Annotated in this window: 33 protein-coding genes (1 of these 33 running past the window's edge); 8 read left to right on the top strand and 25 right to left on the bottom strand. The window is 35.1% G+C overall.

Annotated elements, in window-relative coordinates:
• The 5 genes from BUC29_RS20720 to BUC29_RS20700 all read left to right on the top strand — a co-directional run.
• A protein-coding gene (locus BUC29_RS20720; protein WP_073418436.1) for an RHS repeat domain-containing protein crosses the window boundary here: on the top strand, positions 1-365 show its 3' portion. Its footprint begins 259 nt before the window's first position; 365 of the gene's 624 nt are visible here — the last part of the coding sequence; the start codon falls outside the window, past its left edge; it ends in the stop codon at positions 363-365.
• Positions 366-372: 7 nt separating this feature from the next.
• The gene (locus BUC29_RS21750; RefSeq protein WP_073418434.1) at positions 373-3,879 is read left to right on the top strand and encodes a DUF6443 domain-containing protein; all 3,507 of its coding nucleotides are present in this window, start codon (positions 373-375) and stop codon (positions 3,877-3,879) included.
• The gene (locus tag BUC29_RS20710) at positions 3,851-4,249 is read left to right on the top strand and encodes a YbbC/YhhH family protein (protein WP_084538697.1); all 399 of its coding nucleotides are present in this window, start codon (positions 3,851-3,853) and stop codon (positions 4,247-4,249) included. The genes BUC29_RS21750 and BUC29_RS20710 overlap by 29 nt, the downstream gene beginning before the upstream one ends.
• A gap of 555 nt (positions 4,250-4,804) precedes the next feature.
• Positions 4,805-4,984, top strand: a complete 180-nt coding sequence (locus BUC29_RS20705) for a hypothetical protein (protein ID WP_073418431.1) — start codon at positions 4,805-4,807, stop codon at positions 4,982-4,984.
• Positions 4,985-4,988: 4 nt separating this feature from the next.
• Positions 4,989-5,384 (top strand): hypothetical protein, encoded by a 396-nt coding sequence (locus BUC29_RS20700; RefSeq protein ID WP_073418429.1) that lies wholly within the window; start codon positions 4,989-4,991, stop codon positions 5,382-5,384.
• Positions 5,385-5,557: 173 nt separating this feature from the next.
• Here BUC29_RS20700 and BUC29_RS20695 read toward each other — a convergent pair whose 3' ends face one another.
• The 15 genes from BUC29_RS20695 to BUC29_RS20625 form a co-directional block, all read right to left on the bottom strand.
• The gene (locus BUC29_RS20695) at positions 5,558-6,451 is read right to left on the bottom strand and encodes a M20/M25/M40 family metallo-hydrolase (RefSeq protein WP_244160859.1); all 894 of its coding nucleotides are present in this window, start codon (positions 6,449-6,451) and stop codon (positions 5,558-5,560) included.
• 279 nt (positions 6,452-6,730) lie between these two features.
• Positions 6,731-7,780: a sialidase family protein gene (locus BUC29_RS20690; RefSeq protein ID WP_073418425.1), complete on the bottom strand. Its 1,050-nt coding sequence runs from the start codon at positions 7,778-7,780 to the stop codon at positions 6,731-6,733.
• Positions 7,781-7,869: 89 nt separating this feature from the next.
• Positions 7,870-9,468 (bottom strand): SusD/RagB family nutrient-binding outer membrane lipoprotein, encoded by a 1,599-nt coding sequence (locus BUC29_RS20685; protein WP_073418423.1) that lies wholly within the window; start codon positions 9,466-9,468, stop codon positions 7,870-7,872.
• Positions 9,469-9,485: 17 nt separating this feature from the next.
• On the bottom strand, positions 9,486-12,572 hold the full coding sequence (locus tag BUC29_RS20680; protein ID WP_073418421.1) for a SusC/RagA family TonB-linked outer membrane protein: 3,087 nt from the start codon (positions 12,570-12,572) through the stop codon (positions 9,486-9,488).
• A 262-nt stretch (positions 12,573-12,834) separates the two neighbouring features.
• Positions 12,835-15,495: a glycoside hydrolase family 3 protein gene (locus BUC29_RS20675; protein ID WP_073418419.1), complete on the bottom strand. Its 2,661-nt coding sequence runs from the start codon at positions 15,493-15,495 to the stop codon at positions 12,835-12,837.
• A gap of 12 nt (positions 15,496-15,507) precedes the next feature.
• Positions 15,508-17,751, bottom strand: a complete 2,244-nt coding sequence (locus BUC29_RS20670; protein WP_073418417.1) for a GH92 family glycosyl hydrolase — start codon at positions 17,749-17,751, stop codon at positions 15,508-15,510.
• 4 nt (positions 17,752-17,755) lie between these two features.
• Positions 17,756-19,240 carry an alpha-L-fucosidase gene (locus BUC29_RS20665; protein ID WP_073418415.1) on the bottom strand — a complete coding sequence of 495 codons (1,485 nt, stop codon included), beginning with the start codon at positions 19,238-19,240 and terminating at the stop codon, positions 17,756-17,758.
• A 124-nt stretch (positions 19,241-19,364) separates the two neighbouring features.
• The gene (locus tag BUC29_RS20660) at positions 19,365-21,683 is read right to left on the bottom strand and encodes a family 20 glycosylhydrolase (RefSeq protein WP_073418413.1); all 2,319 of its coding nucleotides are present in this window, start codon (positions 21,681-21,683) and stop codon (positions 19,365-19,367) included.
• Between the two features lie 7 nt (positions 21,684-21,690).
• A complete protein-coding gene (locus tag BUC29_RS20655; protein WP_073418410.1) occupies positions 21,691-24,831 on the bottom strand; it encodes a beta-galactosidase, LacZ type in 3,141 nt (1,046 codons plus the stop codon).
• Between the two features lie 143 nt (positions 24,832-24,974).
• Positions 24,975-26,000 carry an isoaspartyl peptidase/L-asparaginase family protein gene (locus BUC29_RS20650; RefSeq protein ID WP_139260578.1) on the bottom strand — a complete coding sequence of 342 codons (1,026 nt, stop codon included), beginning with the start codon at positions 25,998-26,000 and terminating at the stop codon, positions 24,975-24,977.
• A gap of 21 nt (positions 26,001-26,021) precedes the next feature.
• On the bottom strand, positions 26,022-27,101 hold the full coding sequence (locus BUC29_RS20645; protein WP_073418408.1) for a putative glycoside hydrolase: 1,080 nt from the start codon (positions 27,099-27,101) through the stop codon (positions 26,022-26,024).
• A 5-nt stretch (positions 27,102-27,106) separates the two neighbouring features.
• On the bottom strand, positions 27,107-28,177 hold the full coding sequence (locus tag BUC29_RS20640; RefSeq protein WP_073418406.1) for a carbohydrate-binding family 9-like protein: 1,071 nt from the start codon (positions 28,175-28,177) through the stop codon (positions 27,107-27,109).
• Between the two features lie 7 nt (positions 28,178-28,184).
• A complete protein-coding gene (locus tag BUC29_RS20635; RefSeq protein WP_073418404.1) occupies positions 28,185-29,150 on the bottom strand; it encodes a glycoside hydrolase family 130 protein in 966 nt (321 codons plus the stop codon).
• Between the two features lie 196 nt (positions 29,151-29,346).
• The gene (locus BUC29_RS20630; protein ID WP_073418402.1) at positions 29,347-31,224 is read right to left on the bottom strand and encodes a sodium:solute symporter family protein; all 1,878 of its coding nucleotides are present in this window, start codon (positions 31,222-31,224) and stop codon (positions 29,347-29,349) included.
• Between the two features lie 43 nt (positions 31,225-31,267).
• Positions 31,268-33,511, bottom strand: a complete 2,244-nt coding sequence (locus BUC29_RS20625; RefSeq protein WP_073418400.1) for a GH92 family glycosyl hydrolase — start codon at positions 33,509-33,511, stop codon at positions 31,268-31,270.
• A gap of 121 nt (positions 33,512-33,632) precedes the next feature.
• Between BUC29_RS20625 and BUC29_RS20620 the strand changes: the two genes are divergently transcribed.
• Together BUC29_RS20620 and BUC29_RS20615 are read left to right on the top strand one after the other, a co-directional pair.
• Positions 33,633-34,691 carry a sensor histidine kinase gene (locus BUC29_RS20620; RefSeq protein ID WP_073418398.1) on the top strand — a complete coding sequence of 353 codons (1,059 nt, stop codon included), beginning with the start codon at positions 33,633-33,635 and terminating at the stop codon, positions 34,689-34,691.
• 67 nt (positions 34,692-34,758) lie between these two features.
• Positions 34,759-35,472: a LytR/AlgR family response regulator transcription factor gene (locus tag BUC29_RS20615; RefSeq protein WP_073418396.1), complete on the top strand. Its 714-nt coding sequence runs from the start codon at positions 34,759-34,761 to the stop codon at positions 35,470-35,472.
• A 285-nt stretch (positions 35,473-35,757) separates the two neighbouring features.
• Here BUC29_RS20615 and nagB read toward each other — a convergent pair whose 3' ends face one another.
• The 10 genes from nagB to BUC29_RS20565 form a co-directional block, all read right to left on the bottom strand.
• The gene (nagB, locus tag BUC29_RS20610; protein ID WP_073418394.1) at positions 35,758-37,671 is read right to left on the bottom strand and encodes a glucosamine-6-phosphate deaminase; all 1,914 of its coding nucleotides are present in this window, start codon (positions 37,669-37,671) and stop codon (positions 35,758-35,760) included.
• Between the two features lie 149 nt (positions 37,672-37,820).
• A complete protein-coding gene (locus BUC29_RS20605; RefSeq protein ID WP_073418392.1) occupies positions 37,821-39,911 on the bottom strand; it encodes an alpha-L-fucosidase in 2,091 nt (696 codons plus the stop codon).
• A 192-nt stretch (positions 39,912-40,103) separates the two neighbouring features.
• A complete protein-coding gene (locus BUC29_RS20600; protein WP_073418390.1) occupies positions 40,104-41,093 on the bottom strand; it encodes a glycoside hydrolase family 43 protein in 990 nt (329 codons plus the stop codon).
• A gap of 204 nt (positions 41,094-41,297) precedes the next feature.
• Positions 41,298-42,473, bottom strand: coding sequence for an aldose epimerase family protein (locus tag BUC29_RS20595; RefSeq protein ID WP_073418388.1), 1,176 nt, complete (start codon positions 42,471-42,473; stop codon positions 41,298-41,300).
• An 80-nt stretch (positions 42,474-42,553) separates the two neighbouring features.
• Positions 42,554-43,576 (bottom strand): glycoside hydrolase family 43 protein, encoded by a 1,023-nt coding sequence (locus BUC29_RS20590; RefSeq protein WP_073418473.1) that lies wholly within the window; start codon positions 43,574-43,576, stop codon positions 42,554-42,556.
• 260 nt (positions 43,577-43,836) lie between these two features.
• Positions 43,837-45,648: a glycoside hydrolase family 2 protein gene (locus BUC29_RS20585; RefSeq protein ID WP_073418386.1), complete on the bottom strand. Its 1,812-nt coding sequence runs from the start codon at positions 45,646-45,648 to the stop codon at positions 43,837-43,839.
• 226 nt (positions 45,649-45,874) lie between these two features.
• Entirely contained in the window at positions 45,875-46,903 is a 1,029-nt protein-coding gene (locus tag BUC29_RS20580; protein WP_073418384.1) for a glycoside hydrolase family 43 protein, read from the bottom strand.
• A gap of 137 nt (positions 46,904-47,040) precedes the next feature.
• Positions 47,041-48,213, bottom strand: a complete 1,173-nt coding sequence (locus BUC29_RS20575) for a glycoside hydrolase 5 family protein (RefSeq protein WP_073418383.1) — start codon at positions 48,211-48,213, stop codon at positions 47,041-47,043.
• A 278-nt stretch (positions 48,214-48,491) separates the two neighbouring features.
• Positions 48,492-50,015 (bottom strand): RagB/SusD family nutrient uptake outer membrane protein, encoded by a 1,524-nt coding sequence (locus BUC29_RS20570; RefSeq protein ID WP_073418381.1) that lies wholly within the window; start codon positions 50,013-50,015, stop codon positions 48,492-48,494.
• Between the two features lie 18 nt (positions 50,016-50,033).
• Positions 50,034-53,042: a SusC/RagA family TonB-linked outer membrane protein gene (locus BUC29_RS20565; protein WP_073418379.1), complete on the bottom strand. Its 3,009-nt coding sequence runs from the start codon at positions 53,040-53,042 to the stop codon at positions 50,034-50,036.
• A gap of 389 nt (positions 53,043-53,431) precedes the next feature.
• Between BUC29_RS20565 and BUC29_RS20560 the strand changes: the two genes are divergently transcribed.
• Positions 53,432-57,382 carry a hybrid sensor histidine kinase/response regulator transcription factor gene (locus BUC29_RS20560; RefSeq protein WP_073418377.1) on the top strand — a complete coding sequence of 1,317 codons (3,951 nt, stop codon included), beginning with the start codon at positions 53,432-53,434 and terminating at the stop codon, positions 57,380-57,382.
• Positions 57,383-57,671 lie beyond the last annotated feature (289 nt).

The following is a 57,671-nucleotide window of genomic DNA, read 5'->3' as shown; positions in this document are numbered from 1 at the left end:
TGGAATATTCCCTTGAAAACGGCACACCTGTTTCAATTATCTGGGGATATAATAAATCACAGCCTATTGCCAAAATCGAAAATGCTAATTACAGCCAGGTTTCATCTTATGCTGCCAACCTGCAGAACCTTTCCAATACAGGAACTGAAGCTGACCTTATTACCGCTCTTAATGCTTTAAGAACAGCTCTGCCAAATGCGATGGTAACCACTTATACCTATCTGCCACTCGTTGGGGTAAGCACAATCACAGACCCTAAAGGAGACAAGATAACGTATACTTATGACAGTGCCGGAAGGCTGCAATTTGTAAAAGATGCACAAGGCAATTTGATTTCTGAAAACCAATACTACTATAAAAACTAATATCACGATGAAAAATATCCTAAAAAATATCTATATCAGCCTTTTATTGGTTTTTATATCATTTAAAGTCGCAACACAGATACCTGCTACTATAACAAAAAGCAATTATACAGTTACAGGTACTGAAACGCTTATTGCTACGCAGAGTATTACGCTACAGCCGACAACTTTAATACAATCAGGCAGTACATTTTTAGCAACAGTTAATGCAGATTCTTATATTCCGTTGAATTTTTCAAATGAAAATTATATTTTCACCAGAACATTTCAAACCCCAATGGCTAGTACCTCGGGAATTTCAAACAATAAAGATGTTATAGAATCTATTACTTATTTTGATGGACTGGGAAGACCTGTACAAAATATCGCCATAAAAGCTTCTCCAAGTAAACAGGATATTGTAACCCATATTGGTTATGACGGATTTGGAAGGCAGGATAAAAATTATCTTCCTTTCATGGCAGCGACAGGAACAATTGCTTCCTATAGAACCGGAGCTGATGCAAGTACTAACAGCTATTATGTTTCAAATTATCCTGCAGATATTAACAGTACGACTCCTAACCCATTTTCTCAAACAAAGTTTGAAGATTCTCCTTTAAACCGAGCTCTAATGCAGGGTGCACCGGGAAGTGCATGGGCTGTTAATTCTGGTCATGAAATAAAAACAGATTACACAGCAAATACAGCTGCCGATAATGTTAAGCTATTTACTGCAGTAACAACCTGGAATGCTTCTCAGGGAGTATACGATATAAGTTTAGGTAATAGTGCAGGAACTACTTATTATGGAGGCAGCCAGCTTTATAAAACAGTAATAAAAAATGAAAACTGGACTTCCGGAACTAATAATACCACTGAGGAATTTAAAGATAAAGAAGGCCGTACCATACTCAAAAAAACCTACGGAAACTCGATGGTAAATCTGGTTTTAACCAATACATCGCATGAAACCTATTATGTTTATGATATCTATGGTAATTTAACCTATGTTATTCCGCCAAAAGCCGATGGAGCAGTCACTGCAGCCGTCTTAAATGAATTATGTTATCAATATAAATATGATGATAAAAACAGATTGGTAGAGAAAAAACTTCCCGGTAAAGATTGGGAATATATTATTTACGATAAATTAGACAGGCCTATTTTGACACAAGATGCCAATCTAAGAATTGCCAATAAATGGCTGTTTACTAAATACGATGCTTTTAGCAGACCTGTTTATACGGGTGACTATGTAAATGCCACACAAGTAAGCAGAACTGCAGTTCAGGGACTTGCCAATGCAGCGGCAGCTGTATTCGAGAGTAAAGTTACAACGCCTTTGACTATTAATACAACTTCGGTAAATTATTCTAATAACGCTTTTCCAAATACAGGATTAGATTTGTTCACAATAACTTATTATGATGATTACAGCAGTATTGATCTGGATGGAGGAACTTCAGTTCAGTCTTACGGAATTACCCCTATTTCCAATGCAAAAGGATTAAATACCTGCTCTAAAATACGTGTTCTAGGCACCAGCAATTGGATTACCAATGTAAACTATTATGATGCAAAAGGAAGGCCTATTTACAACTACAGCAAAAATAATTACCTGACAGTTACAGCTACTGTTAAAACAAAACTTGATTTTACAGATAAACCTATAGAAACAACCAGTACACATCAAAAAGGAACAGACCCGCAGATTACATTAGTGGATGTTTTTGATTACGATCATGTCGGACGCTTATTGACACAAAAACAAACCATAAACAGCCAGGCACAGGAAGTTATCGCTGATAATGCCTATGATAATCTAGGACAGTTAATGACAAAAGGGGTTGGAGGTAAAATCTCACAGTCACGACTGCAGAGTATCGATTATACTTATAATGTGAGAGGCTGGCTGAAAGGTATCAATAATGTTACTACACTTGGAAGCAAACTGTTTGCTTTTCAAATTAACTACAATACACCAACTTCCGGAACACCATTGTTTAATGGAAATATCAGTCAGACTTTTTGGAAAACAGCCAATACTGACAGCAGCTTAAAAAATTATACCTATACCTATGACCAATTAAACCGATTGACTCAGGCTACAGACAACTCAACTCTTAACGCAGGAAGGTACAACGAAGGCTTAAGTTATGATAAAAACGGAAATATCATGAGTATCCTTAGATTAGGAAACACAAACGTTACAGCTACAACGTTTGGTACAATGGACAATCTGGCCTATACCTATGATACAGGAAACAAACTTACCAAAGTTGAAGATACCTCTGGCAGTACAGAAGGATTTAATAATGGAAGCAGTACAACTGTGGAGTATACTTATGATAATAACGGTAACATGAAGACCGATGCCAATAAAAAAATTACAGCCATAAGTTACAATCATTTAAACCTTCCTACCTCAGTAGTTATAAACGGAGGTACCATAAATTATGTATATGATGCTGAAGGCGTAAAACTGCGTAAAACTATAAGTACAGGAAGCAGTACCGATTATGCAGGAAGTTTTATATATGAAAACAATATTTTAAAGCAGTTCTCTCAGCCTGAAGGGTATATAGTTTACAATGCGGGAATTTATAGCTATATTTACCAGTACAAAGACCATTTAGGAAATATACGTTTAAGCTATCAGGACAAAGACAATAACGGCGTTGTAAACACCAGTGAAATTGTACAGGAAAACAATTACTATGCTTTTGGATTAATGCAGAAAGGATATAATGGTACCATTAATGGAACTGATAATAAGTATAAGTTCCAAGAGCAGGAGCGTCAGGACGAGCTGGGACTGAACTGGGACAGTTTTAAGTATAGAAACTACGATTATACGATTGGTAGATTTATGACTATTGACCCATTAACTGAAGATTATAATGATTGGGCACCATACGTCTTTAGCGGGAATCGTGTGATAGATTGTAGAGAATTAGAAGGTTTGGAGCCATATAAATTGTTTAATACGGAAGAAGAAGCCGCTTTAAACTGGGGAGAACAGTACAATGCTGCTTCGATAAAAAGCTCAAAAGAGTATGGTTCAACCATTGGTAAGAGTAAAGTTAAAGGAAAAACAAAATATTCGTATGGTCCACCTGAAATAAGTAAGTTAGGTTATCGAGTTACTCCAAGTCCTGCCCCAGCTGGTACTATTCCAACTGCGGATGTACATAGCCATGGTTCTTATGATGAAGATCATTACAATGACGATTTTTCTGTACCAGACAAAGCGGGAAATAGAAAAATGAAAATAAATGGTTATTTAACGGCACCCGATGGGACTTTACAGTTTTATTCACCAAAAACTGATCCTCTTGTGTTTGTAATTTATAAAGATTTACCATATGACCCTAAAGATCCGGGATCACCAAAACCGCTTCCTGCTCCAAACACACCAAAGCCAAAGCCAACGCCAACGCCAACGCCAAATCCAGCACCAAAACCAAAACCAAAACCAAAACCAAAACCAAAACCAAAACCAAATGGACGAACCGGATATGGGTTCTTATAAAAAAAATATTATGAAAAATAAAATTTATACATTGTTTATTTTAATTTTTCTTATGACTTCTTGTAATTCAGGGAGTAAAGAAAATAAAGGTGAAAAAAAATTTATAAGGGAGATAAAAACTAAGAAAAGTCCTTATTCATTTAAAAAAGATGTTGTTCCAAATGCAGAAACAGCGATTAAAATTGCAGAAGCAATTTGGCTTCCTATTTATGGAGAAAATATTTATGAAGAAAAACCGTATGTAGCTAAACTTAATGAAAATAATGTATGGGTTGTAATTGGTACAGTTCATTCAGTGAAAGGTGGTGCAGCTTACATCGAAATACAGAAACACGATGGGAAAATTTTACAAGTCTATCATGAAAAGTGAGGATTGGATGTAAAAATTAAAATGAAGACAAAGTTAAGGGTGGCATTTTGCATGGTAATGTTTCAACGTTAGTGATATTGAAATTTATATTTCTAACATGCTGGAATTGAATAATTATCAGTAAAAAATTGGATCGGTAATGTATCAGATGTGTTGGTGGTTAATTATTGCCTCTAACATTTACAGGAAATCAAATATTTATATTAATATATCATAAAATTAAGACAGCCTTCGGGCTGTTTTTTTCATTTTATAATGCTCCTGCTCTCCGAAGAATTCAACTGAAAAAGTTACCCTCGCTCTCCGAAGTGTTCAACTGAAAAGCTGCGCAAATGTCTCTGACTTTGCGCAATTTTTTTGTTCTTAGAAATTATAAGCGTGTCAAAGTCTTTGACTTTTTTGAATAAACTTATTAATGAGATTACGTTTAAGCTTATTTCTAAATTATTTTAAATTCAGAGACTTTGAGGAGTCTATGTTTTTTAAATATATTTGTTTGTAATAGCGCAAAGTCTGAGACATTTGCGCAGCGTGATTACTAGATAAAAGAACACTTTGAATAGCGGGGAAAGAGTTATTACTGGATCTGAATTAAGAACTGCAAGAGCTTTAGGTGAAATCAAGAAGAAAAATGGAATTACTAGAACTGATCATAAAGGTTTTAAAGTACCAACCAAAAGTTCTACATCAAATATCCCTGTAACCAAACCTTTATATATGCCTGCAAAAACATAAAGAAATGAATAAGTTATTTACATTAATAATATTAGTTTTCAGCGCTTTCGCCTGTAACAAAACAAAAGAAACAAGTATTAATAAAATAGTGATACACTCAGTAAATCTAAATATTGATACGGGTTCTGATGTTAGCTGTCAAGATTTCAACCTAACTTTTGGCAGTCATGTAAAAGATAAATCAATAGAAGACAAATCAATTTTGACAGAACTTGAAAATCTCTTAAAAAAGACAAAAAAAAGAAAAAAAAATAAGTATGTAGATGTAAGAAGAAAAATAGTTATCTATTATAAAGATAAAACAATAGACACTTTATGTGCTGGCAGATTTAATGTGTTAATTAATAATCAATTATTAGAAGAAAATACAAATCTCTCAAATTTTGTGCTTGATTTATAGAAATATGTTTTATTTTAACAAAAAAAAGAGACTTTAGGTCTCTTTTTTTTGTTATTTTTTTAGAAATCATATCTCATTCAACAACTTTCTCAAATAAGAATTTTTCTCTTTATCACCTTCTAACAAAAGCTCATATTTTTTTGTTTTCCTAAATTTGCAAAATGATTATTCCTTTAATCCCGCTTTATAAAAACCAACTCCTCATCATAATTCGCAATACTTACCAAAGCATTATAAATATACTTACTAACCAAAGCCCCTCCTTCAAAATTAATTAAATCAATGTCATCTTCGGGAGTATGATATTGCGGATGTCCGCCTGTGTGAAAACCAACGGCAGAAATTGAAGCTTTGTAAAAAGAAACATGATCAGATCCGCCAACATCTCCAGCAAATACAACCGGATTAAGTCCGCTGTTTTGGCCTAGTTTTTTCATGAGTTCGACTCCGTTTGGGAAAGTTCCTGCGCCGCCCATATAGATTTGTTTTTCGGCATTTAATCTTCCTACCATATCCATATTCAGCATTACTTTTATGGCTTCTTTTTTAACTGGTAAATGATTTATGAAATATTTCGAACCTAATAATCCTTCTTCTTCTCCACTGAAAGAAATAAAAATGATGCTTCTTTTAGGTTTTATTTTCAGTTTAGAAACTTCTTGTAAAATACACAACAAAGCCGAAACTCCGGATGCATTGTCATCGGCTCCGTTATGAATGGCAATTGTATCTTTCTTTTTACTTCCGGAACCGCTTCCGCCCCAGCCCCAATGATCGTAATGTGCGCCGATTACAATAAATTCATTTTTGAGTTTTTCGTCCGATCCTTCGATATATCCTACAACATTTTGGGTCGAAACGCTATCGGATTTTGCTTTGTTGATTCCTTCTTTTACAAATACTTTAAAAGACTGATAATAGTTGTTATTAAATTCCTTTAATCCATACTTTTTGAAATATTTTTTGATGTACGAAGCTGCATCGTTATTTCCTTTTGTTCCCACAAACCGACCTTCTAATTTATCTGAAGAAAGATATTTATCGTGTTTGTAAAACGTCTCTGCCATAGTATTCTTTTGAGCATTTGAAATAATACTCATAAAAAAGAAGCAAAAAACAATATTCAATTTCATAGTTATTAATCTAAAAAATGGCACGCGGATGACACGGATTCACTTCGTGAAAACGCTGATTAGAACGGATTTTATATTATAGCTTTTATAAAGAGATCTGTGTTTATCCGCGACTTTGCGAAGCAAATCCGTGTCATCTGTGTGCCATAAAAGTTTATTACAATTCAAAAATCTAAGGCTAGACAGTATTTTTGAATAATACTGTTTTAAAATTTATTTTAAATCGAATGTTGTATGCTTGATAAACTTTCGATTGTAAGTATACAAAATATGGATTTTTTTATCTGATGTCTGAATTATGGCCGGATAACTGAATTCTCCTTTCGGCTGATTTTCCAGATCAAATAATTTTGTCCAGTTTACACCATCTTTAGAAAATTCAACATCCAGAACATTTCTTCCGTTAAACCAATCTTTTCCCATTTTTAATGGATTGTTTACCAATAAAAATGCTTTATTCGATAAAGTTACGGCATCAACTCCGGAGTTTGAATTTACTACATTTATACTATCCGTTTTCTGCCACGTTTTTCCGTTATCTTCAGACCAACTCGAAATCAATTTATTATGTCGGCTTCGGGATAAAATCTGGATTTCTTTAGCAGAATGAACTAAAAATGTAGGCTGAATAATATCGAAATTTTTCTTGTCATTAATATCGGTAATTGTCCAGCTGTCTGTAGCTTCTGTGTAAGTTTCTATAAATACTCTCCATTTGTTATCGTCGATACTTTCGGTACTGCTTCCGCATAAAATAATTCCGGGAGTGGTTTCGATTGGTTTATTTCTGATTGGTCCTAAAATTCCTTTTGGAAGATATTTTGGATTACTCCACGTTTTTCCATCATCTTTAGAAACTATCATGGCTCCAAACCATTCTCTCGGATTTTTTCCCACTTTATAAAATAAATACAAATTCTGGCTTTTGCTTTTAAACAAAACCGGATTCCAGCATGGCAGTGTATCTCCATCTTTGATTAAAGGTTCAATGATTTTTTTAGGTGCTGACCATTTATTTTCTTTATACGAAGAAATGTAAATGCTTACGTCTTTTGCACCTTCGTATTTTCCACCAAACCAAGCTGCTAAAAGAGTATTATTTTCTAATTCTACCAATGTTGATGCATGACTTGCAGCTGTAACCGGATTTTCTGCTACATAATTTTGGGTAATATTTACTGCTTTTGGTTCGTTTTGAATTGATTTACAACCCAAAAAAACCGAAACCAATAAAACTACTACGCCGTATTTTTTTAAATTCATAATCTAACTTTTATATAAAACAAAAGGAGAGTTTCCTCTCCTTTTGAATTCTAAGCAAAGATTGTGTGCCTCTTTACTCAACCAAATAATTATTTTGTATCCCACCAAAGTTTGGTTCCACCTGTATCAGGTCCGCCAAGTTTTGTAATACCGTCTGTAACGGCATCTTTGTTTGAAGAATATTCGTTTGTTGTATAGATAATTCTCTTCATCAAACTTTTTCCAACTCCTGCATCATTATTATCTGTGTTTAATGGCGGATAAATAACTTTTGCATCACTTCTTCGTAAATCTGACCAAGCTTCCCAAGATTCAGGGAAAATAGCTAAGTATTTTTGAACTGCAATTTGTGTTCTTTGGTTTGCTTCTGTTGCAGACCAGGCTACTGGCAATTTTACCGGAATATCATATAAATCTAAAGCTGGATAAACAGTTAGAATATTTGGCAGTGTTGGCAGAGTTGTTCCTGAAATATAAGCATTTACAGTTGCAGCATCTGTGATTCCCCATTGTGCAAGAGATAATCTAATACCCGTTTCATATAAACTTTGAGCTGTTCCGCCCATATTCCATCCGTTTAATGCGCCTTCTGCTCTGCTTAAATAGTTCTCAGAAGCCATGAACACTTCGATGTTTTTAGATTCGCTTAAGTTTCCTGCAGCTCCGTTACCCATAACATCATTGTTAAAAGCTGAGAATTTAGTTGTTCCAAACTGATCTTCTAAACCTCCAACCGGATTTCCTCTGTACACTTTTGGTGTCGCATTAGCATCCAGAGGTGCAAACCATTTTTCTAAACGAGGATCATTATATCCAACCAAAATACTTTCCATAGAAGCTGTCATTACATATCCCCAGCTGTTTACGATCATATTTAAGTTGTTTGGCGTAATATTACTTGCTTTAAAGAAAGCGCTTTGAGCATTAGTAGTCATAACTCCTGCCGCTACAGCTGCTTCTGCCTGAGTTTTTGCTTTTGCAGGTTCTTTATCAGAAATTCTTAATGCAAGACGAAGTCTCATACTGTTTCCAAATACTCTCCAGTTAGCTACGTTTCCACCATACAAACGATCGTTTGGCTGAAGTGAAGCTACCGTTGTTAAAGAAGTGCTTGATAAAGTTGCGTTTGCCTCATCTAACAATTTGAAGAAATCTGTGTAAATATCTTCTACACTATCGTAAGGTACTTTCTCTTTACCATTTCCAGCCTCAGTATAAGGAATTGGTCCGTAAGCATCTACCATTTGATTGTACATGAAAACTTTCCAGATTTTAAGAACTGCCAAAGCTTCAGCATTTCCTTCAGATGCTTTAATAGCATTGTTTATAGCCGGAACAGCAACTGTGTAGAATCTTGTCCATCCACGTCCTTCGTAACCGTTTACGAATGCATTTCTTTCTGTACCATATCCACAGTTTAAATAGTGAATAAAAGTAGAAGATAGAATACCGGTAGCAATACCCCATGTTCCCTGATCATCAACTCCTGGTGATGAGTAAGATCCATTATGAATACCTGCATAAAGTGCCGATGCAAATGATGGGCCTGCAAGTGTAGCATCTAACTGATCTTCAGTAAGAGAATTAGGATCTTTGTTTATTTCATCAAAGTCTTTTGAACAGCTTGATAAAATAGAAACTGCCATTAATGCAACTCCTAATGTTTTTATTTTAAAACTATATTTCATGATGTCTCTTTATTTAATTAAAATCCAAATTTCACATTAACTCCATAATCTCTCGTAGAAGGAATGTTGAAAGATTCTATACCTTGCAAGTTTCCTGTACCTGCACCAGCTTCCGGATCAAAATATTTCGCTTTGTTCACGAAGAAGAATAAATTTCTTCCTACTAATGAAAAATCGATGCTTGAAAACCCTGAATTACCTAATACACGTTTTGGTAATGAATAACCAAATACAAGCTCTCTTAATCTGATGTTTGTTGCATCATAAATAAAAGGTTCTGCGATAGGTGTTCTTTGTCCAATTGCTGTCCAGTATTGTTCTGCTGTAATGCTTGTTGTATTTGGAGAATAAGTTCCGTTTCCATTAGCTACAACACCATTAACAACGATTCCGCCTTCTCTTCCTGCTAAAGTAATATCACTTACCCCTAAACCTGCTTGTCTTGCCTGAGTGTATGAAATAACTTCGCCGCCAATTCTAAAATCAACTAAGAAACTTAAAGAGAAATCTTTGTATCTAAAGTTGTTTTTGATACCACCTGTCCAGTCTGGATTAAAGTTTCCTGCACGAACATCAAAACTATTTGTTGCTAATGGAATACCTGCACTGTTTACAATAATATTTCCGTTTGGATCTCTTTGGAAACCTTTAATGTATAAATCTCCGTATTCTCCGCCTACTACAACTTTACTTCTAACTAAACGTCCTTCTCCCAAAACTAACTCTTCTCTTCCGTCAGCAATAGATTTAACTTTTGATTTATAAGAAGCGTAGTTTGCTGTAATATCCCAGCTAAAGTTTTCTGTTTGGATAGGAGTTGCAGTAAGTGTAAGCTCGATACCTTTATTTTGAATATCTCCACCATTTACAATTGCTCTTGAATATCCAGAAGACTCAGGAGTATTGATGTAGAAAATTTGATTGTCTGTTAATGAATTGAAATATGTGAAATCTAATCCTAAACGGTTATTAAAGAATCTAACATCAGCACCAAATTCTGTAGAAGAAGAAATCTCCGGTTTTAAGTTTGGATTTGCTTTTGTGCTTTGTCCGTACAACATACCACCATTTCCTCCAATATATGAGAATCTTTGTTGTGTTTGATAAGGATCTGTATCGTTACCAACTTGTGCATAAGAAGCTCTTACTTTTGCAAAGCTGATTACTTCTGGTAATTTAGCCATATCTGAAATTACAGCTGAAAGACCTACAGATGGGTAAAAATAATCTTTAGGAATTGTAGAAGACCAGTCATTTCTAGCTGTTAAGTCTAAGAATAAATAGTTTCTGAAACCAAGTTGTCCAAATGCATATACAGAGTTAATTCTTTTTTCTGAAGCAGTTGATGTAGAGGTAATTGTTGAAACGTTACTTAGGGCAAAATAGTTTCTTTTACTTAAAACACCTCCAGAGTTTAAAGCTGAACTATTTTGCTGCAGCACGTTTGCACCACCATTAAGTCCAACAGAAAAATCTCCAAATTTTTCATTGTAAGAAAGTAAAACGTCAGCATTGAATTCACTTACAGTTTCATAAGATTCACTATATGAACCTAAATTGTTGTTGAAAGCTGCAGTAGCGTATCTGTTTCTAACATTTTTGTTTGTCATTTGGTCTAAACCTGCTCTACCTTGTAAGCTTAAAGTTTTTGTGAACTCATATTTAAGAGAAGCTAAACCAATAAATCTGTTTCTTTTATCTGTACGAGCATCGTCTCTTAAAGCAGACCAGAATGGGTTTCCACCCGGAGATCCAGTTTCGTCGATAAAATAGTTTAATTGTCTTTGTCCTGCAGCATCAAAATACTCAAAGTTTTTATAATCATTGAATGCGATACTACGAGGTAATAAATAAGCTGATGTTCCGATAGATTCTTCACCAGTTCTTAATAAGTTATCGATATCCTGAACGATGTAGTTTGTTTTTACATCAAGAGATAATTTATCAGAAAGTTTACTAGTCAATCTTAAGTTAAGATTGTGTCTGTCTAATTGGTTTCCGCCAACAATACCTTCAGCACGGGTGTTAGTGTAAGAGAAGTACCCTTGTGCTTTTTCGTTACCTGCAGTAACAGTTAATGTATTGGCTAAATTATAACCTGTTTTGTAAAAATCGATAACGTTGTTTGGTTGTGGAGAATAACTTTGTGTAGCCGGCCCCGCATAATTTGGGTTACGAACTAACTGCCAGTTTGAAACCTGGCTTCCGTCTAATTTACCTCCCCAGCTTGAAGGAGAATTCGCAACATATGCACCATTTGTTCCCTGACCATACTCATTTTGTAAGTTCATCAAATTGTAAGCAGATGATGCCATAAAATTAGATGATAAAGAAACTGATGTTTTTCCTGCCTTTCCGGATTTTGTAGTAATTACAATAACCCCGTTACTCGCTCTTGATCCATAAAGAGCGGCTGCAGATGGTCCTTTCAATACAGTCATCGAAGCAATATCTTCAGGATTAATGTTTGAAATACCGTCTGGCTGAGTTGTTCCTCCTGTATCAATATCAGGGTTTGTTGTTGTAGTTCCGTTACTAATTGGCACACCATCTACTACATAAAGAGGCTGGTTGTTACCATTAAGAGACCTGTTACCTCTTAATGTAATTCTTGAAGAAGAACCAACACCATTTGAAGTTGTAGAGAAGTTAAGACCCGCAACTTTACCCGAAAGTGAGTTGGCAACGTTTAATGATCTTGCTTCTGAGAGCTCTCCTACTGCAATGTTTTGTGCAGAATACGTAATGGCTTTTTTCTCTCTCTTAATACCAAGAGCTGTAACCACTACCTCTCCTAGTTGCTGTGTCGCAGCACCTAAAGCTGCATTAATCGTAGTTTGGCTTCCTACTGCTATTTCTTGTGGGGCAGAACCAACATAAGAGAAAACCAAAACTGCTGATTGATTTGGAACACTGATAGAATACTTACCATCAAAATCTGATGAGGTACTTGTCTTCGTTCCTTTAACAACAACATTTGCTCCAGGGATCGGAATTCCGCTTTGAGCATCTGTTATCGTTCCTTTTACTGTTGTTTGTGCTTCCAGATTTTGAAATCCAAATAAGCATATCACAAACAGTAATTTTAGTACGTTCTTGATCATATTTAGTTGTTTTTTGAGTTAATAACATGTTAAACTTAAGAATACATTTTGTTAACAGGATATAATTTCGACAAATGACAATTTTGAAAAGGTGTTGGGAATACATTTATAATTTAAGGCCGCGAAAACGTTTTAAATTGTAAGCTTTATCCTCTTTATTTTCAACACCTTGATCGCATTAATCTGAGTGATTTATCTTTTTTTTAACAACATTCTTTTTTAATTATCTTAATCGTTAAACATATTATTGGTTTTCATCAAATTAGTTTAAAACTTTAAAATTTGTTTTAAGCAGATCCGTAGAATTTCCACCAGCCATAACTTCAAAATCACCAGGTTCAACAACGCGTTTCATTTCTCTGTTCCAAATAGATAACTCATCAGGTGTTAATGTAAACTCAACTGTTTTTACTTCCCCTTTTTTAATATTTAATCTTTTAAATCCTTTTAAGGTTTTTTCAGGTGTTGTTGTACTGCTGTACACATCCTTAATATATAATTGCACAACTTCATCTCCGTCTCTGTCTCCAATGTTTTTAACATCAACAGAAACTTTTAATTCGCCGTCAGCTTTAATTTCTTTTGAACTGATTTTTAAATTTGAATACTCAAACTTTGTATAACTCAATCCGTAACCAAATGTATATAACGGATGTTCGCTTTCGGCGACATATCTATGAATTGCAGATCGTTTTTGGTTATAATATATAGGTAACTGTCCAACAGATTTTGGAACTGTAATTGGCATTCTTCCACCAGGATTATAATCCCCAAATAAAACATCAGCAACTGCTCTCCCGCCCAATTCTCCCGGAAACCAGCCTTCAACCACAGCCGGGATGTTTTCGGCAATCCAGTTTGTAGACAGCGGGCGACCGTTTAACAATACACAAACTACCGGAGTTCCTGTTTTATGAATTTCTTCAATTAGTTCCTGCTGCATTCCAAATAAGTCTAATGAAGCTACATCTCGGTTTTCTTCGACCAATTCATTTGATTCTCCTAAAACTACAATAGCAACATCGGCTTTCTTAGCAGCATCGATGGCAGGCTGTAAGTTTACTTTTTCTAAATTCCAGCGTAAATGAGCTCTGGCTCCCCAGCCGCCTTCCCACATTTCAATGCGGACTTTGTATTTTTTTCCTGCTTCGATGTTTTTTGGAGTCGTAACCATGCTCGTTGCTCCTTTTGTCCAGTTGTCGATTACCAATTGATCGTCAATCCACATTCTGATTCCATCATCAGAACTTAAGCCTAACCAGCCATCAAAAGATTTATCTGATTTTATGTAACCTGTCCATCTAATAGAAAAATCATCATCGGTAACGCCATCGCCGGGAGACCAAGGCCAGTCAAACTCTAATTGGCTGTCAATACGTGTTAATGCCGGAGTTCCTTCAACATTTCGGTTATTAAAATATTCTCCTTTTAGCCCGTTTTGAGATTCATCCGGAGTAAATAAATATTTCGATGGAATAATTTGTCCTTTTACAATCAATGGAACGCCTTCTTCGTAAACTACATTGGCTGTTTTGCCAACCAACTGCTGGATACCTTCGTAAACCGTCATTCCAATACTGTTTTTTGGAGCATATCCTCCCAATCTTGAAGCATTTGCATTTGGCCCGATAACCGCAATATTTTTTAAGTTTTTGCTTAAAGGCAGTGTATTGTTGTCATTTTTTAATAAAACCATAGATTTTTGAGCCGCTTCCAGAGCAACATTTTGATTTTCTTTGGTATGAAAACGCTCTTTAATTAAATTTTTATCTGTGTATGGATTTTCAAATAATCCTAATAAAAATTTCAATCTCAAAACTCCTCCGGCAGCACGGTCAATCTGCTCCATTGTAAGTTTCTTTTCGTTTACTAATTCTATAATAGTGTTTTGCCAAAACTCATTTGTAAAATCATAAAACTGCATATCAACTCCCGCAGCAATGGCTTCTCTAATGCTTTCTTTTGGAGAACTTGTAACATAATGTGTTACCTGAAGATATTTTATAGCACCTAAATCTGAAACTACAATTCCTTTAAAACCCCATTCGTTTCTCAAAACATCGGTCAATAACCAATGATTAGCGGCACAAGGAATTCCGTCTAATTCTGAATACGCACACATAGTTCCCAATGCGCCTCCTTTTCTAAATGCTTTTTCAAATGATGGAAGATGGTCTTCTCTCGCCGAACGTTCTCCAACCAAAATTGGCGAAGAATTTCCTCCTGCCTGTGGAATACCGTGAACTGCAAAATGCTTAGGTTCTGCAATGATCGAACGGTCTGATTTTAAATCGTCTCCCTGCATTCCTTTAATAAAAGCCAAACCAATTTCGCTGTTTAGATAGGCATCTTCACCAAAAGTTTCTGCCACACGTCCCCAGCGTGGTTCGCGGCCTAAATCTAAATTTGGACCTAAACCAAAATGAACTCCGTGTGATCTTGCTTCCATCGCAATCACTTTCCCGACTTTGTCCATTACATTTGTATCCCAGGTTGCGCCAAGGCCAATATTCATTGGAAAAGCTGTACTTCCTTCATCTAAATAGCCGTGCAGCATCTCGCACATAATCAGGGCAGGAATTCCCCATTTATTTTTTTTGATGATTTCGCTTTGCAGATCATTAATCATTTTTGCCGAACGAGGATAAATATCATGAATCGCTCCTATTCCTAAATTCCCAATTTTTGCATCAGATTTTGATTTGGAAAAATCTTCTTTTTCTTTAAAAAATTCGCCTTTGTACATATCCATCTGGCGCACTTTTTCTTCAAGCGACATACGGCTTAACAAGTCTTTTACCCTATCTTCTACCGGTAATTTTGCATCCTGATACGGATATTTTTTCTGCGAATAGCTCAGGTTAAAAAAACCTACAGCCATTACACAAATAATGGCTGTTTTTTTGATTTTGAGTTGTAACATAGTTGTGAGAGTTTAATTTTGGATCACTTTCAACGTTTTTCCATTCACAAGATCTTCGTGCGAAATAAAATAACTGTTCAGTGCTTTTCCGTTTAATTGTATTGCTTTGATTTTTCCGTCGTTATTAACTTCTTTTTCAATCACAATACTTTCATTTTTATAATATTTTGAATCTAATTTGATCGTTACTTTATCAAACATTGGCGTTGTAATGGTGTAAATTGGATCGCCTGGAGAAATTGGATAAATTCCCATCATAGAATACACTAACCAAGCCGACATTGTTCCTGTATCGTCATTTCCCGGCAGTCCTTTTGGTTCATTTTTGAAATATTCGCGAACCAATTTCTTTACCATTTCCTGAGCTTTATATTCTTCGCCTTTCACATAATTAAACAAATACGGATTCGCGATATCCGGCTCGTTTGCCATATCAAATTGTTTTATGTCGAATATTTTCTGCAATTGTGCCGAAAATGCTTTATCGCCGCCCATTAATTTCTTCAATCCGTTAATGTCATGAGGAACCATAAAAGCGTACTGCCATGCATTTCCTTCAATAAAACCAACATTTTCTTCAAAATTAGCTCCTGAATTTGGATCAAAAGGTTCGTACCAATTTCCGTTTGCTATTCTTGGGCGAAGCAGATTTAATTTTTTATCAAATAATTTTCTGTATGATAAGGAACGATTTTTAAAACGTTTTACATTGGCTTTATCTCCAAATTCATTGGCCATAAGCGAAATACAATAATCTGAAATATTGTATTCCTGAGTCGTCGAAACCGGACCTTTGCTGTCGGTAGTCAAATATCCTTTTTTGATATAATCTTTCAATCCCGGACGAAGCGGATTATTTTCTATCTGATCTGCTCCTTTTAGCATAGCGTAATAAGCTTTCTGAACATCAAAATCATGAATCCCTTTTAAGTAAGTATCTGTAATTACAATACTTGCCGGATCTCCAACCATAGTAAAAGTCTCTGTCGAATTCAATTCCCATTTAGGTAACCAGCTGTTTTCATCAAACATGTCAAGCATACTTTTTACCATATCCGATTGCTGTTTTGGATAAACCAAAGACATTAACTGATGCAGATTTCTGTACGTATCCCATAATGAGAATACTGTATAACGTGTTCCATCGGTTTTACCAATTTTACTTCTTTTAATTACTGGGTATTCGCCATTACAATCATTTAAAATATTTGGATGAATTAAAGTGTGATATAAAGCTGTGTAGAAAATTGTTTTGTCATCTTTTGAACCGCCTTCAACTGAAATTTTAGAAAGTTCTTCGTTCCATTCGTCATATGTTTCTTTGTAAACAGCATCAAAAGATTTGTTTCCAACTTCTTTTTCTAAGTTTTCGTGAGCGTTTTCGATGCTTACATACGAAATTCCAATTTTAACTTCAACCGTTTCTTCTTTATCAAAATTATATCTAAAATAACTTCCAATACTATCGCCTACAACGGTTTTGATTGTATTTTCCATCATTCTCGCTTTTCCGTTGTATCCCATCCATTGTGCTTCAACACCATTATATTTCGAAGGTTTTTTCCAAACTCCGAATTTATCGGCAGGTTTAGAAAATTTAGCAGCGAAATAAACCGGATAAGCATCTTCCGGACTATTATAACAAAAGGATCCTACAGAACGCATTCCTTCAATTTCTGTCGAAGAAACCACTCTTACCATTGCGCCTTCTTCATTTGTTAATCCTAAACCAAGATTTAATAAAATATTTGACTGCCCTTTCGGGAAAGTGAATCGGCTTACTCCAACTCGTTTTGAAGCAGTAAATTCGCCTTTTACTTTATACTTGTTGATATCTACACTATAGTATCCGGCTTTTGCCATTTCATTAGAATAAGTCGATCCATATTTTAAATGATCGATTTGAACTTCACCTGTTGTTGGCATTAATAAGATGACACCTAATTCCGGACAGCCGACACCGCTTAAATTCACCTGAGAAAATCCAGTCAAAAACGTATTTTCATTTACATAAGGATTCGAAAGCCACTGACTATCTTTTTCCATTGGCGTATTTTTTACTCCGGCAACATTAAACGGACTGATACTTGCCATTCCGCGTGGAGCAATTGGTCCGGGAAAAGCCGCTCCGTAATTAGACGTTCCTATAAACGGATTCACAAAATCGGCTGGTGTTTGAGCAGAAATTATGATGCTAAAAAACAGCATATAAAAAATACATGCTGTTCTTGATATTATTTTGGGTATTGAAAACATATTTTTATCTGTTAATAGCTTCAATTTTTAAAGTCCAGGCTTCTTTTGCAGGTAAATTATTTCTAAGACTTTCTGGAATTACTACTTTAAATCCGTTTCCTTCTTTTGTCCACTTTAAAGAAGTTTTAGAACCTAACATGGTAATTTTTGTTCCTTTTTTAGGACTGATCGATTTCACAGTAACTTCTGCAGGAATTTTATCTTCTCCATCTTTTGCTAAATAAAAGGCAAATACGTTTCCGGCTTTGTTTTGTGTAAAACAGATATTATCTTCTTTAAAAGGTTCGATTGGTTTTGTATCATAAATGGCTACACTGTTTACTTTCATCCAGTCAGCGTAAGCTTGTAATAAATCGTAAGCTCCCTGCTGCCATTCTCCTTCCGGACTTGGCGCAACATTCAGTAATAAGTTTCCGCCTTTTGCTACAATATCAACTAACATGTGAATACCTTGTCTTCCGGTCATGTATTTTGCGTCTGGCGTATACGACCATCCGCCGCCAGAAGTAATACAAGATTCCCAAGGATAAGGCAGTGTTTTTGCAGGAACACGGCCTTCAGGCGTTAAATAGTTTTGGTTTTTACCGTGAACTGCTCTGTCTACTACAATTAATCCCGGTTGTTTCTGACGTGCTTTTGCAACCAATTCATCCATTTTAGGATCCTGATCTACTACTCTGTGTTTGATGAAACCGTTTTTAGATTCGTTTTCAGCAAATTTCTCATCGTAGTTTTCTTTGATGTTTACCTGATCTCTTTTTCTAACCCAGCCTCCGTCAAGCCACAAAATATCTACTTTTCCGTAGTTCGTAAGAATTTCTAAAATCTGGTTATGTGTAAAATCAACATATTTCTGCCATTTTTCAGGATATAATGATGGGTCGTAATTTACGTTTCTGTCGAAAGGCGGGAAATACGGATCCCAGTAATTTTCATTATGCCAGTCTGGTTTTGAGAAATAGGCTCCCGTTGAAATATTCTCGGCTCTAAAAGCATTAAAAACTTCTTTTAAAACATCGGCTTTTGGATTTGTGCTGAAAGGGCAGTCTTTATCTGTGATTTTATAATCAGAATATTTCGTGTCGTACATATTAAATCCGTCATGGTGTTTGGTGGTAAAAACCATGTATTTCATTCCGGCTGCTTTTGCTGCTTTTGCCCATTTTACCGGATCAAATTTTGTTGGGTTAAAAGTCTTTTTTAAACCTTCATAATCGGCAACATATTGATTATAGTTTGATGGATTACTTCCTTTTTTACGTTCGCACCATCCATAATCTTCCGGACAAATTGACCATGACTCTACAATTCCCCATTGGCTGTAGGTTCCCCAGTGCATTAATAATCCAAATTTTTTACCCTGCCATTGTTCCAGATTTTTCAATACTAACGGATCTGTTTCCGGTACATAACGCTCATCTTCATAAATGGCCTGCGAAAACATTTGTACGGAAAATAATAACGCGATTATGAATATTCCTCTTTTCATCTTTATTCTATTTATAGTTTTTGTTTTTGTTCTTCTTTTTTAATTGTAAAAATTACATTTAAATTTTTTAGACAAAGTGTCCGGACGTCGCTTAAACTTTGTAAAATTTAAACGTTGTAAATGTTTAGTTCACAAGAATTTCGTCAACAAACAGCCATGAACTTTCTCCTTTAGGACTTTTCTTTAAATTTCCTGCTATTACTTTTACAAAACGGGTGTTTTGTCTTTGAAAATTGATTTTAAAATCCTTCAGTTCCGGAACTGCATTAACAGCATAAGGACGCATAATTTTTCCAACTTGTTTGTATTTAATTCCATCATTAGAAATCAAAACTTTAACTTCAATCGGAAAATTAACTCCAGCTCCCTGACTTTCAAGAGTTCCTACGATTACCTGCTCGATACTTTCCTGTTTTTCAAAATCAATAACCAGTTCCATATCATTTACAAGCCACGCCTGCCATTGTCCGTCATGGTAATTTTTACTTCCTCTAATAGTATTGACCATTGTATTGGCATCACCTTTATAATTCTGATTATAAGGCGTTAAGTATTTTACTTTTTGCGAAAAAGCTTTATGGAAAATAATAGTATCGGTAAAAGTTTTCCCAACTGGTTTTTCGTCCTGAAATAAAGAAGCTTTTAAAATTGTAGTTTCTTTAAATTCAATTGGACTGGTATATTTTACAGCGTGATGATCGATGTTTTTGTCTCCCAAAACATAACGGATATCCGGATTTGGAAATTCATTTTTCAGTTCGACTTTGATTTGTTTATTTGGTAAATCTGCAGTTGAAGAAGACGTTACCAAATAAGCACTTTTTGCATAATTAATTCCTAAATAATCGTAACGTTTGAACAATGAAAATAATCTCGTTGAAAAATCATTCCAGCTGCGTTTTTCTTTCGGACTCCATAGTGTTTCTGATAATGCAGCCAGTCTTGGAAAAATCATATATTCAGAATCTTTTGGCAGTGATAAATATTCAGCCCATAAATTCGCTTGTCCTCCTAAAACATGTGCCGCTTCCTGAGGTGACATTGTAGAAACTACAGGATCAAATTTGTACACTTCGCTCAACGGATTGTAAGCATCAAAAGCCAAAGGTTCTTCATTTTGAGGTCCCTGATAAAAGTTGAAATAACAAGGAGATTCCGGAGTCATAATAACATCATGTCCCTGATCTGCAGCTTCAACTCCACCTTTCATGCCTCTCCAGCTCATAACCGTAGCTTCCGGAGCTAAACCGCCTTCCAGAATTTCATCCCAGCCAATTACTTTTTTCCCTTTTGAATTGATGTATTTTTCAATACGTTTTACAAAATAACTTTGTAATTCTTCAACACTTTTTAAACCCTCATCTTTGATTCTTTTTTGGCAGTACGGACATTTTGCCCAATTGGTTTTGGTAGCTTCATCTCCACCAATATGGATATATTTTGATGGAAAAATCGTCATTACTTCATCTAATACATTTTGAAGAAATTCAAACGTCGTTTCTTTTCCTGCACAATAAATATCAGTAATAGGCCAAACTCCGCCAGACGGAACGCCAATACGCTGATCAAAACAAGCCAGTTCAGGATACGATGCAATAGCACTGCTTACGTGCGCCGGCATTTCGATTTCCGGAATTACTTCAATGTTTTTAGAAGCTGCATATTTTACGATTTCTTTTAATTCTTCCTGCGTAAAAAAACCTCCGTAAGTTCCTTTTTCATCAGGATTCGTTGCTAATCTGGCATTCCATGATACGTTTTCCTGATTTACTCTCCAGGCGCCAACTTCAGTTAGTTTTGGGTATTTTTTAATTTCAATTCTCCATCCCTGATCGTCTACTAAATGTAAGTGCAGAACGTTCATTTTGTGCATTGCAAGTCGGTCAATTGTGGCCAGAATATAATTTTTATCAAAAAAATGACGTGATAAATCGAGCATTAAACCTCTCCATTTAAATCGTGGTTCATCTGTAATTGTTAAACTTGGAATCTGCCATTTTGCAGAGGAAATAGCATATTGGCTTTCTATTGCTTCAGGAAGTAATTGTCTGATACTTTCTAAAGCATATAAAAATCCGGCATTTCCTTTAGCAGAAATAACAATATTGTTTGAATTTACGTCTAAAATATAGGCTTCATTTTTTAAGTTTGGGTCAACTTTAAACTGAACAAAATTACTCGCTGGAGCTTTTGTGATTGTTTCTGGTTTCCATCCTGCCGCAATAGCAAATTTAGAAGCCAAAGCATTGGCAGCATCTTTTTGAAAATCAGTATTGGTCACAAACTTTGTATCTTTATTAAATTCAAAAACACCGGTTTTTATTAGAGTCTGAGTTGGTTTTGGAATGATACGAATGTCTTTCTCTGTATAAACTTTCTGCGCATACGAAGAAGTTACAAGAGCAAGAAAACCGATTATCAAATAAGATTTTATAATTCTCATATTCTAATTATTTTAAAGATGGTGTTATTTTAAATTGATACTGATAATTTTTTCCTCTCAAAAGATATTTTTCCATTGGCCATGCCTGCCAGCTGTCGATTCCGCCCACTCCCATTTGTTTGTAATCGATTTTTAAACTTGTTAAATCTCTTTCTTTCAATTCGGCAGCATGTCTCTGGTCTTTTTGCAGTCCGTCGTCTAAATCTTCATTTAAGAAATGTAAAGCTGTAATGGATAATAATTCATCCGACGTTACAGTTAACTTTAATTTATCTCCTGATAATTCTAAAAAGCGAATATCTGTTTTATTTCCCGTTTCTTGCGGACGAATGTATGGATAATATTGTTCTGAAACGGTTTGTGTATACAATCCTACTTTTGAACTGTAATTTCTGTCGATGTAATTTTCGTGAGGACCTTTTCCGTAATACGTCATATTGCTAAAATCTCTCGGAACAATTATTTCCATTCCAAATCTTGGCAAAATTGGCTGTTCTTTTGTTTTATCAATATTTAAAACTTCTTTTACGACTAATTCTCCGTTTCCGTTGAATTCATAATTCAATTCTAAAGTAGAAGAAACAGAAGCTAAACTATAAGTTGCTTTTACTAAAATTGTATTGTTTTTTGTTGGAGAAAATGTCCAGTTTACCAAAGTTGGATTTTCTGTTGCATCTTTCCATGCTTTTAAATTTACCTGAAAATTGGCTCCAAAATCATTGTCGTTTGGTGCTCTCCAGAAATTTGGACGCAATTGATAACCATCTTTTACAATTGGTAAATTATTGAATGAATATCCGCTGATGAATCCTGTTTTTTTGTCGAAAGTAATTTCGGCTTTATCACTTTTAAAAACCGTTGCATTTGCTTTTTTCTCTACAGAAATTTTTGAAGTGCCTTCGATTTTTATATCATTTTTCCAAGTTCCTTTATACGCTAATTGTTCATATGCGATTTCAAAACCTTTTGGTAAAAATGGTTCTGCCTCTTTTAAAGTATAAGATATATTTACAAAAGCTTCCTGAAACTTTTTATCGCCTAATTTAATTGGCAAAGTATATGTTTTTGACTGTCTTGGATCGATTGCTAAATAATCAATTGAACCTGATGTTTCTTTTACTCCGTCTAAAATTAAGGTCCAGTGCAGAGTTATATTGCTTAGATCCTTAAACGAAAATTCATTGTAAACTTTTATTGCTGCAGTTTCCTGATTTTCCCAGGAAGTCAAAATATTCTGCATTACATTTTTTACTTCAAGTGCATGCGGATTTGGTTTTCTGTCTACCGTAAAAACTCCGTTGTTTACAAAGTTATTATCGCTTTTTACATCTTTTGGTCCAAAATCTCCTCCGTAAGCCAAAATCGTAATTCCGTTGTCCAGTTTTTTATAAACCGACTGATCGATCATATCCCAAATGAAACCTCCCTGAAAGTTTGGATATTTACGAATGACATCCCAATAATCTTTAAAATTTCCCATTGAATTTCCCATTGCATGCGCATATTCGCACTGAATATAAGGTCTTGACGGATTTGGATTTGCCAGAATATATTCTTCCATTTTGTTTGGAGAACTGTACATCGGGTCGATAATATCAGAATCCCATTCGAATTTTAAATCTTTTCCGTCCCAAGCGCCTGCAGTGGCTCTTTCGTACTGAATTGGTCTTGATTTATCACGGTTTTTAATCCACAAATATCCTCTGTAAAAGTTGTAACCGTTTCCGGCTTCGTTCCCCATACTCCAGATAATAACCGATGCATGGTTTTTATCTCTCTCAATCATACGCTGCATACGCTGAATGTGTGCTAATTCCCAATCTGGTTTATTACCCAGAGTTTTGGTAATATCATACCCCATTCCGTGCGATTCTATATTGGCTTCATCCACAACATAAATTCCGTATTTATCGCATAATTCGTAGAAATATTCGTCATTTGGATAATGCGACATTCTCACGGCATTGATATTAAATTCTTTCATCAATTTAATATCCTCTTCCATTCTTTCTCTTGAAATTGTTTGTCCGGTAACTGGATCAATTTCATGACGGTTGACTCCTTTTATGTAAATCGCTTTTCCATTTACTAAAAGTTGTCCGCCTTTAATTTCTACTTTTCTAAACCCAACATTTTGATTGATAACTTCAATTACAGTTCCTTTTTTATCTTTTAAAATAAAACGTACCTGATATAAATTCGGAATTTCGGCACTCCATTTCTTCGGATTTTCTACTGCAAAATCAAAAGTTTGTTTTTCGCTTAAAGCGGAAATATTTTTGGACGTTATAATTTTGTCACCGTCTTTTAACTGAACGTCTAATGTATAACTGTCTTTTTTATCCAAGTCAGAAAATTGAGTGGATATTTTTAAACTTCCGTTTACGTAATTGGCATCAAGATCTGGAATAATTTCGAAGTCGTTTAAATGCGCTTTATTTCTCGCAACTAAATAAGAATCACGAGTAATACCGCTCATTCTCCACATGTCCTGACATTCTAAATACGAACCATCATTCCATTTCATTACCTGAAGTACAATGGTATTTTTTCCGGTTTTTACGTATTTGTTTAATTTGAATTCAGAAGGTAATTTTCCATCTTCACCATAACCTACATAAACACCATTTACCCAAACGGTTAAGTTTGATTTTGCTGTTCCGATATGAAGAAAGATATCTTTTCCTTCCCAGGATTTATCGATTGTAATTTCTCTTCTGTAAACTCCTGTCGGATTGTATTTTGTTGGCACAAACGGCGGATTTGGCGCCATTAAATAATCAAAGTCATAAGTGGTATTTACATAAACCGGATATCCATAACCGTTTACATCCCAGCTTGCCGGAATTTTGAAATTATCCCAAGCTTTATCATTAAAATCAGTTTTCTCAAAATCTTTTGGAAGCGCATCCGGATTTTCTACATATTTGAATTTCCAGGCTCCGTTAATGTCAAGATAATTTTTAGATTGTCTCCATTCGTTTTTAACGGCTAAACTTTCATTTTCAAAAACATAATAGGCGGCGTGCATTGGCTCTCTATTATCTTCATTGATTTTTTCATTCTGCCAAAACGGAACTTTTTCCTGAGCATTTATAGATAAAACCGAGGTAATTAGTAATGATAATATGGATATTGTTTTTTTCATTCTTTGTTTTGTTTGAACACATAGCCCCGATTATTATCGGGATAGATTGTGAGAGAAAATCTATGTTACTATGTGTTTAAAATTTATTCGCGATTCAACTTTGTCAAAGTTTAAAACCTTGACAAAGTTCCCGCATAGCATTTTTATTTATCCCACGACATTTTAAATTTCGCGTCTTCCATTCTGTGTCCTTTTTCGTCATCGGAAACAGCAAAGTTGAAACCAGATCTCAAACTGTAACCTGCGTGTTCACCGTTTTTATTTAAAGCGATAAAACCAACCTGCAGATATTCCATGTCTTTGTGGTTTTTGTGTTTGTTGTAAATACGTTCTGTAATTTCTTTGCAGGCATCATAAGGCGATTTTCCCTGACGCATTAATTCTACCACCATCGCACTTCCGGCGGTTCTGATTACAGCTTCACCCAAACCGGTTGCCGCTGCAGCTCCTACTTCGTTATCCAGGAAAAGACCCGCGCCGATTATTGGGGAGTCACCGACGCGGCCGTGCATCTTCCAGGCAGCACCACTCGTAGTACAGCCACCAGAAAGGTTTCCATCCTGGTCTAACATTAGCATGCTTATGGTATCATGGTTTTCTATATTAATAACTGGTTTGTATTTTGAATCTTCCAGCCATTTTTTCCAGTCTCTTTCTGATTCCGGAGTTAGTAGATTTTCTTCTTTAAATCCTTCTGATAAAGCAAATTGTAAAGCTCCTTGTCCGGCCAGCATTACGTGTGGAGTGTTTTCTAAAACTCTTTTTGCTACAGAAATTGGATGCATAATTCCTTGTAAAAAACAAACCGAACCACAATTACTGTTATGGTCCATAATACAAGCATCCAGCGTTACTTTTCCTTCACGATCCGGATATCCGCCGTAACCTACGCTTCGCACATTTGGATCGGCTTCGGGAATTTTCATTCCGGCTTCAATTGCTTCTAAAGGTGATTTTCCTGCTTTTAGCTGTTTCCAGGTTTCCTGATTGGCAGGCAAACCGTGATTCCATGTTGAAATCACAACCGGTTTTTTTACTTTTTTTGAAGGAAATTCTAATGCGCCTTCTTTTTCATTTTCTTTCTCTTTTGCAAATCCGTTAAAACCAATTGAGCTTACGGCTGCTGCGCCTAAAGCTGCTTTTTTGATAAAATCTCTTCTATTTGACATGCTGGTTACTTTTAGAAAATATTATTTTAAACTTGCTTTTGTTTCTTTGATTGTCTTTAAATTACTTTCAGACAATGCATTTCCGTCGAAAAATGAAACTCCTACTGCTCCATTTTCTTTTGCTAACAAAATAGCTTCTTTCAATTCTTTATCGTTTTTCAATCCCGGAATATAAATTCCTGTATTGATTTTCGTTTTTTTATCTTCTAAATCGGCAACACCTTGTTTGGTAGCATAACCAACCCAGTCAATTTCTTCATTATAAAAACTGTGGTAAATCATTGGATATACCTCATCGATATTCCATTTGTCCCAACGCTGACGCACCATGTGATCTGCCATTTCAGGATAAGGAAATACGGCTGCCGTTAATTGTTTGTTATGTTTGTGTGCAATTTTATAAGCATCATCGACTACGGCTTTTATGGCGTTTAAACGAAAGTTTTTCCACTCCATATCGATAGAAGTGTTGTGGCTTTCTTTTGGATTTTTATGGTGGATTTTTTCGAATGCTTTTACACATTCATCACAATAACAAAAATCAAATTGCGGTAATTCTATATCCTGAACCAAGTTGTATTTTGGCAGTAAACTAATTGGTAAAAAGATGTCCGGGAAACGAATATAATCTAAATGAACGCTTTCAATTCCGTCAACTTTTGCCAGTTCTTCCACTAAATGTAAAACATGTTCTCTGGATTCTTTTCGGGTTGGGCATAACCATTGGTAATAATCAACATACGGACGATTATCGAAGCAGGATTTTCCTTCTTTGCTTACCTGATACCAGTCTGGATGCTGTAAAGCAACTGAATCATTTGGGCGGTTCATCGCCATAATCCAGGCGTGAACTTTTAAACCTTCTTTTGTGGCAAGCGGCACTAATCTTTTTAAAAGATTTGGATCTGTTGTCGTATTAATTAATACTTCGTCGATTCCTCCGTCTTTGTATTTTTTGAATTCTTTGGTATAATCTGCGTCTGATTTTTTTGCGTCTGCGGTTGTCCAGACTGCAAATTTAAATGAAGTGGTTTCTTCTTTTTTGGCACACGAAAAAATGCTGAATGCCAATAAAAAAAGTAATGCTTTTGGTAGTTTCATAGTGGTTATTTTGTTATTATTTTTCCGTCCTGCTTTATAATAAATGTTTGATTAGAAAATGGACTTTTCACCGAAATATTATATCCGCTGGAATGGTTTTCTAAGATAGGCTTTAAAACTTTATTATCAATGCTGATAACATCTTTTGTTAGATTTGTTAAGGATTTTGCCCAGCTTTTGTTCTTTTGAAAATATTCTTTTTGGGCTCTGTATAAATTATAAAGTTCCCATTTTACTTTCTCGTCCTGCGGAATTGTAAAGGTATCTTTTCCTTCTTTTGAAGAAAAATAAACATAACCCCATTTTTCAGGTTCATGCATATTGATTACACCCATTGGCGACCAAACCCAGTTGTATTCCGGCAGAAATTTTCCGTCAGCATCTTTTTTGCGTTCGTATTTTCCATCGACAATTGAATGCTGCCAGTTTACTCTGGAAAAATTGACTCTCCAGAATTTATCTACAGGTACGTTTTGATCGAAATAAGAGGTTTTGTAAGCCGCCCACGGAATCGCCATTTCTAAAACCCAGCCCTGATCAATATCATTCGGGTTATTAAGTGTTCCCTGAACTTTAACTACTGATTTTAAACCTGTAAGATTCCAGTCGTTTAAAACCACAAGATCATTTTCTCTGTAAGGTTTTGATAAAAATAGATCCCAAGCAGTGTTCAAGGCGTTTATTTCTAATTCGTAATAGTTAAAAGTATCGCTGTCGGGATCTATAAAAACTTCGAAGTCATTGTTGTAAAAAATTATGGTATCGCGCTGCTTTAAATTGGCCCAAACGTGTGGTTCATCAATTTTTGCCAAAATATAAAAATTGGTTTCGTCCCACAGCATTTTAACTTTTGTTGCATACTTGGGTTTAATGCCATTTTCTATATCTTCAAAAAGATCTGTCCACTCTGCTTTACTCCATGAAGGATCAGATTCATCTCCATCAATTGTAATTGGAGTTATTGTTTTTGAAGCGACGTATGTTTTAGGAATAGTGGTATTTTTTTTCGATTGAGAAAATCCCGCAGCCGAAAAAGAAACCAAAACAACTGTTAACCAATGAATTTTTAAACGCATGCTTTTTCTATAAACTGTTATCTTTTGTAAACTGAACTACTTCACTTAATTTACCAAATGCGATTGCTACGGCAGTATCTGCTGCTCCATAATATACGGCTAGTTTATCTTCCTCTGTATCGTGTAAAGCGGCACATGGAAAAACTACATTTGGTACATCTCCAACCATTTCATAAATTTCTGCAGGCCCTAATAAATAAGGCTGCGTTCTGTATTTTACTTTGTCTGGTGAATCAACATCTAAAAGCGCCGAACCCATTGCATAACGGAAACCGTTGCAGGTATTGATAACGCCATGGTAAATCATCAGCCAGCCTTCGTTTGTTAAAATAGGAATTGGCCCTGCTCCAACTTTTGTACACTGCCATGCGCTTTGTTCAAACGGACTTGGTTTCATTACCAAACGGTGTTCTCCCCAGTATTTCATATCCGGGCTGTAGCTGATCCAGATGTCTCCAAATGGCGTATGCCCGTTATCACTTGGACGGCTTAACATTGCGTATTTTCCGTTTATTTTTTGCGGAAATAAAACCCCGTTTCTGTTGAATGGCAAAAAGGCATTTTCGCATTGAAAAAACTCTTTAAAGTCAAAAGTATATCCAATACCAATAGTTGGTCCGTTGTAACCATTACACCATGTAATCCAGTAACGATCTTCGATGAAAACGACACGCGGATCGTATTTATAAGCAGATTCGATCATATCTGTATTACCAGACTGCATTACGATTGGTTCGTGGTTGATTTCCCAATCGATTCCGTTTTTACTAAAGCCGGCAAAAATATTCATTTGAACCGCTTTATTATCACATCTGAAAACTCCCGCATAACCATCTCCAAAAGGAACTACAGCACTGTTAAAAATACTGTTTGATGATGGTATCGCATATCTGTCGATAATCGGGTTTTCAGAATATCTCCACATTACATCTTTACTGTTTTCGGGTCTGTCTTGCCAAGGAATACTGCTCATTTTTTTATTTTTTTATTGTTTGTTTTTTATTTTCTTAATCTTGTCATCCTGACGAAGGAAGGATCTTCATAAGTGACTCCCCACTTAGAAATTCGCCAAACGTTGTCGAGTTTCTTGTGTGGTCATCGACTTCGCTCAGACTGACAAACTTTGGAGAAATTCTCTACTCTAAATCTTGCTTCTTGTATCTTTTATCTTAATCCGCCAATTTTCTAACTTTATCTAACCAGGTAAATTTTAATATCGCAGTCGTTACTAAAAACACAATCAAAGCTGTAATTGCTTTTGGATAATCTCTGATAATAAAGAATATCGGAAGCAAAATCATACTTGACTGCCAGATAATTCCAATTGCACAATTCATCATATCCAGCCAGAAATCATTATTTTTTTCGAAAGTCTGATCTTCAGCTTTTAGTTCTTTATAAACCGGATTCCAGAATCCCCAAGGTCTTACGTTTGAATAAAATGATTTTAAAACTCCCATTTCTGTCGGTTCGCTTAAATAAGTTCCCAAAAGACAACCTAAAATTGAGAATCCAAATATTAATGGGAAAAGATAAATCGCCTGAACTTGTGATAAATCATATAAAAAAGAACCTTCGGTTAAATTCCCTTTGTTCATGCCTAAAATAAATTGAAACGAAGCAATAATTAATCCGGCGAACATTCCCCAGAAATAACCCCAGCCATTAAAACGCCACCAGATCCATTTTAGGAAATTAGCTGCTACGTAACCTCCGTATAATGCACTTGTAATCCAAAGCGTTAAAGAGTTAATTGAATCTGCAAAAAATCCCATGAAAACTCCTAAACCAACTACAAGGAAAGAAGAAATCTGACTTACTTTAATATAATGTTGATTTGTAGCAACTGGTTTGAAGTATTTTTTATAAATATCATTTACTATATATGCTGGCCCTGCATTTACAAAAGCGGAAAATCCAGACATAAAAGCGGCCAATAAACCTGCTAAAAGAATTCCTTTAATTCCAACCGGGATGTATAAATTGACCACTTTTGGCATTAATAATTCTAAATCGGCTCCGTTTAATCCTGTGTTTGCATTTAATTCCGGTGCTAAGTTTACCAACGCAATTACTACGATTCCAGTTATTAATAAATATCTCGGAATGAACAAAATTAAATTGGTGAAACCGCTCATATAAGCTGCTTCTTTTACTGATTTTGTAGAAAGAACTCTTTGTAAATCGTAACTTGGCGTTGGTCCTGCCACACTGGCAAAGAAACCTTTGAATAATGTCATTCCGATGAAAGCGCCGAACATTTTATAACCTTCAGAATCAATTAAATTATTGAAGGTTTGGAATTTATCACTCCACTGGGTTTCAAACTGCCATCCGAAGAAAACATTTTTCCATTCCGGCGTAATTATCGAATTTATCTGAATATCGGTATAATTAATAAAAGCATATCCGGCAATTAAAACTCCGGCTACAATCATGATTAAATATTGAACCACTTCTGTAGCAACTACAGAAAACATTCCGCCTTTTACGGTATAAATAGTTGTTAGGAAAATGATTAACAAGGCATAAGAACGCTCAGATGTCAATAAAATCATATCGCCGTAATGAAGCGTTAAATCCCACGGAAGAATAATGGTTACAAATTTTCCGATTCCTTCGAAGAAATAAGCGATGAAACCAATTGTAGAAATAATGGCAAAAATAGCCACAATAATATGCGATGCTTTTCCGGCTTTATCGCTTCCAAAACGGGTTAAAATCCACTCAGAACCTGTCATTACTTTTGATCTTCGAATCCAGACTGCAAGGAACATCATTACGAAAATCTGGTTCCAGATTGGCCAAAGCCACATGAACATAAAGCTTTTTACTCCGTACAGAAAAAGTACCCCAATCATCCAGGAAGTTCCGGAAACATCAAACATTCCAGATCCGTTACTTAGACCTAAAAAATACCATTTGATTGTTTTTCCGCCAAGAAAATAATCATCCAGTCCTTGTTTTGCTTTTCTTGAAATCCAAATTCCGATACTCACTGAGAGCAGAATGTAAGCTACGATTATCGATACGTCAATAATATCCATTAAATTTATTTGTTAGTAGGTTAGTTACGTTTTTTGTTTTTGTTTATTTTTTTGTTCCCCAGTTTTTATTTGGCTGAGGTCCCATTATAAAATGTAAAACCCCGCCTTTTAAAATCTGTTGATGTGTAATTGCTGTTTGATTGAATTCTACTCCGTTTAATGTTGCCGACTGTATGTAAAAGTTTTTGTCTGAAACATTCTCTGCTTCAATAACAAACGTTTTTCCGCCTTCAAGATTGATGGTTGCTTTTTCGAAAATCGGACTTCCAATTTCATATTCTCCCGAAGCCGGATTCATTGGGTATAATCCCATTGAACTGAAAACATACCACGCCGACATTTGTCCGCAGTCTTCGTTTCCGCTTAATCCATTTGGTGTTGTATTATATTGTGTGTCTAAAATATGACGTACCCAATATTGTGTTCTCCAAGGCTGACCTGCATGGTTGAACATATACGCAATATGATGGCTTGGCTCGTTTCCGTGTGCATATTGTCCAATTAATCCTGAAATATCTGCCGAAATATTGTTTCCTGTAATTTCTGAACTCTCTGTAAATAATTGTTCTAAGCGTTTCGTAAATGCTTCATTTCCTCTGTGAAGTTTTACAAAATCGTCGACATTATGAGGTACAAACCAGCTGTGCTGCCATGCATTTCCTTCGGTATAATCGGTGTGTTCTCTGTGGTTAGAATGTTTCGGGTCAAAAGGTTCATTCCATGATTTTCCATCATCTGATTTTCCTCTCATGAATCCTGTTTTCGGATCAAATAAATATTGATAAGCCTGAGAGCGTTTTAAGAAAAATTCATAATCGGCCGTTTTTCCTAAAGCTTTTGCCATTTGAGCCACACACCAATCGTCGTAAGCATATTCTAAGGTAATTGTAACCGATTCGTCTAATAAATTATAAGGTATATAACCGTATTTTTTGTAAAAGTTTAAACCGCGCTCGTCCTGCATCATCGTGGCTTTCATCGCTTCAAAAGCTTTTTCGGCATCAAAACCTTTTATACCTTTTAAATAAGCATCAGTAATTACCGGAATGGAATGGTATCCTGTCATAGTATTGGTCTCATTGGCGTATAAAGTCCAGACCGGTAATATTTTTTTGGTATCGTAATACGCTAACATTGAGTTTACAATATCTGATGTTTTTTCTGGTGCCAGTAAAGTAAGCAGAGGATTTTCGGCTCTAAAAGTATCCCATAGTGATAAGGTCGAATAGGCGGTATAATCTTTTGCTGTAACAATTTGATCATCCTCTTTTCTAAATTGACCGTTTTTATCACTATAGGTTACAGGGGCAACTTGTGCGTGATACATCGCAGTATAAAAAATCGTTTTTAACGAATCTACTGGTGTTTCAACTTTAATTTTGCTTAATGCTTTATTCCAAACCGAAGCGGCTTCTGATTTCGTAGTGTCGAAATTTGCTTTTTCTCCATCCAGATTATCTTTGGCATTAGCCACACTTACAGATGAAAGCGCAACTTTTACATACAATTCATCCGAGTTTTTAGTATCAAAAAACAATTGCACCGAAGTATTTTCTGCATCTGCTTTTTTAGCATTTACAATTTGTTTATCAGCTGTTAAAACTGATTCTGTAATAGGTTTTGAAAATTTGGCCACAAAAAATACTTTTTGATTTAATGCCCAGCCTTTACTATATCGGTAACCGCTTATAGTATATTTGTCTTCGATTGTAATTCCGGTTTTTACAGCTTTGTCCCAGTTTATGGCAAATCCTAAATCGACAACTACAGATTGTTTGTCTCCTTTTGTAAACGTATATTTATGATACGCTGTTCTTTGTGAAGATGTGAGTTCTACATTGATCTTAGGATCCTTAAGAAAAACCTGGTAAGAACCTGGTGCTGCTTTTTCGTTAACATGACTGTAAAATGATTTATAAGGTAATTGATCTCTTGAAGTTGTTTTTAATGTTAAATCGACTTTTTTGTTTGTCGGCATAAATAAAATGTCGGCCAAATCGCCAATTCCTGTTCCGCTTAAGTGTAAATGACTGAAACCAGAAACGATAGAATCTGAATAATGATAACCAGAACACCAGTCCCAGCTTGAGATTCCGTTATCCGGGCTCACTTGTAACATCCCAAAAGGAACCGTAGCTCCAGGGTACGTATGGCCATGTCCGCCTGTCCCAATAAAAGGATCAACGTGGTTTACAAAAATATTTTCCTGATTATTATTTTTGTATGACTTTATTTTACAACTTGTAGCCAGAATTACAAATAAAGCAGGCACGAGAATTTTCTTCATATAAAACAACCTTAATTTAACTTTAAATTTAAATAAACCGACTTTTTATTAAAACTTATTTAGACGGACAACACATAAACTTAGATAAACATCAAAAAAAGTCACAAAACATACTCATATTATGAATTTCAATTCTAACAAATTATATCGCATACCATTATATTATCATGTGGTTTTTTGGCTTACTTATTTCCTTTTTAATACTTTTAGATGGGGAAGTTATTTTAATGATTATTTGTATTCTCTTAAAACCAATCTACTCGGTTTTCCAATTCACATGACTTTGTGTTATTTGAATATTCTGGTTTTTATGCCTTATCTCGTTTATCGTAAAAAATATGTGCTGTATGTACTGGCGGTATTATCAGCGATTTTTGCTATGGTTCTTGTAAAATTTAATCTTACCTACCTTTTAATTACACATGATGTATGGCCGGAAGGTCCACAGACAATTGATAAACTGACGCTTAATTATACCATTGATATGATGATGGGCGAATTGTATGTAATGACTTTTGTTACGGCAATTAAAATCACTTTAGATTTTTTGAAAGAACAAAAAAGAGTAACTGATTTAGAGAAATCACAACTGGAAACAGAATTGCTTTTTCTTAAATCTCAAATCTCTCCGCATTTTTTCTTCAACACTTTAAATAATATTTATTCTCTTTCTGTAGAAAAATCAAATAAAACGCCTAAAATTGTTTTAAAGCTTTCTGAATTGATGCGTTATATGCTTTATGATACGCAAGGAAAAAAACAAAGTCTGGAAAACGAGATTCTATGTATTCAGAATTATCTTGATCTGGAAAGAATCAGAAATGATGATCGTCTGGAAGTAAACATGGAGGTTTCGGGAGATATTCATGACAAAGAAATTTCTCCGGTGATTTTACTGACATTTATAGAAAATGCTTTTAAGCATGGTGTAAATAAAAACACCGGAAAAGTAAAAATCGATATTAAATTTAAGGTAAAAGGTGATTTCCTGCACTTTAGCATTTCGAATCCAATGCCAGAAATTACGCATCATGAAGACATTTTTAACAAGTCAAGTGGTATAGGCATCGAAAATGTCAAAAAAAGACTCGAATTAGGTTATAATAAAAATGACTATAAGCTTTCATTTAAAAATAAAAAGAATATTTTTGTCGTAAAGCTTGTGATTAAAGTAACCTAAAACAGCTTTTCCCCGTATATATGTTACCTGCTAAAATTATTTCGCTCAAATAACTAAGATTATAGAAATGAAAATAAAATGTTTGATTATTGATGACGAGCCATTGGCAATCAATGTTATAAAAAACTATTTAGAGCCACTTGAAAATTTTGAGGTAATAAATACTTTCAGTAATCCGATTGAAGGCTTGAATTTTTTGAAAAATAATTCGGTCGATGTTATTTTTCTGGATATAAACATGCCGGTTCTTGACGGAATTAATTTTATAAAAAGTCTTGAAAATCCGCCATTATTAGTGATTACAAGTGCTTACAGTCAGTTTGCAATTGAAACTTATGAATTGGACGTTTTAGATTACCTGGTAAAACCAATCGAGTTCCCAAGGTTAATGAAAACGCTGAACAAAATCAGCAAAAGACTGGAAAACAAAACCAGCTCTCCACAAGAAAACGCAGCCGACAGCCCTTTTATCTTTGTGAAAATAGATAAAAAGAGAATGAAAAAGATTTTCTTCAATGAAATTCTGGTTATCGAAAGCTTAAAAGATTATTTAAAAATAAACACCACAACTGGAAAATATATAATCCACAGTACTTTATCTGATTTTACAGATTTATTACCTGAAAAAAACTTCTTGAGAATTCACCGTTCATACACAATCGCAATTGACAAAATCGACGCTGTAGAAGGAAACAGCATTGAAATTGAAGGACTTCGATATGTTATTGGAAGATCGTACATCGATCATGTAAAACAGAGAATTTTGAATTCTTCTATATAGCTTTTAACCGCAAAGAGCGCTAAGATTTACGCAATCCCGATAGCTATCGGGAGCAAAGTTTATTCACAAAGCTTTGCGAACTTTTTTTATTTCTTTTTTTAGAACAAGCAAAAAAGCTTAGCGTCCTTTGCGTAAACCTTAGCAGCTCTTTGCGGTAAAAAAAACTTTGTGGTTAAATCTCAAAAACAAGCATAAAAAAAATGCAGCCAACCACGGCTGCATTTCAAAACTTGGTAACTAACCAAATAAACCACATGAAATAGTCTATTTTATTTTAAATATTTTTTAGAAAAAATATCTTTTAAAGGCTTCAATGGCAGAGTAATCTGCTAAACCTAAAGCGTGATATTTTTCTGCAGTTAATCTGTTTCTGTCTTCTGCTCTAATCCAGAATTCTCTACTGTCATCTCCCTGAAACATTACACCATCTTTTTGCGATTGGTGAAAGAAAATCGCATGACGTTTTTTCAACACCTGATCCGGACTCATCGGAACCGCCATTTCAATTTGGTACGTTTCCCATTCGTGCCAGGCACCTCGGTATAACCAAACCCAGCAGTCATCCATAAAACTTTTGTGTTTCAATCGTTTCAAAGCTTCAAATAAACTATCAAGACAAACTTTGTGCGTTCCGTGCGGATCTGCTAAATCTCCTGCTGCATAAATTTGATGCGGTTTTATTCTTTCGATGATATCGCACATAATTTCGATATCTGCCTCACCAAGATTATTTTTCTTTACCGTCCCTGTTTCATAAAAAGGAAGATCAAGGAAGTTTACATTAGAATCCGGCAAACCTAAATAACGTGTTGCCGCGAGAGATTCGCTTCGTCTAATTAAACCTTTGAGTTTTCTAACTTCTAATGAATCAATATCATTGCTTTTTTTGTTTTTCAAAAAGTCAATAATATTTTCGGCTACAGCAGAATCAGCATTTAATGCTTTTGTAATTTCAGCAAATTTTAAAGCCTCCTGATTCGAAACTGCAATATTTCCAGACGTTTGATAAGCAATATGCACATCGTGCCCCTGCTCTACCAATCTGTCAAAAGTTCCTCCCATTGAGATAACATCATCATCAGGATGTGGGCTAAAAATGATAATTCTCTTTTTCTCAGGTGCTGCGCGTTCTGGTCTGTACGTGTCATCAGCATTTGGTTTTCCACCCGGCCAACCGGTAATTGTCTGCTGCATTTTATTGAACATTTTAATATTCAAATTATATGCAGTTCCTTCTTCTGTCAAAACACTCGACATTCCGTTATCGTTATAGTCTTTGTCTGTCAGTTTCAGGAAAGGTTTTTTAGTTAATTCGCTTAACCAGGCCACCGCTTTCAGTTTCAATTCATCTGTCCATATTACAGATTTTACTAACCAAGGTGTTTTTACCCGGGTTAATTCTGATGAAGCTTCGGTATCTAAAACAAAAGTTGTGTTGTTGTGCTGCTGTAAATACGTCGCCGGAACCCGGGATGAAATTTCACCTTCGATTGTTTTCTTTATAATTTCTGCTTTGCTGATTCCCCATCCAAGAAGTACAATTCTTTTGGCATTTTTTACAGTGCCAATTCCCATTGTTATTGCTTTTCTGGGCACATTATCAATTCCTAAAAATGATGATGCAGCATCAACTCGCGTTAAATGATCTAATGTAATGCTTCTGGTTCCTGAATTTACGTGAGATCCCGGCTCGTTGAAACCGATATGTCCTGTTCTTCCAATTCCTAAAAGCTGAAAATCTAATCCGCCATAAGCTTTAATTTTCATTTCATAATCGATACAGTATTGCTGAAGGTCTTCATTACTGATACTTCCGTCAGGAATATTGATATTTTGAGGCGGAATATTAACATGATTAAAAAGGTGCTCATGCATAAAGTACCAGTAACTCTGAATATCGTTTTTATCCATTGGATAATACTCATCTAAGTTGAAAGTTACCACATTTGCAAAACTCAGACCTTCTTCTTTATGAAGACGAACTAATTCTTCGTATACTTTTATAGGAGACGATCCCGTTGCTAAACCTAAAACGCAGGGTTCGTTTAACTCTTCTTTTCTCTGAATTATATTGGCTATTTCCTGAGCGACTAAAATCGAAGCTTCTTTAGACGAATCAAAAATTACATTGTGTATCTTTTCAAAACGCGTTTCTTCGAACTTTCCTGCTTCTTTGAAATTTATACTTTCTTTAATCATTTGCCTGTTGTTCTAATTATTTAGTATAAAATTAAATATTACATAATGTAAATAATCAAAAATTCGACTAATAACCTGTTACCTTCGCTATAGGACAAAATTGGCAACTTTAAGCAAAAAGATTACAATTTAAATGGCAATTATAAAGTTTAAATTACATTAAGTTCGGCAATAGAAACGGTCTGCCCCTTCGCCACCGCTGACTTCGCCACGAAACGAATATATCTGGCTTTGATTTTTTTGAAAGTTTTAAACTGCTCAATCGGGTTGTGTTTGATATTTGAAAATTCACCTTCAGACTGCAATGTCCATTTTACATTATCTGCACTTGTGTAAAATTCATAATTTGAAATTAAATTAAGATTATTACCCACTTGCTGCGGCATATAAGTAAAACCGTTTAGCATTAATAAACTTCCCATATCAATCGTTATTTCCTGCGGAAGTTTATTTTGGTCATTACCAAAACTCCAGTCTGTATTTGGATTTCCGTCGATAACTCTGTCTGCTGATTTTAAATCTCCGCTTGAAGCCGAAATTATTTTCCAGTTTTCTTTTGATGCGCCATATTTTGCTGTTTTTACAGCACTGCTAATATTTTCTGCAGTATCAATTGCAATGGCTTTTATGGTCACGGCTTTATTAACCCGAAATACTCCTTTATATAAGGTGCTTTTTTTCGTTGGATTTTTTCCGTCAAGCGAATAATAAACAGGATTTCCATTTTCAGATTTTATCGTTACATCGCCATTTTTATCACGGCTGATTTCAGGCATTCGTACAAAAGTAGGCGCATTATAAGCCTCAATATTAGAAATTACGATATTAGCTTTCGAATCGGTAATATTAATTCTTACTGCCGATGCTTTAACTCTGTCAATTCTTAAAATTCTTTTGTAACCAATAGTTGTTTCGTTGGCAGCCGTTTTCCAGTTTCCATCAACTCTAGCTTCAACGTTAAAAGCTTTTACACGCTGCCCAAGCGCAATATATTCCTGAAGTAAAATTCGGTTTATAGCTGTAGGTTTTTCAAACTCGAAAGTAATTGAAGCTGTTTTTACATTATCGTCTGTTGCCCAATAAGTGTTTTTATTTCCGTCAGAAACATTTTTTGCAGAAAACTCTAAACTATTTCCTCTAACATTATCTGCAGAAACTTTAGTTCCTTTTAATAATTCAGTTTTAAAATCGGCTTTAATGGTCACAACTAATTCTTTTAATCTCGCTTCGTCATTTTCGTGAACCAAACCTCTTTTATCAACCGGAAGATTTAATAATAAAGTGGCATTTCGTCCAATTGATTCGTAATAAATATCTACCATTTCATCCAGCGAACGCACTTTATCATCTTCAACCGAATGATAAAACCATCCCGGTCTAATCGAAACATCGGCTTCGCCCGGAACCCATTTTTCGCCATCTTCATGCCCCGACATAAATTCGGTATAATGAACTTTTCCGGCCAACTCATCTTTTTGGCGTAAAAGCGACCAGTTTGTTTTTCCGGCTCGGCCTTCTTCATTTCCAATCCATCTCGCTTCAGAAGGGCCAACTCCCCAAACCAAAGTTTTAGGCGCCAGCTGATAAATCAATTTATAAGTTTCATCCCAATTGTAATATTCAAGCGTATTGATTTTTCGGGTTTCATTGGCACCGCCATAATAACCGTCGCCGCCGTTTGCACCATCAAACCACATTTCGAAAACGTCGCCATAATTCGTTAATAATTCTCTCAGCTGATTTCTGAAATACGTAACATATTCCGGCTTTCCGTAGTCCGCACGGTTTCTGTCCCAAGGCGACAGATATAATCCTAATTTTAAATTATATTCTTTACAGGCCGCAGCCAATTCTTTAACCAAATCACCTTTCCCGTTTTTCCAAGGAGAATTTTTCACAGAACGTTCCGTATACGCCGACGGCCACAAACAAAACCCATCGTGATGTTTGGCAACCAAAATAATTCCTTTCATTCCGGCCGCTTTCACGATACGCGCCCATTGGCGAACGTCTAAATTTGTCGGGTTAAATAAAGCCGGAGATTCGTCGCCGTAACCCCATTCCTTATTGGTAAATGTGTTTAATGAAAAATGCACAAAAGCATAAAATTCCATTTCCTGCCAGTCAATTTGTTTTTGCGTAGGAAGCGGTCCAAAAGGTTCCGGAGCTTTTACAGTATTTTGACTGTTTGCAGAAATTGTGATACATAGAGAACACAAGAAAAGAAAAATATTTTTCATCGTACGGTGATGCATAACGTATTAATAAAATAGGAACAACACAATATTAATGTAAATTACTATTCTAAATATTATTATTTCGACCAACAACGAATTTGAATTGTTAAGTGTATGCTGTAAAAAAAATTCAGGTTTCAAATTTCAGGTTAAAAACCCGGAACTTGAAACCTGAAACCTGAAACAAAAAAATACTTATTTCACATTTAAGAACTGAAAACTGGCAGGATCAGCGACAATTTTTCCATCTTTAAATTCAATTGAAATAACTCCTGCTTTTCTTGGAGAAACAGCACTTTCGCTGTAATGTGTATGCAAAACATAATGCATTTTATTGTCTTGATCCCAAAATACATCGCCGTGTCCAATCCCGTTTTGTTTGGTATTTTGTCTGCTGATAATTGGGCTGTCTGTCGCTTTTTCCCAAGGTCCAAACGGACTTTTACTTGTGGCATAACCTACAGCGTAATCGATATTTCTGAAATCATTTGCCGAATAAATCATGTAATATAAACCGTTGTGTTTTAAAACTGTCGGGCCTTCTGTAACTGGCCAGCTTACATTTTGAGTATTTTCCCAAAGCATAGTTCCGGAAATACATTCTTTTAAAGTTTCTGGTTTTATGCTTTTAAAATCGTCGTTTATTTCTGCGACGAAAATTCTGTTTCCATTTGTTAAACGTACATGATACAGGTATTTTTTTCCATCTTCATCAATAAAAATAAACGGATCGATTTGATTTCCGGTTTTGATAATCGGTTCTTTTGAATCGTTTTTAAATGGTCCAAGCGGACTCTCGCTGGTTGCAACTGCGATATTTTCATTCGCAGTATAAATCATATAAAATTTATTTTGATACGAAAGAATCTGCGGCGCCCAAAATCCTTTGTCACCAAAAGCGTCTCCTTTTTTAAAAGCCAAACCATTCTGCTTACCAACTGGTCCTTTCCAGTCTTTTAAATCTGACGAAGTATAAACCTGAAATCCTTCTCCATTTGGAATATCTCCAGATGTAGTTCCGTATAAATAATACGTTCCTTTGTCGTAAAAAATGGTTGGATCAGCTAGTAAAATTGAGCTGGATTTTACTTCTGTTGGTGTTGGTTTTGGTTGTGTCGTGTCTTTTTCCTGCGAACAGGCTGCGAAAACACAAAGTGATGCTATTGAGGTTAGTATTTTTTTCATTTTTTATTGATTTATTTTTTTTTACTGGAGAGAGTTTTTAACGCAAAGGGCGCGAAGGTTTTTCGCAAAGGATGCAAAGTTTTTTTTATTTCTGATTCTTTGAGAAGCCAAAGGACACAAAGTTTTTCGTCATTCTTTGTCACCCTGAGCGAAGTCGAAGGGCGCAAAGTTTATCGCCATTTTTGTCATTTCACAACTCACCACTTATTTCGTCGAAAACTGATAATAAGAGACCGTATGATATTTTTCTCCTACTTTCAAAACAATTGGTGCAAATTTTGGCTGATTCGGTGCATCTGGAAAATGTTGTGTTTCAAGAGCAAACGCTGTTCTGAAATCATCTTTTGCACCAGATTTGAATGTATTTTTTGACTGCATGAAATTTCCGCTGTAAAACTGTAATCCCGGTTCTTCTGTAAAAATATCCATTGTAATTCCGGATTTATCACCTGAGATTGTTGCGGCATGATTTAGTCCGTTTTTCTTGGTTCCGTTTAAAACGTAATTGTGATCGTAACCTTTTCCAAATTTCAATTGCTCCTCTTTTGCTTCGATTCTTTCACCAATTGCATGTTTTGAAGTAAAATCAAAAACGGTATTTTTAACCGATTTTAATTCTCCACTCGGAATCAAACCTTCGTCAACCGGAGTAAACTCATTGGCATAAATTTGTAATTTGTGATTTAAGATTGTGCCGCTTCCTTCTCCATTTAAATTAAAAAAGGCGTGATTGGTTAAATTGACAATTGTTGTTTTATCTGTAGTTGCTTCATATTCCATTTTTACAGAATTATCATCCGTAATTGTGTACGTTACTTTTACAGATAAATTCCCCGGAAAACCTTGTTCTCCATCTGGCGAAATGTATGTAAAAACCAAAGTATTTTCGTTTGTTTTTTCAGCATTCCAAACTACATCCTGAAAACCTTTTATACCGCCGTGCAAAGCATTTTTTCCATTATTTAACGGAACTTGATATTGTTTTCCATCCAATGTAAATTTTCCTTTTCCAATTCTGTTTCCAACTCTTCCTATTGTTGCTCCAAAATAAGGTTCTGTTGAGGTTTTAAAACCTTTTGCGCTGTTCATTCCCACAACAACATCTGTTGGTTTTCCGTTTTTATCGTTCACCCAAAGTCCAATTAATCTTCCTCCGTAATTGGTAAATGCGGCTTTGATTCCTTTGTTTTCTATCCAATATAAACCGACTTTTTTACCATCAATAATAGTATCAAAATTTTTAGTTTCTAAAACTGTTTTTACTGAATCTGAAGTTACCTCAGCTGTTTCTTTTGAAGCTGCATTTTCCTTTTTATTGTCTTTGCAATTGAATTGAAAAAGTGCCAGTAAAACAACTGCAGCGATTTGAATATTTTTCATTTTTATGTCATTGCGAGGAACGAAACACTCGAAGCGTCAGCGAACTGAGCGCAAGCTAAACTCTTCCTCTGGTTAGTATTTTATTTTGATGGAATTGCCAATATTGTTTCTTCACTTACTGGTTCTCCCAAAACCGGAAATCCGTTTGAATCCCAATCGATTTTTTGCATTCTTGGTGATCTTTTATTGCCACATCCTTCTCCCGGATTTGAATTGGCGTGATATAAAATCCAGTCTTCTTTTCCGTCAGGGGATTTAAAGAACGAATTGTGTCCCGGTGCATACACTTTATTTTTATCGGATTGCTTGAAGATTGGTTCCTGAGATTTTTTCCACCCCGAAGCATCCAATAAATTATCACTTCCATTAAAAGTCAATAATCCTAAAGCATAAAAATCTGTCCAGCATCCGCTTGCTGAAAACACTATAAATATTTTTCCATTTTTTTCTAAAAACTGCGGCCCTTCGTTTACATTTACCTGCGGCGGATTTACATCATCATGCAATGCTCCGTGTGTTTCCCAATCGTTGGTTGGCGAAGAAATCATAATTCGGTCGCCGTCGATTTGCAGCGGGTTTTTCATTTTTGCGATGTAAATATTCTGCTGTCCGTTTGTGTCTCCTTCCCAGCCTGCCCAAATCATATATAGCTGTTTTTTATGTTCGAAAACATTACCGTCAATTGCCCATTTATCTGTTTTTGCGGCAATTTTTCCTTTAAACTCAAATTTCCCTTTAAACGGATCTGACGATTTATTTTCTAAAACATACATTCTGTGATTGTTGTTGTCGCCGTTATCTGCTGCGAAATAACAATACCATTTTCCGTTTATAATATGAAATTCCGGTGCCCAGATTTCTGCCGAATAATTGGTGTTTTTTGGCGGTGTCCAAATCACTTTGCTTTCAGCATTTTTTATATCTGATAAGTCTTTTGTTTTCCATAAAACCAATTTGTTTCCGAGCGTATTTGTATAATAATAGTATCCTTTATAATACGTACTATAAGGGTCTGCTCCCGATGGCAAAATGGGGTTTGTGAAGGTTTTTTGCTGAGCAAAACTTATCGCTGTGAACAGAAAAAGAATTAGGTATTTTTTCATTTTAGTTTTTTTATTGTTGGGCGTGGTTTTTTTAACGCAAAGACGCAAAGGTTTTTTCGCAAAGTTCGCAAAGGTTTTTTCTCTATTTTGTTACTTCAAAAGAAGCCGAAGTTCGCAAAGTAAATCGTCAATCTTTGTAGAGTTACTCGCGTGTCCTTCGACTTCGCTCAGGATGACAAACTTTGAGAACTATGTGTGGAAACTAGTTTCTTTTACTTCCTTTTTTCAAGTAAAAAACCTATGTTTCTATGTGTTTAAAATTATTTATTCAAAGCATTAATAACTTCTGTATTAATCTTATTCACGGCTTTAAAGTCCATTTTGTCTACTTTTCTGTCGTAGGTCATGAAACCGTTTACTTCGCCTTCAACATCGGTTGTCTGCGTATAAACTGCTGCTGAAAATCCTGTTTTTACTAAGCTTTTAAGAATTTGAGCATACTTTACATATTCGGCAGTAACTTCGGCTTCGTTTTTAAATTTTACGTAACCCCAGTTGTCATTTGCTCTCCATAAATGCCCTTCAAGAGGAAGGCCGATTCCGCCGTATTCACCTAAAACAGTTACTCTTCTGGCATCATATAAATACAATTCCGGAGCTGGATATTTGTGTAAATCTAAAATATCGCCTGTTTGAAAATGATTTCCTCCGCTTGAAGAATTGATTAAACGACTTGGATCGTGATTTTTAGTCCATTCAGTAATTTCTATCGTTTTGAATTGTCCCCAGGCTTCATTAAAAGGAACCCAAACCACGATACTTGGATAAGAATACAAATGATCCATAATGTCCTTCCATTCTTTTTTGTAGATTTCTTGTGATTTTGGAGTACGTTGTAATTCTGTTCCTTCAAAATACTTTTTATCTTGCCAGATTGGTTGCTCATCACCGCTTGGCATATCCTGCCAAACTAGAATTCCTAACTGATCACAATGTGTGTACCAGCGTTCCGGCTCAACTTTTACGTGTTTACGAATCATGTTAAAACCTAATTCTTTTGTTTTAATGATGTCATATTTTAAAGCTTCGTCCGTTGGCGCTGTATATAAACCTTCTGGCCACCAGCCTTGATCTAAAGGTCCGAATTGGAAATAATCTTTGTTATTTAACTGCATTCTCATCACACCGTTTTCATCTCTTTTTGATGAAATTTTTCGCATTGCGAAATAACTTTTCACCTCATCAACTACTTTATTTTTGCTAATTAAACGGACTTTTGTCTGATACAAAAAAGGATTTTCCGGCGACCATAATTTTGGAGTATTTAAAACAATATCATTGCTTTCTCCAACTACCGCTTTTTCTTTTGCAATTTCTTTTCCGTTGTCGAAAACAGAAATTTCTACTAAATCTCCTTTTTCTGCTTCATTTACCTCAGCTTTTATGCTGATTGTATTCTGATCGATATTTGGAGTAGTTTTTAATTCTGAAATGTTTTTAGCATTTACAGGTTCCATCCAAACGGTCTGCCAGATTCCGGTAACGGGTGTGTACCAAATTCCTTCCGGATTTTTGACTTGTTTTCCTCTTGGCTGAGTTCCGTCGTTTGATGGATCCCAAACTTTTACAACCAGTTTTTGATTTTTTCCTTTTTGGATAAATGGCGTAATATCAAATGAAAACGGCGTGTAACCTCCTGTATGAGAACCTACTTTTATATCGTTAATAAAAACTTCTGTTTTCCAGTCTACAGCACCAAAATGCAAAAGGATATTTTTTCCGTTCCAGTTTGATTCAATTGAAAAATGGGTTTCGTACCAAAGTTCATTCTTTGATCCCACTTCTTTCATTACACCAGACAAACTCGATTCTGCCGCAAACGGAACCAAAATTTGCCCGTCATATTTTGAAGGCGCTGTTTTGCCAAATTCCTGTATGGCATAATTCCATAAACCATTCAGATTTTTCCATTGGCTGCGTTCCATAATCGGACGGGGATATTCTGGTAATGTTTTATTCGGATCAACTTGCTCTGCCCATTTTGTTTTGATTTTATCTCCTTGTGGTTTCCATTGTGCATTGGCTGTAAATATTGAAAACAAGGTTAAAAAAACGATACTTTTTTTCTTCATGCTGTATATATTTTGGACATTTTTGATTAAAAAATGTCATAATTTTTTCTTCAAATCAAAATTGAATTACCAGACTTATATCCACATAAAGTCTGGTAATTACAAACACTTAAACTAACTTAACTTAACCATATTTTTAATTGTGAATTATGAATGGTAAATTGTTAATTGTGATAAGCTTTTTCTCAAAAACTATCATTGATAATTAACAATTTACAATTCACCATTATTTACCGAATTTCTTCACCAAACTGTCGTATTCTTTTTTAGAGATTGTAATCATGCATCCGTGACGTACTTTTTCCGGGAAACTATACTTATCCCAATCCGAGAAAAAAGTGTAGCCTGAAGCTTGAAACCAAGGTCCGTTTAGATTATCTGCAATTGATAATCCGTATGAAACTCCCGGATATTGTTCATAATACATGTACCATATTTTATCATCAGGAGAAGGAATTAACATTGGCGCTTCTCTAAAGTTCGGACTGATAGACTGCTGGGGCAAAGAATAAGGTCCTAAAAGGTTTTTTGATTTGGCAATTCGGATTGTTTTTCCGGTTGTCCAGTACAATGTTGGATAGGTTTCGTCTTTAATTATAGCATAGTAAGAATCGCCGACTTTTCGAATAAAAACATCAATGGTTCCCATATCCCAATCGAATAAACGATTTGGCGGACCTTCAAAAGTTTTTAAATCTTTAGATAAAACGTATAATGTTCGCTGACTTGCCCAGTAACGTTCTCCGTCTTCTTTTGTTCCTTCAAGATGCGGCGTATGCCAGGTCATAATAAACTTTCCAGAAGGTGTGTCGTAATACAATTTTGGTGCTCCAATTCGCTGTAAAGCGTTTGAATAATCGGGCGTACTTTTTAAATCGGGCGTATAATCAGAATGTTTTTTCCAGGTAATTAAATCATCCGAAACCCAGATGTTGATTGCCTTTGCATCGTCTCCTGTATTTCCGGCAATGTAATATTTCCCATCCGGTCCTTTGCAGATATCCGGATGACCTTTGTATTCTTCAAAAACTCTTTTTCCGTTGTTGAGGTTTTCCCAATGAAGACCATCCAAACTTACAGAATAGTACAATCTGCCGTAATCGTTGTGCGTCATGTGTGCAAAAAGATAGGCTTCGTTTTTAGGTTTTTCGTTTCCTGTAACTTGTCCGGGAGGATTTGGCTGTTGCGCTTTCGCAGAAAATCCAACCAAAATTAAGGCTAGAAAAAGGAGCTGTTTTATTGTGTGTGTTCTCATTGCTGTTAAGTTTTTAGTTTATTGCCCACGGATTTTACAGATTAAACGGGTTTCCGCTGATTGCTTTTTTTCAAAACGTTATAAAATTAATCTGTGAAAATGCGTTTAATCCGTAAAATCCGTGGGCTAAAAAAGCTCTACTTCTTATTAGCCTCAGATGTTAGTTTTTTGATTAAATCTGTTTCGGCTTTTATGTATGGTGTTCCATCTGTGTGTAATACTTCGTGAAACCATAATTTTGGTTCTGCAGTGTATGTTTTTGTCCAGCTGTCCCAAGCGTATTTTGTTTGTGTTTTTCCGTCAACAAATCCCCAGTTTATCATGCCAACATTGTATTTTCTGGCAATTGGTAAAAATCCTTCGAAAGTACTTCCGTTTGGTCTTGCCATATATTCGGTACAAATCATTGGTTTTCCGTAACGCTGTAATTGTTTGATTACTTTTTCGAAATCCTGAGGAGTATTGTAATTGTGAAAAGAAACAATATCTGATTGTTCGATCTGCATTTTGTGCATTGGCTGCATTTTAGCTTCGTCGCTCCAGTCTCCAACCCAAACTCCGGAAGTTAACGGCTGTGAAGGATTACTTGATCTTGCCCATGCAAAAACATTTTTTAAAAGCGGCAGAACTAAATCGACTTTGTTTTTGATTTCAACTTTTTCATAAGAAGGCCCCGTCATATTATCGGGTTCGTTCCAGACATCCCAGCCTAAAATACGTTTGTCATCTTTAAAATGAGATACGGTTTCTTTTACATATTTCTCTAAACGAGGATATTGTGTTTTATCCTGAAGTACTTTTTGTCCCGGACTTTGTACCCATCCTGAATTGTGTGTATGCGGTTTTGGAGCACGTTGTTTTCCTAAAGCCGGAAACGGATCCCAGCAGGAATCAAATAAAACAAAAAGTATTTTGATATGATGTTTGTCTGCAATTTGTAAAAATTGGTCCATACGTTTGTAAAATCCCTCTGCATCTTGCTGATGTAATAAATCGTGAAGGTATACGCGCATCACATTCATGCCTAAATTTTCTGCCCAGCCCAATTCCTGATCGATTCTTTTTGGATCAAAACTATCTTCCTGCCACATCTCTAACTGATTTATAGCTGTGCTAGGAGAATAATTTGAACCTACCAGCCAAGGCTGTTCTGCGTACCATTTATTGGCTTGATCTTTTGTCCAGATTTCTCTTTTTTCAACCGCCGTGGTTTCGTTTTTATTTTCTTCAGAAGTACTCTTTTTGTTGTTACAGCTTAGCAATACTAATCCTGCCAACATAAGTGTCAGACACAATTTTACTTTTCTCATTTCAGTTTGTTATTATGAACAATCGTTCTTTATGATAAGGGAATCAGACTAATACAGCTGATTCCCTCAAAAAAATCAGTTTTAATTCATTTGGTGACATTATTTTTAACACATAGAAACATAATCTCTAGGAATCTATTAAAGACGTTTCACTTAGAATAATTAACATAGACTATGTGTTAAAGCTTGCTTTTTATATAAATCTTAGCATAGGCAATAAGACCCTAGTTTCTATGTGTTAAAATTAAATTTTACTCAATTTCACCCAATGTGCAGTTTTAGTATCCAGAGTTTTGCTCCAGATTTGGATTATTATCTACATCCGTTTGTGGAATTGGCATTCTATGATTTTTACCCACTTTAAAGTTTTTAAAGTCCGGATCACGAAGCGCAATTTTATCCACAGAAGCCTGAGTATTTAAATCTCCCCAGCGTTTTAAATCTTCCCAACGCACGCTTTCTCCGGCTAATTCTAAAACTCTTTCTGTTTTTAAACGCTCTAAGAATTTATCATGATCGATTCCAATTTCAGGATGTGCAACGGCCAAATTATTCATGTTTACACGAGCTCTTACTAAATCAACATATTGGTAAGCTTGTGCTGTATTTCCCAATTCGTTTAAAACTTCAGCATAACGTAGTAAAATATCTGCATAACGAACTAATCTGTAGTTTACCTGGCTGTAATAATCTTCATTATTTCTATAATAATCACGGCTTCCTTTTCTAAACCAAGCTTCATTATTATTCCATTCCCAATCCCTTCCATAGGTTTTATCTCCAAAATCTGCGAACAATTGAGGGTAGTATAAAGTCCATCTTAAACGAATATCAAGATTACCGTCTTTATTTTTTTCTTCTTTAAAAGCATTTACTAACCAAAAACGAGCTTGTCCATCAGACCATCCAATTCCTCTTGGTGCAAAAAATTGAGAACGGTTACTAGAAACGGCAGCATTTGGATCTTCACCAGTTCCCCCTTTTCTTTGATCTCCAAACTGAATCTCAAAAACAGATTCGCTGTTGTTTTCATTTACATCTGTAAAATTGTCTCTATAATTTGTAACCAGACCATATCTTGCGCCAGACCCTGTGATTAGATATTCCAGAGCAGTTTTTGCTTCAGGCCATTTGTGCTGCTGCATGTATAATTTTGCCAAAAATGCTTTTGCAGCTCCTTTATCCGGTCTTCCGGTTTGATCTGATGTCCATTGCGCTGGTAAATCTGCGTAAGCCTCGTTTAAATCTTTCTCAACCTGAGCCCAGATTTCATCAACCTTTTTTTGCTGTGGCAAATCTGCAGGTGTAGACGGATCTAAAACCAACGGAATATCTTCCCAGATTACTGCTGCATAATAGTAGTTTAAGGCTCTTAAAAATTTAGCCTGAGCAATAATTTTCTTTTTATCATCTTCATTTTGAAATGTGATATTTGGAACATTTGCTAAAACCTGATTACATCTAAAAATGGCTTTGTAGGTATCTCTCCATGTTACAGCATTTCCTTCCCAAAAATTATAATTGATATAGTTGAATCTGGTCCAGTCTGCCAATTCTGTCCATGGGCTTACGCTATAACCTTCATCAGAAGTAAGATCTAAGCGAAAATATATCCATCTTGCCCAAAGACCATCTTTGTAAAACATGGCATAAATCGAGTTTACACCAGCTTGTGCATCACTTTCAGTTTTCCAATATTGGTCTACTGTAATATCATTTGGACTGTTCAGGTCTAATTCGTTTTCACAAGCAGTAAAAACAAGACCTAGAAAAGCTGCGGTTATTATGATTATTTTTTTCATTATACTATTTTTTTAAAATTAGAAGCCAAACTCAACACCAAAAGAATACGTTTTTAGATTTGGGAAAGCCCCATTATCTACACCTCTCTCAAAAATATTGCTGTTTGTAAATTCAGGATCTAAACCTTGATATTTAGTAATTGTAATAATGTTTTGTGCTGACAATGTTAATCTTGCTCTTGAAATACCAGAATTTTTTAAGACACTTTGCGGTAAATTGTAACCAAATCCAATGTATTTAAGCCTTATAAAATCTCCATTTTCTAAAAAACGGTCACTGTCTCCTCTTGAGTTTAAAGTCGAACCTTTTGTAATTCTAGGGAAATCAGTATTTGGATTTTCAGGTGTCCAAGGCTGGATTCCGGCTCTGTAATTACTATTGTCATCAAAACGATCTACTACACTTCTAAATCCATCATAAACAGTTGCTCCGTGCGAAGCAATCCAGTTCATCGAAAAATCGAAACCTTTGTATTCTGCTCCTGCATTTAAACCCATTTCAAACTCTGGCCATGGGCTTCCAACAATAGCTTTATCTGTACTTGTAATTTGTCCGTCTCCATTAACATCTTTAAAACGAATATCGCCAGGAACAGCATTCGGCATAATTACCTGCCCGTTTGCATTTTTGTAGTTATCAATTTCCTGTTGGTTTTGGAATAATCCGTCTGTTTGCAAAACATACCACATTCCTACCGGATTTCCGGCGCGTGTAATTGTATTACCAGAAATGTTTTCATTTTGTCCGTTTCCTAATGAAACCAGTTTGTTATTAACTTTTGTAAAGTTGATAGAAGCATTAAATGAGAATTCATTGATTTTTTTGCTGTAAGCCAATTCTAATTCAAAACCTTTATTCTCAACAGTTGCAGCATTAGAAATTGGGTTTCCGCCATCATTCCCTGTAGTTAATAAAATTGGGAAACCAAATAATACATCTTCTGTACGGGCAATAAAATAATCTGCCGTAAGACGCAAGTCATTATTTAAAACACCTAGATCTAACCCGAAGTTGGTTTGTTTTAATTTCTCCCAGCGCAGCTGCGAATTTGATAATTTTACTTGTGTAGCCGAAGGGTATAAATTTTGATCGTTTCCTAACACAATTTGTCCGAAATTATTAACGAAGCTTTTGTATTCGTACTCTCTGATATTTCCGGAACCTAATTCTCCGTAACTCGCTCTTAATTTTAAATCTTTAATGAATTCTGATTTAAAAAACGATTCGTTGTTAATTCTCCATCCGGCAGAAACAGAAGGGAAATTCCCCCATTTGTTTGCATCGCTAAATCTTGATGATCCGTCACGTCTTAAAACAGCATTCAACAAATAACGGTTATCATAATTGTATTCAATTCTTCCTAAATACGATGCAAGAGCAGCTTCATTAATAAAACCACCAACCACAGGCGAATCTCCCTGGTTTAAAACTTCATAATATTGCCCGTTTCCAGAGTTTATCGGCAGGTTTCTCTTTGTACCATAAATTTGATCGTATTTGTCTTTTTGAAAAGTCTGACCAACTAAAATAGTTATATCATGTTTTCCAAATTCTTTTTTGAAAGTCAAAGTGTTTTCAAACAATGTTGTTTGAGATCTTCCTTTATTTTGATCTGTCTGAGATGGATCAATCGGCTGATTTAATGTCCAGTTTCCAACTTTTCTCATGAATTTATAGGAATCAAAACTAGTTTCATATCCAAAGTTGAAACGGTATTTTAACCATGGAGCAAATTTTAATTCAGACCAGATATTCCCTCTAATTCTAAAATTTTCATTTGTTGTATTCGCGAAATCAGCAATTGCAAGAGGATTTGTTCCAAAAGTATCTGCAACACCTTGTTTTCCGTAACCATAACCTCCAGGATTAGAGGCGTCGTAAAGTGGAATTGTTGGTGTCATTCTATACACATCGATAATTGGATTTCCAGACATTTCGTCTGTTTTAGAATTACTAATTGCAAGATTTTCTCCAATGCTGAAAATTCCTTTTGTTCCGCTTGAATTTACACGGAATGAAATTCTGTCAAAATCAGTTCCGATTACAGTTCCCTCATTTCCAAAATAATTTCCAGACATAAAGAAGGTAGAATTTTCATTTCCACCAGAAAAACTCGCATTATAATCCTGAATCATTCCTGTTCTAAAAACTGCATCCTGCCAATCTGTATTAACGGCCATATTAAGGTTTTGTCTTGTCATTCCTGCATTATCATACGCCATGTTGTTTAATTTGGCAAACTCTTCAGTTCCGGCTAAATCGTAACGCGGCATAACCGTAAAACTTGATTTTGCAGAAACTTCAACCTGAAGCGGTCCTTTTTTACCTTTTTTAGTTGTAATGATAATAACTCCATTTGCCGCTCTCGAACCATAGATTGCTGCTGCAGATGCATCTTTTAAAACCTGAATCGATTCGATATCATTTGGGTTAAAATCTCTGTTTGCAGATGTTACCAATCCATCAATTACATATAATGGATTTGTATTTTGAAGATTTTTAAGACCACGAATTTCAACACTAGCTTCTTGCCCCGGACGTCCCCCGCCGCGAACTTTAACTCCTGTTACTAAACCCTGTAATCCATCGGCAACTGTTGTCACCTGACGTTTTTGAATTTCTGTTGCTTTTACCAGCGAAACTGCTCCTGTAAGATCTTTTTTCTGCTGAGAACCATAACCTACAACTACAATTTCATCGAGTTTCATTGCATCTTCCTGTAATGTAACATTGATTGAAGTTTTGTTATTAATTTCAACTTCTGCTGTTTTGTAGCCTTGTGAACTAAAAACAAGAGTTTGATTTCCGGCTGCCGTAATTTTGTATGTTCCGTCAAAATCTGTAACGGCACCGTTTTTTGTGTTTTTGATGACAACATTAGCAAACGGAATTGATTCTCCTGTTGTAGAGACTACTTTTCCCGTTATGGTTATTTGCTGTTGTGCATACGTTTGCTGTAATAATAAACTAAAGAAAAACAAGAGGTAATATCTCTTCTTTAAAATTTGAGTGATCTTTGTTTTCATTGATTTGTCATTTAGATAGTTTTCTTTTTTGGTTGGTTTTACATTTCTTTTTTAAAAATTCTAATCATCTCTGATTCGAGCAAAAAAATAATTAATATTGCTCAGTGCTAATAATTCGTTCATTTTGTTTCAAAATTATTGATGAAATATTTTTTCAAACTTAATTTTATAGACAATGTATTTTTTAAGCCTAAAAATTGTCAATATCATTTATTTGAAAAGTCAAAGTAGATGATTTTAATTCAAAATAAAATGATTCATTTGTGTCAATTTCTATATCAAATGATTCAAATTGTATAAATAAGACCAGAAAAATCGAGACTTGCAACATTTTGTAGAATATTGACACGATTTGTACAAATCACGATTTTATCATAAAAAACACAGTTATGCGTAAATTCTTTCTTTTATTATTTTTTTCAATTTTTTCGATAAATTTTATTCAGGCGCAAGAATATTATTTTAAACATTTTCAGGTTGAAGAAGGACTTTCAAACAACACGGTTTTGACTTCTTTACAGGATGAAGACGGCTTTATGTGGTTTGGGACAAAAGATGGTTTAAACCGATTTGACGGTTATCGTTTTAAAACATACAGAAGCAATGCCGATCCAATTCACAGTCTTGGAAGCAATTATATTCAGTCTCTGCATGAATATAAAGACGTAATTTGGGTTGGAAGCGATAAAGGTTTGTATCAATATGATAAAAAAACAGATCAGTTTACGGTTTTAAACGAAGCGATTAACGATCGTATAAATGATATCAATCACGATAAACATGGAAATATCTGGTTCATCTCAGGAAATATTCTTTATAAATATTCTACAACAAAAAAAGAAACAAAAACTTTTAATCCTAATAAATATTTTATTGCAACTTCTATTTCGCGCGATGCAAATGGGCAGATCTGGGCTTCTTCTTTAAATAAAATTTACCGCTATTCTGAAGAGAATCTTTCATTTGAAAATATCCCAATTACGCCGCCTGCAGCTTCTGCTAATTTCAGGATTACGGTTATTTATGTTTTAGATAAAAATAATATTGTCATTGGGACACAAGACGACGGTGTTTTACTTTATAATATTAACAACAAAACAACTGCGAGTTTAGAATTTTCGACAAAAAAACCAGTATATGTACGTCAGTTTAAAAAGAAAGGAAACGACGAATTGTGGATTGCCAGCGAATCTGGCGTTTATGTTTATAATTTAAGAACAAAATCCAGTGTTAACCTCAGAAAAAATTATAATGATCCGTATGCTATTTCAGATAATGCTGCATACTCAATTACGATTGATAAAGAAAATGGAATTTGGATTGGGACATATTTTGGCGGCATCAATTACCATCAAAAACAATACACACAATTCAAGAAATATTTTCCGCAAAAGGGACAAAATTCCATTAGCGGAAGCGCCGTTAGAGAAATTCATAAGGATGATAAAGGCGATTTGTGGATTGGAACGGAAGATGCCGGCTTAAATAGATTTAATCCAAGAACGCAGCAATTTACTTCGTATTTACCAAACGGAAGCAAAAGCAGTGTTTCTTATTATAATATTCATGCTTTAATGCCCCGAAAAGATAAAATCTGGGTGGGAACTTTTGAACATGGTTTGGATGTTTTAGATCGAAATTCGGGTAACGTTGTGCGACACTATAGCGCCAATAATCCAGCTTCCGGATTGCGAAGTAATTTTATTTTTTCATTTTATGAAACCAAAAAAGACGAATTAATTGTTATAACGACAATGGGACTTTATGTGTACAATGAAAAAAATGACAATTTTGAAACCATAAAAACATTTCCCGAAAGTACACATTATACTACTTATAAAGAAGACAGCGACGGAAATCTCTGGGCGGGAAGTTATCGCGATGGTTTATTTTATTATAATCCGAAAACTAAGAAGAAAGAAGTTTTTATTTACGATTACAAAAACCCAAACGGAATAAGTAATAACTCAATCAATTATATTTTTGAAGACAGTTTTAAAAATTTATGGTTTGCGACAGAAAACGGACTGGATTTATTTGATAAAAAAACGAGAACTTTTAAAAAATTTACAACCAAAAACGGATTTCCCAGTAATGTAGTTTATTCAATTTTAGAAGATGATTCCAAAAATTTATGGCTTACAACTTCTAAAGGTTTGGTGAAGTTTGCACCGGATCATAAAAACATCAAAATTTATACAACTGCAAATGGTTTATTGAGCGATCAGTTTAATTATGCATCGGCTTTTAAAGATGTAAACGGCGATATGTATTTTGGAAATTTAAATGGAATGATCAGCTTCAACCCGAAGAATTTTACCAAAAACAAATACACGCCTTCAATTTTTATTACCAATCTGCAGATTAACAATAAAGATATTGATGCCAACGGAAATGATTCGCCTATAAAACAATCTATTTCGCATATTGACGAGCTGGAACTTGATAATAATCAATCCTCATTTAATCTCGAATTTGCTTCGCTAAATTATACCGCACCGGAACTTACAGAATATTGGTATAAACTGGAAAATGTAAACAACGACTGGGTTTATCTGGAACGTAACAACAAAGTTTTCTTTACAGAATTAGCGCCCGGCGATTATGTTTTTAAAGTAAAATCATTGAATAGCTTTGGCGTTTGGAGTAAAGAAGTCGAACTGAAAATCAGAATTCTGCCTCCGTTTTGGGCGAGTTCTTATGCTTACTTTTTCTATTTTCTGCTGATATGCGGCTCGTTTTACTACATCATTCGTTATTCGCAAAATCTAACACAGATTAAACACAATCGAAAAATAAAACATCTCAACGACGAAAAAGAAAAAGAAATCTATCAGGCAAAAATTGACTTTTTTACGAATGTCGCACACGAAATCAGAACGCCTTTGACATTGATAAAAGGTCCTTTGGAAAAACTTTTGGTAATGGATCATATATTGCCCGAAGTACCCCAGAATCTTTCTATAATGAAGAAAAACACATCGCGTTTATTAAAACTGGTAAATGAATTACTGGATTTTAGAAAATCAGAAATTGGAGGTTTAAAACTTACTTTCGTGGAAGCGAATATTTCGTCGATGGTTCGGAATTTACATTTAAGATTCAGTCAATTAATTGAAGAAAGAGGAATTGAATTTGATCTCGAATTGGGCGATAAAGATATTTTTGCTTTTGTAGATAAAGAAGCTTTCAAAAAAATCCTGAGTAATTTAATGAGTAATGCGATTAAATATTCTAAAGATAAAGCCACAATAACACTTTTTAGAGATGAAAAGAAACTGACTCTAATTGTAAAAAATGACGGAAACCTGATTCCGTTTCATTTAAAAGATAAAATTTTTGAACCGTTTTTCAGAGTTGATAATATGGATACGACTTCGGGAACGGGAATTGGACTTTCGCTGGCGCATTCGTTAACACAATTGCATAATGGAAACCTGCAGGTGATTCCGGATTCTAAAGTGAATATTTTTGAACTTGTGGTTCCGCTTCGTCAGGAAGAAGAATTTATGTTTTATAACGAACCAGAAAAAGAAGAAATTGAAACTGAATCTGAAACCGTAGAAATCGAAAACAAACACGAAAAAACCCAGCTTTTGGTAGTCGAAGACAATGAAGATTTATTGAATTTTATTACAACAGAATTAGCTCCGTTTTACACAATCTTAAAAGCCGATAATGGCGAAAGTGCTTTAAAAATAATTCATAATGAAAATATTCAGCTGGTTATAAGTGATGTTTCGATGCCGGTTATGGATGGAATTACAATGTGCAAAGAAATTAAAACGAATCTTGAAACGAGTCATATTCCCGTTATTTTATTAACTGCCAAAAACTCTTTGAAATCACAAATCGATGGACTAGAAGTTGGCGCCGATGCGTATATCGCCAAACCATTTTCGATGGATTATTTAAAAGTTCAGGTAAATAATCTGATTGAAAACAGAAAGCAGATTATGAATTATTATGCAAGTTCGCCGCTTTCGCACATTAAAAGCATTGCCCACAATAAAACCGACGAAAAATTCCTGAAAAAATTAGACGAAGAAATTCTGAAAAACATTACAGATTCTGATTTAAGCGTTGAATCTCTGGCGGAAATTATGAATATGAGCCGATCGACTTTATACCGAAAAATTAAAGATATTTCGAATTTAAGTCCGAATGAATTGATTAATATCGTTCGTTTAAAACGTGCTGCTGAATTGCTTTTAAACGAAAATTACAAAATGTACGAAATCGCCGAAATGGTGGGTTATAAATCGCAGACTAGTTTTGGGCGTAATTTTCAGAAACATTTTGCAATGTCGCCTTCAGATTATATTGCGATGAATAAGTAATTTTTTAGCTGTAGAGGATCACAGCAGTGTGTCTTTATGCTCAAAGTGATATTCGTTGGTTACGTTGTGTTAGACGCACCGTTTTGCGCGTCTGTGCATACATAAAAGAAATTTTAAGAAAAAACTGTGCAAAGTCAAAGACATTTACACAGTTTTTTTTCGAATTTATCTTAAGAAATTATGCTTTTATATAATTAAATATATTGGTTAATAATATTTTCAAACAATTCTTGTTTACCGCTTTGAAGGTTTAATTCACCATTTTCGTGAGCGATGGCGTAAAGATCTT

The organism is Flavobacterium defluvii (genome assembly GCF_900129555.1).
GTDB lineage: Bacteria > Bacteroidota > Bacteroidia > Flavobacteriales > Flavobacteriaceae > Flavobacterium > Flavobacterium defluvii.
Note: the sequence above shows the minus strand (reverse complement) of the source record. Positions and strands in the feature narration are given on the sequence as shown.

Coding starts and splice junctions, on each gene's coding strand:
- BUC29_RS20675 (WP_073418419.1), bottom strand. CDS start 15,495: ATGTTACAACTCAAAATCAAAAAAACAGCCATTATTTGTGTAATGGCT.
- BUC29_RS20690 (WP_073418425.1), bottom strand. CDS start 7,780: ATGAATTTAAAAAAATACGGCGTAGTAGTTTTATTGGTTTCGGTTTTT.
- BUC29_RS20590 (WP_073418473.1), bottom strand. CDS start 43,576: ATGAAAAAATACCTAATTCTTTTTCTGTTCACAGCGATAAGTTTTGCT.
- BUC29_RS20580 (WP_073418384.1), bottom strand. CDS start 46,903: ATGAGAACACACACAATAAAACAGCTCCTTTTTCTAGCCTTAATTTTG.
- BUC29_RS20660 (WP_073418413.1), bottom strand. CDS start 21,683: ATGAGAATTATAAAATCTTATTTGATAATCGGTTTTCTTGCTCTTGTA.
- BUC29_RS20635 (WP_073418404.1), bottom strand. CDS start 29,150: ATGAGCAGTATTCCTTGGCAAGACAGACCCGAAAACAGTAAAGATGTA.
- BUC29_RS20700 (WP_073418429.1), top strand. CDS start 4,989: ATGAATAAGTTATTTACATTAATAATATTAGTTTTCAGCGCTTTCGCC.
- BUC29_RS20640 (WP_073418406.1), bottom strand. CDS start 28,177: ATGCGTTTAAAAATTCATTGGTTAACAGTTGTTTTGGTTTCTTTTTCG.
- BUC29_RS21750 (WP_073418434.1), top strand. CDS start 373: ATGAAAAATATCCTAAAAAATATCTATATCAGCCTTTTATTGGTTTTT.
- BUC29_RS20625 (WP_073418400.1), bottom strand. CDS start 33,511: ATGAAGAAAATTCTCGTGCCTGCTTTATTTGTAATTCTGGCTACAAGT.
- BUC29_RS20560 (WP_073418377.1), top strand. CDS start 53,432: ATGCGTAAATTCTTTCTTTTATTATTTTTTTCAATTTTTTCGATAAAT.
- BUC29_RS20670 (WP_073418417.1), bottom strand. CDS start 17,751: ATGTTTTCAATACCCAAAATAATATCAAGAACAGCATGTATTTTTTAT.
- BUC29_RS20600 (WP_073418390.1), bottom strand. CDS start 41,093: ATGAAAAAAATACTAACCTCAATAGCATCACTTTGTGTTTTCGCAGCC.
- BUC29_RS20650 (WP_139260578.1), bottom strand. CDS start 26,000: ATGTCAAATAGAAGAGATTTTATCAAAAAAGCAGCTTTAGGCGCAGCA.
- BUC29_RS20680 (WP_073418421.1), bottom strand. CDS start 12,572: ATGATCAAGAACGTACTAAAATTACTGTTTGTGATATGCTTATTTGGA.
- BUC29_RS20620 (WP_073418398.1), top strand. CDS start 33,633: ATGAATTTCAATTCTAACAAATTATATCGCATACCATTATATTATCAT.
- BUC29_RS20615 (WP_073418396.1), top strand. CDS start 34,759: ATGAAAATAAAATGTTTGATTATTGATGACGAGCCATTGGCAATCAAT.
- BUC29_RS20575 (WP_073418383.1), bottom strand. CDS start 48,213: ATGAGAAAAGTAAAATTGTGTCTGACACTTATGTTGGCAGGATTAGTA.
- BUC29_RS20570 (WP_073418381.1), bottom strand. CDS start 50,015: ATGAAAAAAATAATCATAATAACCGCAGCTTTTCTAGGTCTTGTTTTT.
- nagB (WP_073418394.1), bottom strand. CDS start 37,671: ATGATTAAAGAAAGTATAAATTTCAAAGAAGCAGGAAAGTTCGAAGAA.
- BUC29_RS20630 (WP_073418402.1), bottom strand. CDS start 31,224: ATGGATATTATTGACGTATCGATAATCGTAGCTTACATTCTGCTCTCA.
- BUC29_RS20605 (WP_073418392.1), bottom strand. CDS start 39,911: ATGAAAAATATTTTTCTTTTCTTGTGTTCTCTATGTATCACAATTTCT.
- BUC29_RS20565 (WP_073418379.1), bottom strand. CDS start 53,042: ATGAAAACAAAGATCACTCAAATTTTAAAGAAGAGATATTACCTCTTG.
- BUC29_RS20595 (WP_073418388.1), bottom strand. CDS start 42,473: ATGAAAAATATTCAAATCGCTGCAGTTGTTTTACTGGCACTTTTTCAA.
- BUC29_RS20665 (WP_073418415.1), bottom strand. CDS start 19,240: ATGAAAAGAGGAATATTCATAATCGCGTTATTATTTTCCGTACAAATG.
- BUC29_RS20695 (WP_244160859.1), bottom strand. CDS start 6,451: ATGGCAGAGACGTTTTACAAACACGATAAATATCTTTCTTCAGATAAA.
- BUC29_RS20655 (WP_073418410.1), bottom strand. CDS start 24,831: ATGAAAAAAACAATATCCATATTATCATTACTAATTACCTCGGTTTTA.
- BUC29_RS20710 (WP_084538697.1), top strand. CDS start 3,851: ATGGACGAACCGGATATGGGTTCTTATAAAAAAAATATTATGAAAAAT.
- BUC29_RS20685 (WP_073418423.1), bottom strand. CDS start 9,468: ATGAAATATAGTTTTAAAATAAAAACATTAGGAGTTGCATTAATGGCA.
- BUC29_RS20645 (WP_073418408.1), bottom strand. CDS start 27,101: ATGAAACTACCAAAAGCATTACTTTTTTTATTGGCATTCAGCATTTTT.
- BUC29_RS20585 (WP_073418386.1), bottom strand. CDS start 45,648: ATGAAGAAAAAAAGTATCGTTTTTTTAACCTTGTTTTCAATATTTACA.